General features: G+C 57.7%; 61 protein-coding genes and 1 tRNA gene (2 of these 62 cut by a window edge). 33 read left to right on the top strand and 29 right to left on the bottom strand.

Features of this window, described 5'->3' with window-relative positions; genetic code table 11:
- The 4 genes in view from Q1B13_RS03530 to Q1B13_RS03515 are tightly spaced (at most 39 nt apart) and all read left to right on the top strand, a layout consistent with a single transcriptional unit that may run on beyond the window.
- Positions 1–1,311 carry the 3' portion of a glutamine-synthetase adenylyltransferase gene (locus Q1B13_RS03530; RefSeq protein ID WP_299075975.1) on the top strand. It extends 1,485 nt beyond the left edge of the window, so only the last 1,311 of its 2,796 coding nucleotides appear in the window; the start codon falls outside the window, past its left edge; the stop codon is at positions 1,309–1,311.
- Positions 1,295–1,573, top strand: a complete 279-nt coding sequence (locus Q1B13_RS03525) for a hypothetical protein (protein ID WP_299075973.1) — start codon at positions 1,295–1,297, stop codon at positions 1,571–1,573. Before Q1B13_RS03530 ends, Q1B13_RS03525 begins: the two co-directional genes overlap by 17 nt.
- 39 nt (positions 1,574–1,612) lie before the next feature.
- On the top strand, positions 1,613–2,821 hold the full coding sequence (locus Q1B13_RS03520; protein ID WP_299075971.1) for an RSP_2647 family RNA methyltransferase: 1,209 nt from the start codon (positions 1,613–1,615) through the stop codon (positions 2,819–2,821).
- A complete protein-coding gene (locus Q1B13_RS03515) occupies positions 2,818–3,366 on the top strand; it encodes an RSP_2648 family PIN domain-containing protein (protein WP_299075969.1) in 549 nt (182 codons plus the stop codon). The genes Q1B13_RS03520 and Q1B13_RS03515 overlap by 4 nt, the downstream gene beginning before the upstream one ends.
- A gap of 63 nt (positions 3,367–3,429) precedes the next feature.
- Here the strand turns inward: Q1B13_RS03515 and Q1B13_RS03510 are convergent, their stop codons facing one another.
- From Q1B13_RS03510 to Q1B13_RS03480, 7 genes are all read right to left on the bottom strand, one after another.
- Complete coding sequence (locus Q1B13_RS03510; protein ID WP_298935988.1) at positions 3,430–4,116, bottom strand: M48 family metallopeptidase; 687 nt, start codon at positions 4,114–4,116, stop codon at positions 3,430–3,432.
- 119 nt (positions 4,117–4,235) lie between these two features.
- Positions 4,236–4,829: an NAD(P)H-dependent oxidoreductase gene (locus Q1B13_RS03505; RefSeq protein WP_299075967.1), complete on the bottom strand. Its 594-nt coding sequence runs from the start codon at positions 4,827–4,829 to the stop codon at positions 4,236–4,238.
- A gap of 114 nt (positions 4,830–4,943) precedes the next feature.
- A complete protein-coding gene (locus Q1B13_RS03500) occupies positions 4,944–6,128 on the bottom strand; it encodes a VWA domain-containing protein (protein WP_299075965.1) in 1,185 nt (394 codons plus the stop codon).
- Positions 6,129–6,132: 4 nt separating this feature from the next.
- Positions 6,133–6,303 (bottom strand): hypothetical protein, encoded by a 171-nt coding sequence (locus Q1B13_RS03495; protein WP_298935985.1) that lies wholly within the window; start codon positions 6,301–6,303, stop codon positions 6,133–6,135.
- A 16-nt stretch (positions 6,304–6,319) separates the two neighbouring features.
- Positions 6,320–7,678, bottom strand: a complete 1,359-nt coding sequence (locus Q1B13_RS03490) for a DUF2927 domain-containing protein (protein ID WP_299075963.1) — start codon at positions 7,676–7,678, stop codon at positions 6,320–6,322.
- Positions 7,675–8,064, bottom strand: a complete 390-nt coding sequence (locus Q1B13_RS03485) for a GNAT family N-acetyltransferase (protein ID WP_299076646.1) — start codon at positions 8,062–8,064, stop codon at positions 7,675–7,677. The genes Q1B13_RS03490 and Q1B13_RS03485 overlap by 4 nt, the downstream gene beginning before the upstream one ends.
- A gap of 163 nt (positions 8,065–8,227) precedes the next feature.
- On the bottom strand, positions 8,228–9,073 hold the full coding sequence (locus Q1B13_RS03480) for a MoxR family ATPase (protein ID WP_298935982.1): 846 nt from the start codon (positions 9,071–9,073) through the stop codon (positions 8,228–8,230).
- A 384-nt stretch (positions 9,074–9,457) separates the two neighbouring features.
- On the opposite strand from Q1B13_RS03480, the gene dksA reads away from it, so the two are divergent.
- Positions 9,458–9,880 (top strand): RNA polymerase-binding protein DksA, encoded by a 423-nt coding sequence (gene dksA, locus Q1B13_RS03475; RefSeq protein ID WP_120632936.1) that lies wholly within the window; start codon positions 9,458–9,460, stop codon positions 9,878–9,880.
- Between the two features lie 72 nt (positions 9,881–9,952).
- Positions 9,953–11,101, top strand: a complete 1,149-nt coding sequence (locus tag Q1B13_RS03470) for an FAD-dependent monooxygenase (protein ID WP_299075961.1) — start codon at positions 9,953–9,955, stop codon at positions 11,099–11,101.
- 4 nt (positions 11,102–11,105) lie between these two features.
- Here the strand turns inward: Q1B13_RS03470 and xth are convergent, their stop codons facing one another.
- Both xth and Q1B13_RS03460 read right to left on the bottom strand, forming a co-directional pair.
- Positions 11,106–11,885 (bottom strand): exodeoxyribonuclease III, encoded by a 780-nt coding sequence (gene xth, locus Q1B13_RS03465; protein ID WP_299075959.1) that lies wholly within the window; start codon positions 11,883–11,885, stop codon positions 11,106–11,108.
- Positions 11,886–12,168: 283 nt separating this feature from the next.
- Positions 12,169–12,492, bottom strand: a complete 324-nt coding sequence (locus Q1B13_RS03460) for an iron-sulfur cluster assembly accessory protein (RefSeq protein WP_120632998.1) — start codon at positions 12,490–12,492, stop codon at positions 12,169–12,171.
- Between the two features lie 76 nt (positions 12,493–12,568).
- Between Q1B13_RS03460 and Q1B13_RS03455 the strand changes: the two genes are divergently transcribed.
- Positions 12,569–13,711, top strand: a complete 1,143-nt coding sequence (locus Q1B13_RS03455) for a deoxyguanosinetriphosphate triphosphohydrolase (RefSeq protein WP_299075957.1) — start codon at positions 12,569–12,571, stop codon at positions 13,709–13,711.
- On the opposite strand, the gene Q1B13_RS03450 is transcribed toward Q1B13_RS03455, so the two are convergent.
- A complete protein-coding gene (locus Q1B13_RS03450) occupies positions 13,712–14,263 on the bottom strand; it encodes a hypothetical protein (RefSeq protein ID WP_299075954.1) in 552 nt (183 codons plus the stop codon).
- 133 nt (positions 14,264–14,396) lie between these two features.
- Between Q1B13_RS03450 and argS the strand changes: the two genes are divergently transcribed.
- The 6 genes from argS (at position 14,397) to Q1B13_RS03420 (ending at position 20,037) form a co-directional block, all read left to right on the top strand.
- Positions 14,397–16,142: an arginine--tRNA ligase gene (argS, locus tag Q1B13_RS03445; RefSeq protein WP_299075952.1), complete on the top strand. Its 1,746-nt coding sequence runs from the start codon at positions 14,397–14,399 to the stop codon at positions 16,140–16,142.
- A gap of 86 nt (positions 16,143–16,228) precedes the next feature.
- On the top strand, positions 16,229–17,293 hold the full coding sequence (locus Q1B13_RS03440; RefSeq protein WP_299075949.1) for an SPOR domain-containing protein: 1,065 nt from the start codon (positions 16,229–16,231) through the stop codon (positions 17,291–17,293).
- A complete protein-coding gene (gene nagZ / locus Q1B13_RS03435) occupies positions 17,290–18,297 on the top strand; it encodes a beta-N-acetylhexosaminidase (protein ID WP_299075946.1) in 1,008 nt (335 codons plus the stop codon). The genes Q1B13_RS03440 and nagZ overlap by 4 nt, the downstream gene beginning before the upstream one ends.
- Positions 18,287–19,075: a ScpA family protein gene (locus Q1B13_RS03430; protein ID WP_299075943.1), complete on the top strand. Its 789-nt coding sequence runs from the start codon at positions 18,287–18,289 to the stop codon at positions 19,073–19,075. Before nagZ ends, Q1B13_RS03430 begins: the two co-directional genes overlap by 11 nt.
- Positions 19,072–19,728: an SMC-Scp complex subunit ScpB gene (gene scpB / locus Q1B13_RS03425; RefSeq protein WP_299075940.1), complete on the top strand. Its 657-nt coding sequence runs from the start codon at positions 19,072–19,074 to the stop codon at positions 19,726–19,728. The genes Q1B13_RS03430 and scpB overlap by 4 nt, the downstream gene beginning before the upstream one ends.
- A 66-nt stretch (positions 19,729–19,794) precedes the next feature.
- Positions 19,795–20,037 (top strand): hypothetical protein, encoded by a 243-nt coding sequence (locus tag Q1B13_RS03420; protein ID WP_298935969.1) that lies wholly within the window; start codon positions 19,795–19,797, stop codon positions 20,035–20,037.
- 3 nt (positions 20,038–20,040) lie between these two features.
- Here the strand turns inward: Q1B13_RS03420 and Q1B13_RS03415 are convergent, their stop codons facing one another.
- The 8 genes from Q1B13_RS03415 to Q1B13_RS03380 form a co-directional block, all read right to left on the bottom strand.
- A complete protein-coding gene (locus Q1B13_RS03415; RefSeq protein WP_298935968.1) occupies positions 20,041–21,120 on the bottom strand; it encodes a 2'-deoxycytidine 5'-triphosphate deaminase in 1,080 nt (359 codons plus the stop codon).
- A gap of 61 nt (positions 21,121–21,181) precedes the next feature.
- Positions 21,182–21,258: transfer RNA gene (locus tag Q1B13_RS03410), tRNA-Pro, on the bottom strand.
- Between the two features lie 61 nt (positions 21,259–21,319).
- Complete coding sequence (locus Q1B13_RS03405) at positions 21,320–21,892, bottom strand: MerR family transcriptional regulator (protein ID WP_299075935.1); 573 nt, start codon at positions 21,890–21,892, stop codon at positions 21,320–21,322.
- An 18-nt stretch (positions 21,893–21,910) separates the two neighbouring features.
- The gene (gene ihfA / locus Q1B13_RS03400; protein WP_120633007.1) at positions 21,911–22,213 is read right to left on the bottom strand and encodes an integration host factor subunit alpha; all 303 of its coding nucleotides are present in this window, start codon (positions 22,211–22,213) and stop codon (positions 21,911–21,913) included.
- A 96-nt stretch (positions 22,214–22,309) separates the two neighbouring features.
- Positions 22,310–23,281 carry a beta-ketoacyl-ACP synthase III gene (locus tag Q1B13_RS03395; RefSeq protein WP_299075932.1) on the bottom strand — a complete coding sequence of 324 codons (972 nt, stop codon included), beginning with the start codon at positions 23,279–23,281 and terminating at the stop codon, positions 22,310–22,312.
- A 21-nt stretch (positions 23,282–23,302) separates the two neighbouring features.
- Positions 23,303–24,391, bottom strand: coding sequence for a phosphate acyltransferase PlsX (gene plsX, locus Q1B13_RS03390; protein WP_299075929.1), 1,089 nt, complete (start codon positions 24,389–24,391; stop codon positions 23,303–23,305).
- A 24-nt stretch (positions 24,392–24,415) separates the two neighbouring features.
- Positions 24,416–24,622 (bottom strand): 50S ribosomal protein L32, encoded by a 207-nt coding sequence (rpmF, locus tag Q1B13_RS03385; protein ID WP_037316137.1) that lies wholly within the window; start codon positions 24,620–24,622, stop codon positions 24,416–24,418.
- Positions 24,623–24,827: 205 nt separating this feature from the next.
- Positions 24,828–25,364 carry a DUF177 domain-containing protein gene (locus Q1B13_RS03380; RefSeq protein WP_299075926.1) on the bottom strand — a complete coding sequence of 179 codons (537 nt, stop codon included), beginning with the start codon at positions 25,362–25,364 and terminating at the stop codon, positions 24,828–24,830.
- An 84-nt stretch (positions 25,365–25,448) separates the two neighbouring features.
- Between Q1B13_RS03380 and Q1B13_RS03375 the strand changes: the two genes are divergently transcribed.
- From Q1B13_RS03375 to Q1B13_RS03365, 3 genes are all read left to right on the top strand, one after another.
- Entirely contained in the window at positions 25,449–25,922 is a 474-nt protein-coding gene (locus Q1B13_RS03375; protein WP_299075923.1) for an outer membrane protein assembly factor BamE, read from the top strand.
- A gap of 99 nt (positions 25,923–26,021) precedes the next feature.
- Positions 26,022–26,762 carry a GNAT family N-acyltransferase gene (locus Q1B13_RS03370; RefSeq protein ID WP_299075920.1) on the top strand — a complete coding sequence of 247 codons (741 nt, stop codon included), beginning with the start codon at positions 26,022–26,024 and terminating at the stop codon, positions 26,760–26,762.
- A 92-nt stretch (positions 26,763–26,854) separates the two neighbouring features.
- Complete coding sequence (locus tag Q1B13_RS03365) at positions 26,855–28,639, top strand: ABC-F family ATP-binding cassette domain-containing protein (RefSeq protein ID WP_299799695.1); 1,785 nt, start codon at positions 26,855–26,857, stop codon at positions 28,637–28,639.
- Between the two features lie 73 nt (positions 28,640–28,712).
- Here Q1B13_RS03365 and Q1B13_RS03360 read toward each other — a convergent pair whose 3' ends face one another.
- Both Q1B13_RS03360 and Q1B13_RS03355 read right to left on the bottom strand, forming a co-directional pair.
- The gene (locus Q1B13_RS03360) at positions 28,713–29,258 is read right to left on the bottom strand and encodes a sugar O-acetyltransferase (protein WP_299075914.1); all 546 of its coding nucleotides are present in this window, start codon (positions 29,256–29,258) and stop codon (positions 28,713–28,715) included.
- A gap of 9 nt (positions 29,259–29,267) precedes the next feature.
- Positions 29,268–30,023, bottom strand: coding sequence for a 3-hydroxyacyl-CoA dehydrogenase (locus Q1B13_RS03355; protein WP_299075911.1), 756 nt, complete (start codon positions 30,021–30,023; stop codon positions 29,268–29,270).
- A gap of 189 nt (positions 30,024–30,212) precedes the next feature.
- On the opposite strand from Q1B13_RS03355, the gene Q1B13_RS03350 reads away from it, so the two are divergent.
- Positions 30,213–30,983: a hypothetical protein gene (locus Q1B13_RS03350; RefSeq protein WP_299799694.1), complete on the top strand. Its 771-nt coding sequence runs from the start codon at positions 30,213–30,215 to the stop codon at positions 30,981–30,983.
- An 86-nt stretch (positions 30,984–31,069) separates the two neighbouring features.
- Here the strand turns inward: Q1B13_RS03350 and tyrS are convergent, their stop codons facing one another.
- Complete coding sequence (gene tyrS / locus Q1B13_RS03345) at positions 31,070–32,323, bottom strand: tyrosine--tRNA ligase (protein WP_299075905.1); 1,254 nt, start codon at positions 32,321–32,323, stop codon at positions 31,070–31,072.
- 63 nt (positions 32,324–32,386) lie between these two features.
- Here tyrS and Q1B13_RS03340 point away from each other — a divergent pair, with 63 nt between their 5' ends.
- Positions 32,387–33,514, top strand: coding sequence for an anhydro-N-acetylmuramic acid kinase (locus tag Q1B13_RS03340; protein ID WP_299075902.1), 1,128 nt, complete (start codon positions 32,387–32,389; stop codon positions 33,512–33,514).
- Positions 33,515–33,559: 45 nt separating this feature from the next.
- Here Q1B13_RS03340 and Q1B13_RS03335 read toward each other — a convergent pair whose 3' ends face one another.
- From Q1B13_RS03335 to Q1B13_RS03325, 3 genes are all read right to left on the bottom strand, one after another.
- A complete protein-coding gene (locus Q1B13_RS03335) occupies positions 33,560–34,471 on the bottom strand; it encodes a fatty acid desaturase (protein ID WP_299075899.1) in 912 nt (303 codons plus the stop codon).
- Between the two features lie 90 nt (positions 34,472–34,561).
- Complete coding sequence (locus tag Q1B13_RS03330; protein ID WP_299075896.1) at positions 34,562–35,245, bottom strand: class I SAM-dependent methyltransferase; 684 nt, start codon at positions 35,243–35,245, stop codon at positions 34,562–34,564.
- 31 nt (positions 35,246–35,276) lie between these two features.
- Positions 35,277–35,696 (bottom strand): cupin domain-containing protein, encoded by a 420-nt coding sequence (locus tag Q1B13_RS03325; protein ID WP_299075893.1) that lies wholly within the window; start codon positions 35,694–35,696, stop codon positions 35,277–35,279.
- An 83-nt stretch (positions 35,697–35,779) separates the two neighbouring features.
- On the opposite strand from Q1B13_RS03325, the gene Q1B13_RS03320 reads away from it, so the two are divergent.
- Entirely contained in the window at positions 35,780–37,198 is a 1,419-nt protein-coding gene (locus tag Q1B13_RS03320; RefSeq protein WP_299076643.1) for a YdiU family protein, read from the top strand.
- Positions 37,199–37,315: 117 nt separating this feature from the next.
- Here Q1B13_RS03320 and Q1B13_RS03315 read toward each other — a convergent pair whose 3' ends face one another.
- Positions 37,316–38,188: a LysR substrate-binding domain-containing protein gene (locus Q1B13_RS03315; protein ID WP_299799693.1), complete on the bottom strand. Its 873-nt coding sequence runs from the start codon at positions 38,186–38,188 to the stop codon at positions 37,316–37,318.
- Positions 38,189–38,303: 115 nt separating this feature from the next.
- On the opposite strand from Q1B13_RS03315, the gene Q1B13_RS03310 reads away from it, so the two are divergent.
- The 8 genes from Q1B13_RS03310 to Q1B13_RS03275 all read left to right on the top strand — a co-directional run bounded on the left by Q1B13_RS03310 (position 38,304) and on the right by Q1B13_RS03275 (position 46,170).
- A complete protein-coding gene (locus Q1B13_RS03310) occupies positions 38,304–39,854 on the top strand; it encodes a trimethylamine methyltransferase family protein (protein ID WP_367180696.1) in 1,551 nt (516 codons plus the stop codon).
- A 41-nt stretch (positions 39,855–39,895) separates the two neighbouring features.
- Entirely contained in the window at positions 39,896–40,987 is a 1,092-nt protein-coding gene (locus Q1B13_RS03305) for an aminomethyltransferase family protein (protein ID WP_299075884.1), read from the top strand.
- Between the two features lie 193 nt (positions 40,988–41,180).
- Entirely contained in the window at positions 41,181–41,723 is a 543-nt protein-coding gene (locus Q1B13_RS03300) for a hypothetical protein (protein WP_299075881.1), read from the top strand.
- A gap of 247 nt (positions 41,724–41,970) precedes the next feature.
- Entirely contained in the window at positions 41,971–42,675 is a 705-nt protein-coding gene (locus tag Q1B13_RS03295; RefSeq protein ID WP_299075878.1) for an endonuclease/exonuclease/phosphatase family protein, read from the top strand.
- Positions 42,676–42,759: 84 nt separating this feature from the next.
- Entirely contained in the window at positions 42,760–43,173 is a 414-nt protein-coding gene (locus tag Q1B13_RS03290; protein WP_298934788.1) for a Fur family transcriptional regulator, read from the top strand.
- 137 nt (positions 43,174–43,310) lie between these two features.
- The gene (locus Q1B13_RS03285) at positions 43,311–44,195 is read left to right on the top strand and encodes a DMT family transporter (protein ID WP_299075875.1); all 885 of its coding nucleotides are present in this window, start codon (positions 43,311–43,313) and stop codon (positions 44,193–44,195) included.
- A gap of 136 nt (positions 44,196–44,331) precedes the next feature.
- Positions 44,332–45,606, top strand: a complete 1,275-nt coding sequence (gene eno / locus Q1B13_RS03280) for a phosphopyruvate hydratase (protein ID WP_299075872.1) — start codon at positions 44,332–44,334, stop codon at positions 45,604–45,606.
- 45 nt (positions 45,607–45,651) lie between these two features.
- Positions 45,652–46,170 carry a GNAT family N-acetyltransferase gene (locus Q1B13_RS03275; RefSeq protein ID WP_299075870.1) on the top strand — a complete coding sequence of 173 codons (519 nt, stop codon included), beginning with the start codon at positions 45,652–45,654 and terminating at the stop codon, positions 46,168–46,170.
- Between the two features lie 286 nt (positions 46,171–46,456).
- On the opposite strand, the gene Q1B13_RS03270 is transcribed toward Q1B13_RS03275, so the two are convergent.
- The 3 genes from Q1B13_RS03270 to mazG all read right to left on the bottom strand — a co-directional run bounded on the left by Q1B13_RS03270 (position 46,457) and on the right by mazG (position 48,765).
- A complete protein-coding gene (locus Q1B13_RS03270) occupies positions 46,457–46,906 on the bottom strand; it encodes a GNAT family N-acetyltransferase (RefSeq protein ID WP_299075866.1) in 450 nt (149 codons plus the stop codon).
- Positions 46,903–47,844 (bottom strand): nucleoside hydrolase, encoded by a 942-nt coding sequence (locus Q1B13_RS03265; protein ID WP_299075863.1) that lies wholly within the window; start codon positions 47,842–47,844, stop codon positions 46,903–46,905. Before Q1B13_RS03265 ends, Q1B13_RS03270 begins: the two co-directional genes overlap by 4 nt.
- Positions 47,845–47,907: 63 nt before the next feature.
- A complete protein-coding gene (gene mazG, locus Q1B13_RS03260) occupies positions 47,908–48,765 on the bottom strand; it encodes a nucleoside triphosphate pyrophosphohydrolase (protein ID WP_299075860.1) in 858 nt (285 codons plus the stop codon).
- 66 nt (positions 48,766–48,831) lie between these two features.
- Here mazG and Q1B13_RS03255 point away from each other — a divergent pair, with 66 nt between their 5' ends.
- From Q1B13_RS03255 to Q1B13_RS03240, 4 genes are all read left to right on the top strand, one after another.
- On the top strand, positions 48,832–49,995 hold the full coding sequence (locus Q1B13_RS03255; RefSeq protein WP_298934795.1) for a M20 aminoacylase family protein: 1,164 nt from the start codon (positions 48,832–48,834) through the stop codon (positions 49,993–49,995).
- A gap of 24 nt (positions 49,996–50,019) precedes the next feature.
- Positions 50,020–50,982, top strand: a complete 963-nt coding sequence (gene speB, locus Q1B13_RS03250; protein WP_299075857.1) for an agmatinase — start codon at positions 50,020–50,022, stop codon at positions 50,980–50,982.
- A 69-nt stretch (positions 50,983–51,051) separates the two neighbouring features.
- Complete coding sequence (gene speB / locus Q1B13_RS03245) at positions 51,052–51,999, top strand: agmatinase (RefSeq protein WP_299075855.1); 948 nt, start codon at positions 51,052–51,054, stop codon at positions 51,997–51,999.
- 68 nt (positions 52,000–52,067) lie between these two features.
- On the top strand, positions 52,068–52,466 hold the full coding sequence (locus tag Q1B13_RS03240) for a DUF1499 domain-containing protein (protein ID WP_299075852.1): 399 nt from the start codon (positions 52,068–52,070) through the stop codon (positions 52,464–52,466).
- Here Q1B13_RS03240 and Q1B13_RS03235 read toward each other — a convergent pair.
- Positions 52,398–52,700: a hypothetical protein gene (locus Q1B13_RS03235; protein ID WP_299075849.1), complete on the bottom strand. Its 303-nt coding sequence runs from the start codon at positions 52,698–52,700 to the stop codon at positions 52,398–52,400. The genes Q1B13_RS03240 and Q1B13_RS03235 overlap by 69 nt on opposite strands.
- A 62-nt stretch (positions 52,701–52,762) precedes the next feature.
- Between Q1B13_RS03235 and prfA the strand changes: the two genes are divergently transcribed.
- Positions 52,763–53,818 (top strand): peptide chain release factor 1, encoded by a 1,056-nt coding sequence (gene prfA, locus Q1B13_RS03230; protein ID WP_299075846.1) that lies wholly within the window; start codon positions 52,763–52,765, stop codon positions 53,816–53,818.
- Positions 53,815–54,499 carry the 5' portion of a peptide chain release factor N(5)-glutamine methyltransferase gene (prmC, locus tag Q1B13_RS03225; protein ID WP_299075843.1) on the top strand. Its footprint extends 161 nt past the window's final position, so only the first 685 of its 846 coding nucleotides appear in the window; the start codon lies at positions 53,815–53,817; the stop codon falls past the right edge of the window. Before prfA ends, prmC begins: the two co-directional genes overlap by 4 nt.

The following is a 54,499-nucleotide window of genomic DNA, read 5'->3' as shown; positions in this document are numbered from 1 at the left end:
GCGTTGCTGGCTTTGGATGGGTTTCTCGCAGGGCTGCCAGCAGGTGTGCAGCTGTTTTCGCTGTTCGAAGCCAATCCGCAGTTGATCGACTTGCTGATCGATATCGTCGGGACCTCTCATGCATTGGCCACGCACTTGTCCCGCAACGCCGCTGTTTTTGATGCGGTGATCGGCGGAAGCTTTTTTGCCGACTGGCCCGGGCAGGCGGCGTTGCAGGCAGAGCTGGCAGGTGCCTTGGCTGAAGAAACTGACTACGAAACGCAGTTGGATTTTGCCCGTCGCTGGTGCAAGGAATGGCATTTCCGGATCGGTGTGCATCACCTCCGTGGGTTGATCGATGGGGCGCAGGCGGGTCGCCATTACGCCGAACTAGCGCAGGCGGTTATCGCGGCGATCCTGCCCCACGTGGCCGCAAGTTTTGCCCAAAAACATGGGCCTGCACCGGGACGCGGGGCCGCAGTCCTGGGAATGGGCTCAATCGGGGCAGGGCGGATCAACTCGCAATCTGATCTGGACATGATCGTGATCTATGACCCGCAGGATCAGGACATGTCCGACGGTCCACGACCGCTTGCAACGCGCACATACTACGCCCGTTTCACGCAGGCCCTGATTACGGCATTGTCTGCGCCGATGTCGCAAGGGCGTCTTTATGAGGTCGACATGCGCTTGCGCCCGTCAGGTAATCAGGGGCCAGTCGCGACCAGTTGGGCCAGTTTTACCAACTATCAGCAAAAAGACGCATGGGTTTGGGAACATCTCGCCCTAACACGTGCCCGTGTGGTGGCTGGGGATGCCGGCCTGGCGGAAGATATCGAAACGTTTCGCGCTGACTTTCTGTCGAGTTCGCGCAACCGCGATCAGGTCCTTCATGAAGTGGCCGAGATGCGCGCGCGCCTGGCAGCGGCAAAATCACCTGCGGGGATCTGGGATGCCAAGAACGGGCCGGGTCGCTTGTTGGACATCGAATTAATGGCCGAAACCGGGGCGCTGTTATCAGGCAGCCCGCAACGCGATGTGCATACCGGACTAGACGGGGCGGTCGCTGCAGGCTTGTTGGATGTCGCGCAGGCACAAACGCTGAAAGACAGCTATGACTTATGCTGGTCGGTGCAATGTGCGGCGCGGCTGCTTTCGGGTAAGGTCATCGAGGCTGACAAAATCGGTGACGGCGGCACGGCGTTTCTGTGCCGCGCCACCGGTTATGAACAGGTCGAACAGCTGCAATCCGCATTGCAGGACAGTTACATCACCGCCGCCGGTCTGATCGGCAGCGTGATCAAGGAGGGCGAAGATGGCGCGCAGCACTGATCCGAACGATCCCAAGGGGCTGATCCGCGAGGCTTATCGCATCGATGGCATCGCTTTGCCCGAATGCCGCAGCATCTTTCTGGATTGGGCTTTGAGCTTACCGGATAATCTGGATCAGAAACAGGCGCTGACCGATCTGCACGCCGCTTATTACGCGCAGGATTCTGAACACCCGATGACACAGGTGCTGGCCGAAGGGTTGCAAACTGCCCAAGCCCCGAAACGGCGTGGCGGATGGCGCGCCCGTGACCGAGGGACATAGGGGCTTTTCCATCAGCGCCTTCGCGACTATGAGGGCGTCATGACGCAAAATGCCGTGACAGACCGCCCTCGTATCCGCCTGAAACCCAAAGCCAACGCGCGCGGACTGCGCCATGGCTTCCCATGGATTTATGCCAACGACATCGTAACCGACCGCCGCACCCGCAAGATCGCCGCCGGGGCACTGGCTGTTCTCGAGGATGACAAACGCACGCCCATCGCTTTGGTTGCGGTTAACCCGGAGTCAAAGATCATGTGCCGGGTCTTGGACCATGATATCGACGCGCAATTGACGGTCGACTGGTTCGAAACCCGTTTAAGCCGCGCCTTGGCCTTGCGCGCGCGCCTGTTTGACACGCCTTATTACCGGCTGGTCCATGCCGAAGCAGATGGCTTTCCTGGCGTGATCATCGATCGGTTCGGCGATGCCTGCGTGATCCAGCCCAACGCCGCCTGGGCCGAGGCACATCTGGACGTTTTGATCGATGCTTTGGTCAAAGTTACTGGTGTGACAACTGTGCTCAAGAACGCCTCCGGCCGTACGCGCGGTCTGGAAGGTCTAGACGACCTGAGCTTGACCCTGCGCGGCGCAGCACCCGATGCACCTCTGCCCGTGCCGATGAACAGCGCGACCTATATGGCAGACCTGACCGCGGGGCAAAAAACCGGCCTGTTCTATGATCAGCGCCCGAACCATGCCTTCGCCGCAGGGTTGGTCCATTCCGGCGCGCATGTGCTGGACATGTTCAGCCATGTCGGCGGTTTTGGTTTGGCGATGCTGGCAGGTGGCGCAAAGCACGCCTTGTGCGTAGACGGGTCCGCCCCGGCATTAGAACTTGCAACGCAGGGTGCCGACGCTTCCGGGTTTGCTGACCGGTTCCAAACCCGACGAGGCGACGCTTTCGACGTTTTGACCCAGTTGGGCGAAGAGGGCGCGCAGTTCGATGTCGTCATCTGCGATCCACCAGCCTTTGCACCGTCAAGACAAGCGCTGGATGCCGGATTACGGGCCTATGAACGCATTGCCCGCTTGGCCGCGCCACTGGTTAAACCGGGCGGCTACCTCGGCCTGTGCTCTTGCTCGCACGCCGCAGACCTTGGACGGTTCCGCGATGCCTCATCTCGTGGTATTGGGCGTGCCGGACGACAGGCGCAATTGATCCACACAGGCTTTGCCGGGCCAGATCATCCGCAGCTGCCACAACTGGCCGAAAGCGGGTATCTCAAAGCGGTGTTCTACCGGTTGTGAAGGCGGTTCTGGATACCTGCATCATCTACCCGACGGTGATGCGTGAGATGTTGTTGGGTGCGGCTCAACTGGGCCATTTTACCCCAATCTGGTCTGCACGGATCCTCGAAGAATGGGCGCGTGCCGCCCGAAAGCTGGGCCCTGAGGGTGAGATGCAGGCGCGTGCCGAAATCGCACTGACACAAGCACAATGGCCCAACGCCGAACAAGGCGCTGCTCCGGGGCTCGAACAACGGCTGTGGTTGCCGGACGCCGCTGACATCCATGTTCTGGCCACCGCCATCGCCAGTTCTGCGGATGTCATCATCACCGTCAATGCAAGAGACTTTCCCAAAAACATCCTGGCCGAGGAAGGTCTGGAACGACACGATCCCGACAGCCTCTTACTGGGGTTCTGGCTCACTGATCCTGAGGGCCTCGAACGGGTCGCAAGCCGTGTGTTGGCCGAAGCCAATCGGCTTTCCGGAGCGCAGTGGGACTTGCGGGCTCTGATGAAAAAAGCCCGCCTGCCGCGTCTGGCGAAAGCGCTCAGCCAAAACCCTTAATCCCTTCATCTGGCTAGAAATATCCCGGAGAGCGCGAGAGGCTGGCCTCTCGCTGCCGGTCGATCAGCCACGCCCCCAACGCTGCTCAAGCGTCTCAAGCGCTGCAATACGCTCATCCGTCTTCGGGTGGCTCATCAACCACGCAGGCACCACGCCCGAGCGTTGTTCGGTCAGCGCTTCAAGCTTATGAAACAGGGACTTCTGCGGCCCGATCCCAATCCCGGCCTTGGTCAGCAGGGCGGCCGCATACTCATCCGCCTCATACTCATCCGCACGGGACAGGCGCGACGCCAGTAGGCTCGTCAGCGCATTGGCAATGATGGCACCAATAAAGGGAATGAACCGGTTCAGAACCATCATCAGCGCTGTGCGCATGGCATTTTGCCCGGAAAAATCGATCATCCGCCGCCGGGCATGGCCGAGTGCCACATGACCCAACTCATGCGCAATGACGCTGGCCATTTCTTCTGCTGAAACCTCACCATTCCGGAACTTGCGATAGAACCCACGCGTGATGAATATCCGCCCATCCGGTGCAGCCAATCCGTTCACAGGATCGATCTCATAAATATAGACGGGAACACGGTCCACATCCAACGCCGCCGCCAGCCGGTCTGTCAGGCGTTTTAGTGCAGGGTCAGCCAACTCCGTCGATTTTGCATCCAACTCGCGATGTGTGCGCCAGACAGAAATCCGGTACATCACAACGGCATAGGCAATGGCCAGTAGGATCGGCGTTAAGCGGAGCATGGGTTAGATATGGGATTTCAACCCCGCAAGAGCAAATGGAAAGTTGCGTTCTGGCCGGAGAACGCCTCCAAATTCAACTTAGATCAGGCTAACTCTTTGATTTTGAACAACAGCGAAGCCTAGTCCTGCCGGGGTGACGGAAGGGTTAATCCGATGTTATAGCTTCGCTCCAAAAGCGCTTGCCGCCGTTTTGCTGATCCGGTAGACCCGTGGAGCACTTCGATCTTACGGGGCGAAAGGCCAAAATAGCCGAACGTTCCTTTGGTCCAAGCGGTCTCAAGTGCATGATGATATCCGGCGGCTTCCATTTCGTCTGAACGCGCCCCGGCAGGGATCAGCAACACCCCGGATCGAGGTTTTTGCAGTGACTTTTCCGTATCCTGCAACTGGTCGTAGGCCCAGCCCCACGTCCAGACCCGATCCACCCAGCCTTTCATCATTGAAGGCATACCCCACCAGAACAAAGGAAACACAAGGCAGATGGCATCGGCATGAGCGATCCGCTTTTGCTCGGCTGCGATGTCCGGCGGCGGCGTTGAGCTTGCATCCCCTTCAATATCCGCCATAGACCAGCGCGGATCAAAACCTTCGGTATGTAGATCGGCAAGCTCGACGGTGTGGCCAGCTGTTGTGGCACCCTTCATGAATTGTGCAGCGCTGGCCGCCGTAAACGAGTTCGGGTCCGGATGATCCAGAATTGTCAGTACGTGCACAGGCAAGCTCTAGGTTGTTGTCAAATGAACTTTGATCACTGTGGAAGCTCAACGTAGCTTTAGGTCAAGAGGAGATGTTCGCCGTGTATTCGGCAATAAACTGGTTAGAGACTACTACCGTGTCAGCTCCCGCATTCCTTGCTCAAGCCCGGCCAATGTCATCGGGACCATCCGATCCTCGAAAAGCTCTCGGATCATGCCGATGGAATGGGTGTATTCCCAGTATTTCTCGGGCAACGGGTTGATCCACAGGTTTGAGGACCATTGTTCACGTGCGCGCTGCAACCAGACCTGACCGGCCTCCTGGTTCCAGTGCTCATTGGCGCCACCGGGATAGGCGATTTCATAGGGGCTCATCGAGGCGTCGCCGACGAAGATGCATTTATAGTCCGGCCCATAAGTGCGCAGAATTTCGTGGGTAGGCGTTTGCTGATCCCAGCGACGGTGATTGTCGCGCCAGACCCCTTCATAAAGGCAGTTGTGGAAGTAGAAATACTCCAAATGCTTGAACTCGGTGCGGGCAGCGGAAAACAGTTCCTCGACCACCTTGATATGCGGGTCCATGGATCCGCCCACGTCCAGAAACAGCAGCACTTTGACGGCGTTGTGACGCTCGGGCCGGGTTTTGACATCCAGATATCCGTGCTCGGCCGTGGCGCGGATCGTGCCGTCCAGATCCAGTTCCTCGGCCGCACCTTCGCGCGCCCAACGGCGCAGGCGTTTCAGGGCGACTTTGATGTTGCGGGTGCCCAGTTCAACTGTGTCATCTAAGTTCTTGAATTCGCGCTTATCCCAGACTTTCACAGCGCGCTGGTGACGGCTTTCTTTCTGACCGATCCGCACGCCTTCGGGGTTATAGCCATACGCCCCGAACGGAGAGGTGCCAGCGGTGCCGATCCACTTGTTGCCGCCCTGATGGCGGCCCTGTTGGTCCTTGAGCCTTTCGCGCAAAGTGTCCATCAACTTGTCAAATCCGCCAAGGGCGTCGATCTCGGCCTTTTCTTCTTCTGACAGGTGCTTTTCGGCCATTTTGGCCAACCATTCGGCGGGGATATCAACCGCATCAAGCACCTGATCGAAAGTGATCTCGTTCAGGCCTTCGAAACTGGCGGCAAAGGCGCGATCGAACTTGTCGATATTGCGCTCATCCTTCACCATCGAGACGCGCGCCAAGTAGTAGAACGCTTCGACATCATAGGTTGCCAAACCCTTTTTCATGCCTTCAAGAAACGTTAGATATTCCCGCAAAGAAACGGGAATGGCTGCTTTTCGGAGGTTCTCAAAAAAGGGCAGGAACATCGCGCTATACCACCAGCCGGACCAGCACCATCGAGATTATGAGACCGGCAAGCGCAAAAGCGATTCCAAACCCGGCGGCATATTGCGCCATATCAGCCGCGTTTCCATTGCGTTTTCGCGCAGTCAATGCGCCCAGGATTGCACCTAATAACGCCATTCCGAGAACTACTAACATGGCTGTGTCATCCGCCTCAGTTGCTGTTGGAAGGTCTGACTGTCGCGTCCTGCAACAGGGATTGAACCACCAGATCCGAGCCAAAGCCGTATCGCGCCCATCCCAGACTGTCCAGCCTGACTGCGCGTGCCTGTTCCGGCTTTCCGGCCTGTTTGAGGGCTTCGGATTTCAACAACAGTAGCGTGGCAAGAATTGAGGCGTTTTCGGCCCGCGTCATGACGTTGATGGCCTGATCAAGCTGGGGCAGAGCACTGGGGCCCTGATCCTGCGCCAACGCAAAAGCTGCAGTCTGGGTGGTTACATGGGCACGGTGGACCTCGGTTCCCGGCGTTTCGCGCAGGAATTGCAGGGCAATCTGGAACTGGCGCTGCGCCTCTTGCGGGTCGTTGAACTGCATCATGCGCCCCATCAGATAGTGCGGGTACGCCCGGCGGTGATCGGTCCAGCCCAGCTGCTGACCGATTTGGGCGGCCTTTCGGGCCGCCCGCATTTGTCTGGGTGAGCTGGATCCCGGGCCCAGCGATTTCTGAATCGCATCAATCCATTCGCGCGGTGTGTCCGAAATCGGCTGCGCGGGCAGCCTGTCGCCGCGCGGGTTCAGGCGACTCAGAACACCGGGAATGACAGCAGCGACCTGGTCGCGGGTCATTCCGGTTTGCAGCTCGGGGGCATAAGCTGCTCGCAGGATCAACATGTCAAAGCCGGTCAGAACGGTGTGGATGTTGTCGTCGTTGAACACCGAGTCCGGCAGGTGATAAAGGTCATTCAACGGCCCCAGCGCTTGCGCCAGCTCTTCATGCAGGCAGTCGCGCATCTCTTGTGGGCTGACATCATAGGGGATGAAGATACCGATCCGTTCGCGGCTGCGCAGCTCGGTCCAGCTGCTTTTGGCCTTACGTCGATCGCGGCTGTATTCCTCAAAGCTCGAAGCGTTGGGTACAACGAAACAGGCTGCATTCGGCAGGATACGGTGGATCTGCCTCTGGCTGACCGCTTCGATTGTAATATTCGCCTGACCCTCGTTGATCTGCCGAATGTCGAGCCTTGCCTCGCGGCGCAGTCGTTCAAGCAACTGGCCAAGGTCGCGTCGCATACTGGCGGTTGACGCGCCGGTCAACCGCACCGTGATCGGCATTTCGAACCGGGTGAAAACAGGCAGTTGCGCACCGCTTTCCAGTTCGAAATGCAAGGATACAAAGTCAGCGGCAATGTTCTTGTTGGATCGTGCGGGCGGGGCAGGTCGGGGGGCGGGGAAGGTTTTTGTCGGGGGCAGCGAGGCCTCGATAACCTTGACCTCGGCCGGCAACTCGATCGTCTCAACAGACGTGCAACCGCATAGTGCCACTGCCAGAACAAGAACGCCCCGCCGGATCATGAGCGGTTGTACTTAACAAACTGTGTCAGTGTTCCGATGCGATCATAAAGCTGACGCGCCGTATGATTGAACTCTTGTGTCAGCCAATAAACGGATGGTGCGCCTTTTCTATCTGCTTGGTCATAGACCGCCTGTATCAGGGCGCGGCCGACACCTGTCCCCCGGGTCTCGGGTCGGGCGTACAGGTCCTGAAGGTAGCAAACCTGTTCCACTTTCCAGGCATGTCGGTGAAACAGAAAATGCGTCAGGCCAACAAGTTTGCCATCTTCCTCGGCGACGAAACAGGAAAAGTCTTGCGGGTCGTCGCCAATCAACCGCGAAAAGGTCGTGGCATAGATCGCTTCAGGAACGGTCGTTTCGTAGAAGGCGAGGTAGTCCCGCCACATCTCGGCCCATGCGTCCCTGTCTTCGGTGCGCAGGGCGCGAATTTTTACTGCGTGGGCCACGGGACACGTCCTGTTTTGTGTGTTCGAGCTGAACACAGTCTTTCTGATGCTGACATCCGGTCTGCGCCAAGGCAAGCCGCGATCACCAGATGTTCAAGCGGGTTCAGCCTTTGCGGCGTGCCATAAAGGCTAGACGCTCAAAAAGATGCACATCCTGCTCATTCTTCAGCAAGGCACCATGCAGTTTTGGCAACGCGTTGACTCCGTCGCGCTTGAGGTCCTCGGCAGTCAGGTCTTCGGCCAGTAGCAGCTTCAACCAGTCCAGAACCTCGGATGTCGACGGTTTCTTCTTCAGCCCCTGAGTCTCACGAATTTCATAAAACTGCGTCAGCGCGGTTGTTAACAGCGCATCTTTGATGCCGGGGTGATGCACCTCGACGATCCGGCGCATCGTGGCGTCATCGGGAAAGCGAATGTAGTGAAAAAAGCAGCGGCGCAGAAACGCGTCCGGCAGTTCTTTTTCATTGTTCGAGGTAATAATCACGATCGGACGGTTTTTGGCCCGGACAGTCGCGCCGGTCTCATAGACGTGGAATTCCATCTTATCGAGTTCCTGCAACAGGTCGTTGGGAAATTCGATATCGGCCTTGTCGATCTCATCAATCAGCAGAACCACCTTTTCATCCGCCTCGAACGCCTGCCACAGCTTTCCCTTGCGGATGTAGTTCGACACGTCATGCACGCGTTCTTCACCCAACTGGCTGTCGCGCAACCGGCTGACCGCATCATATTCATATAGGCCCTGCTGCGCACGGGTGGTGGATTTGACGTTCCACTCGATCATTTTCAGCCGCAACGCACCGGCCACTTGTCTGGCCAGCTCGGTTTTACCGGTGCCGGGTTCCCCCTTGACCAGCAATGGGCGTTCCAACGTCACAGCGGCATTTACAGCGATGGTCAGGTCGTCGGTGGCAACATATTCAGCTGTGCCTTGGAAACGTGCGGTCATGGGCCCCTCGTGTGGTTATGCGCGATGAACGAGCAAGAGTGTGGTGTCCGGGTTACAGAGGGGCAACGTTTTTGACAACCCAGGCCCCTGCGTCGGATGAAGCGAATTTTTGCAACAAGTCCAATCTGTTTGGTTTGATTCGGTGAGAATCCGCTCATGCAGCACATGAAAATTGCCTTGAAATCGCCTGCTGAATTTCACAGAAAAACAAGGTTTTGTTGTTTTAAGTCTCATATTTAGACAGGCCCGACTAACGGCGTATCGGTGCGACGTTTGTGTAGTGACATTCTTACGCGCGTCGGATAAACGCTGCGCAGAAGGGGGTGCCAAATGTCAGGTGAAACGACCGCGACCGACGTTTCTGGCCATACCAAGGGAGCCAATATGAAGCAGGAAGTTTTTCTGCCGGAAGATTATCGCCCGGCCGAAGATGAACCGTTCATGAATGATCGACAGCTTGAGTATTTTCGTCGCAAGCTGCTTGATTGGAAGACTGAACTTTTAGCAGGCAGCCGCGACACGATCGAAGGATTGCAGGACAATACCCGCAACATTCCCGATGTAGCTGACCGCGCAAGCGAAGAGACCGACCGTGCGCTGGAGCTGCGTACGCGGGATCGTCAACGCAAGCTTGTGTCCAAGATTGATTCCGCACTGCGTCGGATCGACGAGGGTGAGTATGGGTATTGCGAAAAAACGGGCGATCCTATCTCGCTGAAGCGTCTGGATGCGCGTCCGATCGCGACCATGACGCTTGAGGCACAGGAACGCCATGAACGCCGCGAGAAAGTCCACCGCGACGATTGATCGCTCGGATTTGGCGAAGCAAATACGCCGGGGCTTATGGCTCCGGCGTTTTTTGTGCGATAAGTCTGCCTTATGAATGTTGAAAGTCTGAAAGTCGGCGTTGTTGGCGCCGGAATTGGCGGCTTGGCGGCTGCGATTGCGTTGCGTCAAAAGGGTGCCGATGTTGTTGTTCTGGAACAGGCGCCTGAAATCGCCGAAGTCGGGGCTGGTTTGCAGATCAGTGCAAACGGCCTGACCGTTCTCAAGGCGTTGGGTGTTCTCGGGGACGGTCCTGATATGGGGCAACGGTCCTACGGTACGATCCTGCGCGACTACAAATCCGGGCGCTTTATCAGCCGGATCGGAGAGCCCGCTGCCGGTCCGACATACTACTACCACCGGGCGGATCTGATTGACCTGCTGCTCAAATCCGCAGGTGAGGTTGGTGTTGAGGTTCGCCTTGGCAGTAAAGTTCAGGAAATCAATGAACACCCTGAAAGCGCCAAAATACAATTGGCCACTGGGGATATCCTGCCGGTGGATTTTGTGGTTGCAGCAGATGGTGGCCGCAGCGCGATCCGCCCCATCTTGAACGGGGAGGAAATCCTTGGTTTCACCAACCAGGTGGCGTGGCGTGCGACGATTCCCTGGGATCGGGTGTCTAAATTACCCAAAGCGCATCTGACCATGGGGCCGGGGCGCCACGTGGTAACCTATCCGCTGCGCGATCAGAGCCTTCTCAATATCGTTGCCATCGAAGAGAGGTCGGATTGGCAAGGCGAAGGCTGGCGTTTGAAAGGCGATCCGAACGATCTACGCGCGCGGTTTTCGGATTTTGGCGGCAAAGTGAACGACGTATTGCAGGAGGTTCAGGATACTTATCTCTGGGCTTTGTTCCTGCGTCCGGTTGCGCGAAAATGGCAGAACGGGCGCGTCGCTCTGCTTGGGGATGCGGCGCATCCGACGTTGCCGTTCATAGCCCAGGGCGCATGCCTTGCGCTTGAGGATGCATGGATTTTGGCGCGGTCTTTTGAAGGCAACGATGTTGCCGATGCATTGAGCGCCTATGAGGCCGCACGCACCGCACGGGCTCGGAAGGTTGTTGAATTGGCCTCAGCCAATGCGCGAAACTTTCACTTGCGCGGACCCGCGCGCATTGCAGCCCAAATGGCTCTGACGGCGTTCGGAGGTCGATTGGGACGCCGATACGACTGGATATACAGCTACGACGCAACCGCCTGAGCGATCACAGATCGAGATCGACCCAAACGGGAACATGATCTGAGGGTTTCTCATGCCCTCGAACCTCAGCGTCGATCTGACAATCCCGCATGAGGTCTGCGGCCTGCGGAGTCAGCAGGAAATGATCGATGCGAATACCGTCATTCTTGTTCCATGCACCCGCCTGGTAGTCCCAGAAAGAATAGTGACCAGGCCCTTTGGTACGCGCCCGGAAGGCTTCGCTGAACCCCAGGTTTATAATCTTGCGAAACGCCGCGCGGCTTTCGGGCCGGAACAACGCATCCTCACGCCACGCATCCGGGCGTTTGGCGTCCTCGGCTTGCGGAATGATATTGTAGTCGCCAGCCATCAAAGCTGCGTCTTCGCTGGCCAGCAAGTCGCGCGCCCGGTCGTACAGGCGTTCCATCCATGCCAGTTTATACTCGTATTTTGGTCCAGGCACAGGGTTGCCATTTGGCAGATACAACCCACAAATTCGCAAAGCTTGCTTGCCAATGACCGTCGCTTCGATCCAGCGCGCCTGTTCATCTTCGTCATCACCGGGAAGGCCGCGCGTGACATCCTCCAGCGGGAACTTCGACAAGATCGCCACACCGTTAAAGCTTTTCTGCCCGTGGGTTTCGACATTGTACCCGCGCTCTTCGAACAGCTCGCGGGGGAAGTTCTCGTCAATCGACTTGATTTCCTGCAGCAGAACGACGTCGGGCTGCGCATCATCCAACCAGCGCGGCAGAGCCTCGGCCCGCGCCTTGATGCCATTGATGTTGAATGTGGCGATTTTCATGCGCAATCCTCCGAAACACTATGGCAACCTATCGCCCAGATTAGAACCAACGGCAAGTTGCTAGGCGATGTTGCGAGGCTCTGCCTCGCGCTCCGGGATATTTTTGGCCAGATGAAGAAACGCATTCTTAACCAATTTATTTGACCAGGGGTACGCGGTACAGGCGGAGACGCCGATGACCGTGCCAGGTGAGGCTCTCCGGCTTAACAGTCGGAGAGCGGACCCCTGCTTCATCTGGCTGAAAATATCCTGGGGGTTTGGGGGCAAAGCCCCCAATTGGCGATCACATGGAAAAGGATGTGCCGCAGCCGCAGGAGGAGGTGGCATTGGGATTGTTGATCACAAAGCGCGCGCCGATCAGTTCCTGGGTGAAATCGATGACGGCGTTTTCGAGAAATGGCAGCGAAATCGAATCTACGATCACCTTCTGACCTTTGCCTTCCAGCACAAGGTCATCCTCTTTCGGCTCATCCAGCGCGATTTCGTATTGAAATCCGGAACACCCGCCGCCTTCCACTGCGACGCGCAGGGCCTGACCCTGATCCGCTGCGCCGATTTCGGCAAGGCGTTCAAAGGCGCGTTCTGTGACTGATGGGGGCAGATTCATGCCGGGCTCCAAAGGTTTCTTTCCTCTACGCTCTACAATATAGAAAGTGTAAGGACAGGCGACAAGGACAAGACCATTGGAGCGAGCAGGTTTTGCCTCTGATCCAGGCCGCGCAAGGGGGCGGCTTGTACCAGAGGAAGAAAGCAGTTTCCGGACATGCTTTCAGCGCGACCGGGACCGGATCATCCACGCAAGTGCCTTCCGACGGCTCAAACACAAAACGCAGGTGTTTGTGGAACATGAGGGCGATAACTACCGCACGCGGTTGACCCACTCGATCGAAGTGGCGCAGGTGGCGCGTACGATTGCGGGTGCGTTGGCGCTGAACCCCGAATTGACCGAAGCGGTTGCCTTGGCGCACGACCTTGGGCACACACCATTTGGCCACACTGGTGAAGATGCGTTGCACGCGCTGATGGCGCCCTATGGCGGGTTCGACCACAATGCCCAAGCCATTCGAATCGTGACCAAACTGGAACGTCACTATGCCGGTTTCGATGGCTGCAATCTGACCTGGGAGTGTCTTGAGGGTATTGCCAAACACAACGGCCCGGTGCTGGGTGAACTGCCGTGGGCCCTGGCGGAGTTCAATGAACACTTTGATCTGGAATTGTACACGCATGCCAGTGCTGAGGCGCAGGTCGCGGCGTTGTCAGATGACGTCGCCTATAACAACCACGATCTGCTGGACGGGCTGAGGGCTGGGCTGTTCTCGGATGACGATATCCGGCAATTGCCTATTGTTGGGGATTGTTATGCTGAAGTGGACCGAAAATACCCCGATTTAGAAGCTTACCGCCGTCGTCACGAGGCGTTGCGCCGCGTGTTCGGCGTTATGGTGGCTGACGTTATCGACACATCGAGTGATTTGCTTGTCGGTTCAGGTGCGCAAACGGTCGAAGAAATTCGTAACATTGGCTACCCGGTGATCCGGTTTTCCGATGACCTTTGGGTGCAGCTGAAAGAAATCAGGGCCTTTTTGTTCACGCGGATGTACCGGGCGCCCAGCGTCATGACTGTTCGGGACGAGGTGAGCAAAGTCGTCGAAGATCTATTTCCCATCTACCTCAGCGACCCCAAACAAATGCCTGCGCGGTGGCATAGCGATATTGAGGCGGCAGGCAGTGAGACGGCGCTGGCGCGAATTGTCTCGGACTATATTGCGGGTATGACGGATCGCTTCGCGTTGCAGGATCATGCGCGGCTTATTGGGGGCTGATCACTCAACCCCGATATAGGCTAGTGCCCACACCTGTTGCCCTGATTGCTCTTGCGCAAGATCGGCGTCATCAGTGGGTGGAAAAACAATCATTGTTGGACCGTAGCCACCGATTCCCATAGGCGCACCATCCGCATGGGTTGCGACAATCGGTTGATGTGCAGTGATGCTGTCCCATGGAATTTCCGCCTGATAGCCGTCCATGGCCATAGGCATGGCCGTTTTGCCCTCGGCCCCTGCCACTTTCATAACTTCTGAAAGGTGTGGGCCGGAAAAGGCGATGTCGCGTTGGTTGCCTTCTGGGCCATAGGTGATGGTGATCTCGACTTGCTCAAGCTGATCCAGCATCGCGGCGTCAAACCCCGCGCCACCGTTATGCTGGACTTCAAGATATCCAAGCAACCCGCCATCATTTTCGTCGCGCACGGGCAGATTTGTCTGGGTCACGGCACCGCCCAGCGTTAACAACACGTGGCCTTGCGGGGCGGGCATGTCAGCCCATACCGGTGTCGCAGCTGTCAGCAGTAGGCTTAGCGGCAGTGTAAGGCGCATGGATCAATCTCCGGTTCCTGAGTTTATGCCGAGATTAGCGAGCTTTGACGCGAAACCAAGCCCAAACCGATCGCTTGCATTGACCTTGTCGCCTTGCGTGGTAAACCGCCCGGCAAGCAAAAGGACATCCGAAATGAACCTGTTTTCCGAGATCCGCGGCCTGGTGCTGGACGCGCTGGCACAGATGCAGTCCGAAGGCGCTCTGCCCGAAGGGCTTAGCTTTGACAACGTGGCGGTTGAACCGCCGCGTGACGCGGCACATGGAGACATGGCGACAAATGCCGCGATGGTGTTGGCGAAGCCTGCCAAGATGAAGCCGCGCGACATTGCCGATCTGTTGGCCGGGAAACTGGCGGCGGATGACCGGATCACCAGCGCCGAAGTGGCAGGGCCCGGCTTCCTGAACCTGCGGCTTGCGCCATCGGTTTGGCAAGGCGTTCTGGCCGCGGTGTTGGAACAAGGCACGGATTATGGTCGCTCGACCATGGGGCATGGGCAAAAGGTCAACGTGGAATACGTTTCGGCCAACCCTACCGGTCCTTTACATGTAGGTCATACGCGGGGTGCTGTGTTTGGCGATGCGCTGGCAAGCCTTCTGGCCTATTCGGGCCATGACGTGACACGCGAATACTACATCAACGATGGCGGCGCACAGGTGGATGTGTTGGCACGATCAGCGTATGAGCGGTACCGCGAAGCCAATGGTCTAAGCCCCGAGATTGCCGAAGGGCTCTATCCCGGCGACTACCTGATCCCGATCGGTGAGGCGCTGAAAGAGAAATATGGCGACAGCCTGGTCGACAAGCCCGAAAGCGACTGGCTGGAAGATCTGCGTGAGTTCTCAACCGAGGCGATGATGGACCTGATCCGCGCCGATCTGAAGGCGCTGGGTGTCGAGATGGACGTGTTCTTCTCGGAAAAGTCGCTCTATGGCACGGGCCGGATCGAGGCTGCGCTGAAGTCACTGACCGACAAGGGGCTGATCTATGAAGGCGTGCTGGAGCCACCCAAAGGCAAAAAGCCCGAAGATTGGGAACCGCGCGAGCAGACACTGTTCAAATCGACTGAACACGGTGACGACGTAGACCGCCCGGTCAAGAAGTCGGATGGCAGCTGGACCTATTTCGCCCCGGATATCGCCTATCACTACGACAAGGTAAGCCGTGGTTTTGACGCGCTGATCGATGTGTTCGGTGCGGACCATGGTGGCTATGTCAAACGGATGAAGGCGGCTGTGTCAGCCCTGTCCGATGGTCAGGTATCGCTGGATATCAAGCTGACCCAGCTGGTGAAACTGTGGAAGAACGGCGAGCCTTTCAAGATGTCGAAGCGGGCAGGGAACTTTGTCACCCTCCGCGATGTGGTCGATCAGGTCGGGCCGGATGTGACGCGTTTTGTCATGCTGACCCGTAAGAACGACGCGCCGCTGGATTTCGATTTCGACAAGGTGCTGGAGCAGAGCCGCGAGAACCCGGTGTTCTACGTGCAATATGCCCATGCCCGGGTCATGAGCGTGCTGCGTCGCGCGGCTGAGGCTGGGATAGACGCGGAGGATACCACACTTAAAGGCGCCGACCTTGGCAAGATTGATCACGCGTCTGAGCTAACTGTCGCCAAGAAACTGGCCGAATGGCCACGGCTGGTCGAGATCGCCGCGCGCACTAATGAACCGCACCGCATTGCCTTCTATCTGTATGAACTTGCAGGGGATTTCCATGCATTGTGGAATAAGGGCAACGAAGAAACCCAATTGCGCTTCATTCAGGATGGCGATGTGGCCACAAGTCAGTCAAAAATCGCACTGGCCCGCTCCGTTTCTGTTGTGATTTCAGCGGGCTTGGGTATTCTTGGCGTTACTCCGGCGCAGGAGATGCGGTAACCAATACCGCCCGAACCGCCGGTCTGAGGCAGACAAGAAATGACCCGCGCACCGTTTTTAAGGCGCAACCGGGCAGTGAGGCGGATATGTCGAGTTACGATTACTCGGGGCAAGCGCGCCCCGAGCAGATGCAATACACGAATCAAGCGTATTCTGACGATGCGTATGGTTATCCCGAAGATATGCAGGATTATGAGGCCCCGCGCGGCGCAGCCGGGCTGGCACGCGCTGTTAATATGTTGGGCGCCGTTGCCTCGCTGGCGCTGGTCGCAGGTGTTGCGGTTTGGGGATACCAACTGGTGATGCGCGATGTCAGCGGGGTGCCCGTTGTGCGCGCGGCGGAAGGGCCGATGCGCATTCAACCCGAAAACCCGGGTGGAACACCCGCCGATCATCAAGGTCTTGCAGTTAACGCGGTCGCCGCGGAAGGGTCGGCCGCGGCCCCGGCGGATCGTTTGATCCTCGCGCCGCGCCCGGTCTCTCTCACAGATGAAGATTTACCAGCGGGTGAATTGAAGCCGACGCCCGCGCTGCATGTTGTTGAGGAGCCGATTTCCAACAATGAGGCTGCCGAATTGCGCCAGAATGCCGTGGATGCTCTGGTTGCAGAGCTGGCTGGACAAGCCAATGCATCTGGTCACCCGGCAGAGCAAGGGGTTCAACTGGCCGCACTGGTAACACCCGAAGAAGAACCGGCCATTGATCCGGCGGATCTGGCCGCATCGCTCCCTGATCCAGCTATTGCAGCGCTGCCGGGCGTGCGGCGGTCCTTGCGACCACATAATCGTCCGGCCCGTGCGCTCAGCGGCAGCGTGTCGCCAAGCGAAAGTTCTGAAGACGCGATCAACGCAGCCGTCAAAGCCGCTGCTGGTCTGGATGTCGATCCCGACACCCTGAGCAAGGGTACACGCATGGCGCAGCTCGGCGCGTATGAAAGCGCGGAAGTAGCAAAGGCGGAATGGGCACGATTTGACGGTCGGTTTGGCGAATATATGGATGGAAAACAGCGCGTTATTCAGCAAACTTCAAGTGGCGGTCGCACCTTCTACCGACTGCGCGTGCTTGGGTTCGAAGACCTCAGCGACTCGCGCCAATTCTGTGCTGCTCTGGTTGCCCAAGGCGCTGATTGCATCCCGGTGGCCGTACGGTGACATTCGGTGCCACGATCACCGATGCCGAGGGTCTGCGTCTAAATCCGGCAGAACGGGCCTTGTTCCGCCAGATGAACCCGTTCGGGTTCATCCTGTTTACTCGCAATATCGAAAGCGCGGATCAGGTGCGGGCCTTGTGCGACGACTTCCGCGAGGCGGTTGGGCGCAATTGCCCGATCACCATTGATCAGGAAGGTGGACGGGTACAGCGCCTGCGCGCACCTTTAGCGCGCGAATGGAGACCGCCGCTAGATCATGCCAGGCAGGCTGGGGATGAAGCCGAGAGGGCCATGTACCTGCGGTATCGTCTGATAGCGGATGAACTTTTTTCTCTGGGGATCGACAGCAATTGCGCCCCAATGGTGGATATCGCCCAGCCGGAAACGCATGCGTTTTTGCGCAACCGCTGTTACGGGTCAGATGCCAAGACCGCCTCCCGGATTGGCCGCGCCGTCGCGCAAGGGCATCTGGATGGCGGCGTCTTGCCGGTTGTAAAGCACATCCCGGGCCACGGCCGCGCGACGTTGGACAGCCACCATGATCTGCCGCATGTGGATCTGTCGCTGGATGAGCTGGCGCACAATGATTTCGCCCCGTTTCGCGCGCTGAATGACATGCCAATGGGTATGACGGCGCATCTGGTATACGATCAGATCGACCCGCAGCCAGCGACGATATCTGCCCCGATGATGAACTTGATCCGCGATAAGATCGGGTTTGATGGTCTGGTGATGACCGATGACATCTCGATGAAAGCACTCAGCGGATCACTGTCCGAGCTGGCAGGGCTGTCGTTGCAGGCGGGGTGTGATGTAGTGCTTCATTGTAACGGAACATTGTCCGAACGCTCCGAAGTCATGGAAGCTGCTGGTCAGATGACCGACACGGCGCAATCCCGCGCGGAACGGGCTTTGGCCATGCGCAAAGCCCCGCAGGAACTTGACATACAGGCCGCCGAGGCGGAACTATCCCGCCTAATGGGCGGGCAGGTGTATGAACGATAACCTTTTCAGTGAAGACCCGGTCTCGGTCGCGGATCGGCTTGCAGCCGAGGCGCTGATTGTCGATGTGGACGGGTTCGAAGGCCCGCTTGATGTGCTGCTGACATTGTCACGGACGCAAAAGGTTGATCTGCGCAAGATTTCGGTTCTTGCCCTGGCTCAGCAGTATTTGGCCTTTGTCGAAAAGGCCCGCGCGTTGCGGATTGAATTGGCAGCGGATTATCTGGTGATGGCAGCATGGCTTGCCTTCCTGAAATCGCGCTTGTTGCTGCCGCCTGACCCGGATGACGAAGGCCCATCTGGCGAAGAACTGGCCGCACATCTGGCATTTCAACTGGAACGTCTGCAGGCCATGCGCGATGCGGCGGCGCGCCTGATGGCGCGCGATCAACTGGGGCGAGATTTCTTCCGGCGCGGGCAGGGCGAAGATGTCACCCGCATCCGTACAGTAACGTATTCTGCCACGTTGTTGGACCTGATGCAGGGCTATGCCCGCATTCGCACGCGCGATGAATTCCGACCCTTTGTTATGGACCGTGACGCGGTGTTCACGATGGAGCAGGCGCTGGAACGGATGCGCCCGCTGATCGGATTCGCCGGAACCTGGACTGATATGGAAACCTATCTGCCCGAGGGCTGGGATGCTGATCCGGTGCGCAAGCGCTCGGCCACTGCGGCGACGTTTGCAGCCTCGCTGGAGTTGGTGAAAGAAGGACATATGGAGATGAAGCAATGCGAGAGCTTTGCGCCGATCCAACTGCGCAAGAGGACCGAGACTTGACTGACGCCCCCAAAGACGATGGCACCGGCACCCTGTTCGAGGCACCTCCGCTAGCTGAGCAGGAGCGTATGGTCGAGGCGGTTCTGTTTGCCAGCGCCGAACCTGTGACGATTGCAGATCTCGAAGTACGGATGCCTCATGGCAGCGACGCGGCGCAAGCGGTGGAAGTTCTGCAAAAGCGCTATGAAGGGCGCGGTGTGCGTGTGGTCAAGGTGGGTGAGGCCTGGGCCATTCGAACCGCCCCCGACCTGGGGTTCCTGATGCAAAAGGAAACCGTTGAGACCCGCAAGCTTAGCCGGGCCGCGATCGAAACTTTGGCTATTGTGGCCTATCATCAGCCCTGTACCCGGGCCGAAATCGAAGAGATCCGGGGCGTGTCGGTGTCGCGTGGAACCATTGATCAACTCCTTGAAATGGAGTGGATTCGTCTGGGCCGCCGTCGCATGACACCGGGCCGTCCGGTGACGTTTGTGGTTACCCCGCAATTTCTGGACCATTTCGGTTTGGAAAACGCGCGTGATTTGCCGGGTCTCAAGGAATTGCGTGCCGCTGGACTGCTGGAAAACCGGCCGCCTCCGGGCGCGATGCCCATTGGCGAGGGAAGCGACGACGAAGCGGACGAGGATCAAACCGAACTGTTCGAAGAAGAGTGATCGCACGGCCCTTTTGTTGCCGTACAGATCGCTTATGTTGTGGGTCAGGGAACCGGAGTTGAACAGATGAACGCAAATCGGATCATCGACATGATCGTGCGACAGGTGGTACGCCGCCTAGTCACACGGGGTGTGGACAAAGGGTTTGATCTGGCTGATCGGACCACCCGTAAACCTGGCCAGACATCCGCGCCACCCAGTGATCCTGAAGCCAAGCGCCAAATGGCAGACAGCTCAGGGCGGCAAAAACAGAACATGAAACAGGTGCAGCAACTGACACGTCAGATGCGACGATTCATGAGGTTCTGAAGGTCAGCCTGGAGCTTTGAAGTGTTTAGACAGTTTCAAACCCTGGCCTTGATAGTTCGAGGCAATGCCCGCACCGTATAGCTGCGTTGGCATTTCGGCCATGCGTTCATAAACCAGCCTGCCAACAACTTGCCCGTGCTCCAGCACAAAGGGCGCTTCATGACAGCGTACTTCCAGCACGCCGCGCGATCCTGCGCCACCTGCTTCGGCATGGCCAAAACCGGGATCAAAGAAGCCTGCATAGTGCACGCGAAACTCGCCAACCATCGCCAGATAGGGGGCCATTTCGGCTGCATACAGGGGTGGGATATGCACGGCTTCGCGGCTGACAAGGATGTAGAAAGCACCGGGGTCCAGGATGATACGCCCGTCCTTGGTGCGAACTTCTTCCCAGTAATCCTGCGGATCATATCCACCGATGCGATCCAGATCGATCACACCCGTATGTGGTTTGGCGCGGTATCCAACCAGATCGGTGCCCGGCAATTGCAGGTCTACCGAAAACCCTAACCCGTCTTGAATCACGGCGGGTCCGTCCACCAAGGGCGAGTCTGCATGTAGTGTACTCAGCTCATCATCTGACAAAACGGCCTGACCCTGACGGAACCGGATCTGGTTCAGCCGCATGCCGGGCCGCACCAGAACCGAGAAGGAACGCGGGCATATCTCAGCATATAGCGGGCCGGTGTATCCCGAGGGCACCCGGTCAAACTCGGTGCCGCCATCGGTGATCGTGCGGGTCAGCAAGTCCAATCGACCGGTCGAGCTTTTGGCATTGGCCACAGCATTTGTGCCGGATGGAAGCGCGAGCGACTCCATAAGCGGCACAAGATAGACGCAGCCCTTTTCCAGAACGGCCCCGCCGGTGATATCGATGCGATGCATCTCAAACTCTGTCAGGCGATCTGCAACCGTTCGGCCTTCGCCAGCCAGGAACGAGGCGCGCACCCGGTAAGCCACTGTTCCCAAACGAAGATCAAGGCTGGCCGGCTGAATTTGCGCAGGCAAAACGTCTGGGCTGGCCGAGATTTCGCCACGCCCGATCATTGCTTCGATCTGCTGGTTAGGGCACACGCCTGTCATTCTATTCCCCCTCTGCGACAGAAGAGGATCTGGCCTGTCTGCCATAAACGTCGGTGTGATTTGGTCGGGCTAGCAGGACTCGAACCTGCGACCTTCCGTCCCCCAGACGGACGCGCTACCAGGCTGCGCCATAGCCCGACGTTGAGGTGTTCATAAAGACTTTCCCGGCAGGGGCAAGAGGAAAACAAAGCCTTTGTACCTATCCTGCCACCCGGTTCTCAATTCGATTCAACAGGCTACGCAATTCTTTGGCAACCGGTGCAATCTGGCGCAAAAGCTGATCGTCAAACTCGGTTTTGCTCCAGGCTTGCGTGGCGATTCCGCCCAGCAGGGGGGCCTCGTCCAGGTATCCCCGGGCAGCGGGTTTTCGAGCTTCGGACACTGCCGTTGTTTCATCCGTATTCTCAAGATCCATATGGATCTGCTCAGCCGCTGGGGACGCATTCTGTTCGGATGAAAAGGGCACAACAACTGCGTCTGACGTTTCCGGCATATCATCGAGGCTTGGAGACAGCGAGGCCACATGAGCCACACCCTGTTCGCGCAAAATGCGTTGAACGCCTTTGATTGTAATCCCTTCCTCGTGCAGCAAACGTTTGATACCGCCCAGAAGGCGCATGTCATTCGGACGGTAATACCGACGTCCACCAGCGCGTTTGACCGGTTTCACCTGCGTGAACCGGCTTTCCCAGAATCGTAGCACATGTGCCTGAACGCCGAGCCAATCCGCAACTTCACTGATGGTGCGAAAGGCGTCGGGCGACTTGCTCATAACCGTTATGTCCTGAACTTACTTGCGATTCCCGGCTGCGACGCGATCCTTCATCAGATGCGACGGGCGGAAGGTCAGCACGCGACGCGGCTGAATAGGAACTTCTTCACCGGTTTTGGGGTTGCGGCCGATGCGGGCGGTTTTGTCCCGAACGCTGAATGTACCAAAAGATGAAATCTTGACCTGTTCCCCACGCACCAGCGCGTCAGACATATGATCAAGAACGCTTTCGACCAGTTGCGCGCTTTCATTGCGTGAAAGACCGACTTCACGAAAGACGGCCTCGCTCAGATCCATTCGGGTCAGTGTTTTGTCGCCCATGCTTTTTCCCCTGTTGATATCAAAGCATAGGGTGATGCGAAATTCGCTGTCAATATCAATGAATTGCAAGCGGCTGTGTAAGCTGGAAAATGCCTGTCACCAGCGCAGAACTACGGCGCCCCATGCCAGACCCCCACCAATCGCTTCGGTCACGATCAGATCACCGGGCTTTATTTGTCCGCGCTCTTTGCCGACAGACATGGCCAAGGGAATCGACGCGGCCGACGTATTGCCATGATCCTGAACCGTCACCACGACGTTTTCCATCGGCAGGCCCATTTTCTTGGCCGTGCCTTGAATTATGCGGATATTGGCCTGATGTGGGACAATCCAGTCCACATCGGCGCTGCTTAGGCCCGCGCCGGCAAGGGCCGTTTCGGCGGTCTTCGACAGCTTCTCCACGGCATGGCGAAACACCTGATTGCCTTGCATCCGCAAATGGCCAGTTGATTGCGTGGATACGCCGCCATCGACATATAGCAAGTCCTTGTACCGACCGTCGGAATTCAGATCGGTGGACAGAATACCCCGGTCTTCGGCGGTTCCATGAGCCTCTTGCGCTTCCAGCACCAATGCGCCCGCGCCATCCCCGAACAGAACGCAGGTAGAGCGGTCGGTCCAGTCCATGATTCGCGAAAACGTCTCGGCGCCAATCACCAGAACGCGTTTGGCCTGACCGGACAGGATCAGTGCGTTGGCGTTGCTGAGGGCAAAGACAAACCCGGCGCAAACTGCTTGTACGTCGAAGGCAAACCCCTTTGTCATGCCCAGACGCGCCTGAACCATTGTCGACGCGGACGGGAATGTCAGATCAGCCGTCGACGTCGCCAGAACGATTGCATCGATGTCATCGGCCTGAAGACCCGCGTCTTCCAACGCGGCCTCGGCTGCTTTGGTTGCCAGATCGGACGTTGTTTCGCCTTCGGCAGCGAAGTGGCGACGCTCAATCCCCGAGCGGGTGCGGATCCACTCATCCGTTGTATCCAAGGTTTTCTCAAACTCGGAATTGGGGACGACACGTTCCGGCAAGTAATGCCCGACACCTACAACAACTGAACGGCTTGCCATTCTGGGGTACTGCCTTTTTTGTTATTTTTCGGTCTGCGGCGCAGCCTGCGCGGCATCTTGTGCAAGCTGGGCAGTCGATGCAACCCGTGCCGCCAATTTTTCCGCAAATCCGGACTCAGCCAGAGTAAAGGCCAGCTTGACCGCCGCTGACACACCTGTCTCGTCGGCCCCACCATGGGATTTCACGACCGTGCCGTTCAGCCCCAAAAATACGCCACCGTTCACACGGCGCGGATCAATGCGCTTTTTCAGGCGTCCCAGTGACGTGATCGCAAGAACGGATGCCAAACGCGACAAGGGGCTGTACTTGAAGGCCTGGCGCAACAGATCACCGATCAGGCTTGCCGTGCCTTCACCGGTTTTGATTGCGACATTGCCGGTAAACCCGTCGGTCACAATGACATCTGCTTTGTCGCCGGGAATGTCGCTGCCTTCGACAAAACCCACGAAGTCAAAATTTGCCTGATCCGCGAATTCCGAGATCATGCCGTGCGCTTCCTTAAGCTCGGGCCGACCTTTGTGTTCTTCCGTGCCCACATTCAGCAAGCCGATACGAGGGCGGTGCTGCGCCATCCCATTACGGGCGTAGGACGCGCCCATCAGTGCAAACTGAAGAAGGTCCTTGGCATCAGCGCGCACGTCAGCGCCGACATCCAACATGACATTGAAACCCTGCGGGTTTCGCGACGGCCACAGAATCGCAATTGCAGGTCGATTCACGCCCGGCAGCTTGCGCAGGCGCATCATCGACAGCGCCATCAACGCTCCGGTATTGCCGCAGGACACCGCGCCATGAGCTTCGCCATCGCGCACGGCCTCCAATGCTGACCACATCGAGGTCTGCTTGCCATTGCGCACAACCTGGCTGGGTTTGTCCTCCATCGTGACGACGTCGGGGCAATCACGAAAAACGACGCGCCCATCAAGGACACGTCGTTTGGCAACTAGTTTGCGCAGCGCAGCTTCTGGACCGTGCAGCAGGAACCCGATCTCCGGGTTTTTCTTAGCGGATCGCGCAAGCCCTGCAATGACGACCGATGGACCAGCGTCCCCACCCATAGCGTCAACCGAGATGGTAATCCGATCGGGTTGCGTGGGCTGCTCAGTCATTCCCTGGTCTGCGCTCGATCAGGCTTAGGCCGCGTCTTCATCCAGGTCGATTTCGTCGGCCTGTGCGACGACTTCACGATCGTCGTAGTGGCCGCAGGATGCGCACACGTGGTGCGGGCGCTTCAGCTCACCGCAGTTGGCACATTCGTTCGGGTTTGCAGCAACCAGAGCGTCGTGCGCGCGGCGGTTGTTGCGGCGCGACTTGGAAACTTTGTTCTGTTGGACAGCCATGGTCTCAACCTTTGTCTACTAAGGGCGAGCAGATTCGCTGCCAGCCGGGTTTCATATTCCGTTTTATCGAGGTTTGACGCGCGTTTAGGGGACGAGCCCCGCAATGTCCAACCCAAAATCCGATGAGCGCGCGAAAATACTGCGATTCTCGACATGTTCAAGCGCTTTTTCTGACCGCCTGCTATGACAGGAAATCAGACCCCTGTCACTCGTCTTTTTTGAGCGTGTCGCGCAATCCTGCCAATCCGGCAAAGGGTTTCACATCCGCGTCTGTCATTGGCTGTTTGCCGGGTTCGGTATAACCAGTCGACCCCAATTCGGCACCATCCTTGCGCGGATATTGTGGCAAGGCCAGCGACAATGCCTCGATCATAACCTGGTGTGGGTCAATTTCTGCACCCAAAGGTTCGGTTTCGTCATCTTCGGGGATTTCGTATTCGGGCTCGTCTGGGTTGGTCCATTCGGCGACAAAAACGCGGGAAACCGGAATGTCGATCCGGGTCGTAACCGGTTCCAGCGTCACGACACAGGGTTGAATAACGGTTGCCCCCAATTTGCCGGTCAAAGCCCAGTCCCGCTTGCCCTGACTGCGCAGCTCGCCTGTAAAACTGAGTTTGCGCAGGCCAAGCAATTCAAGCTCGCTCTTAATGTCGTTCAGCACCTCTGCATCGGGGCGCAGGTTAAAGGCTGTTGGGGCGTTTTGCGGCAAATCAACCACCCGCAATGAAGTAACGTTGCTCATTCGAGAGTCTTTCCTGTGTTGAACCGTGGCAGCGGTTTCTGTAATCGGATAGAAGCCGCAAGAGGCCAAGGCAAGAGGGTGTGCATGTTGAAGGTTGTGAATAAGGTGAAACCGGCGACGAAAGCGCTTGTCTTTGGTGCCTGCTTGGCGATTGTCGGCGCATGTACGCCGATCTTCAAGAATCATGGATATGTACCACCTGCCGACGAATTGGCCGAAATCCAAGTCGGCAAGGATACACGTGACAGCGTAACCGAAGCCATCGGCGCGCCGGGCGCGTCAGGCGTCGTTCAGGATTCGGGTTTTTATTACGTCCGGTCGCGTGTCCGTCATTACGGTCCAAAAAAGCCCGAAGTTGTATCCCGCGAACTTGTAGCCATCAGCTTTGACCAGCGCGGAGTTGTACGGAACATTGAACGGTTTGGCCTGGAAGACGGGATCGTGATTCCGCTTGAGCGCCGCGTGACGGATTCGAATGTGCAGGACAAAGGCTTCTTGCGTCAGCTGCTGGGCAACATCGGGAACTTCAATCCGGCTAATGTCATTGGGTCCAACTAATTCAGGCCAGCATCTTGCGATGGTCACACGGCATTCACATGTCGTGTGATACGGAACACGCAAGGATCTAATCGGTCAGCAACCGCGGAGGATGCGACCATGGCAACGGCAGTTTTGCTGAGCAAAGGGCGATACCAGGCCCGTTTGGCGCGATCGGCCAAGGATGTTGCGGCAGCACAAGCGCTGCGCACGCTCGCCTTTGGTACAAAGCAACCCGATCAGGATGATTTTGATACGTTATGCGCCCATGTTCTGGTTGAGGACATGCGCTCGGACGGTCAACTGGTGTGTTGCTTTCGCATGTTGACGATAGAAGATGGTGCCGAGATCGGGCGCAGCTATTCGGCCCAATACTATGACCTGACGACCCTTGCTGATTTTAGCGGTCGCATGGTGGAAATGGGCCGGTTCTGCGTTCACCCTGATTGGAAAGATCCCGATATATTGCGGGTCGCGTGGGGCGCGATGACCGCCTATGTGGATCAGAATGGGGTGGAAATGCTGTTTGGCTGCTCCTCCTTTGCCGGAACTGAAACTGCCGAGTATCTGGACGCTTTTGCGATGCTCCGGGATCGCCACCTTGGCCCCACGCGCTGGTTGCCACGGGTCAAAGCGCCTGATGTGTTTCGGTTTGCCTCTCGGTTGCGTCGCAGGCCCGACGCTAAAAAGGCGATGCTGAGAATGCCGCCGTTGTTGCGCACCTACCTGATGATGGGCGGCTGGGTCAGCGATCATGCGGTGGTGGATCGGCACATGAATACGTTGCACGTGTTCACGGGTTTGGAAATCGGGACGATTCCGCCGGCACGCAAGCGTTTGCTGCGGGCCGTGGCCGGGTAATTTGAGTATTTGTAAAAAGGTGAAGGCAAAGCGTTGACGCTTAGATCGCGCCAGTTTAGCTGGCGGGCATGGCGAGAATTCCTTTGTTGCAGATGTCTGGCATTTCTCTGACTTTCGGGGGTGATCCAGTGTTTTCCGGCTTGGACCTTGTGGTACAACCGGGTGATCGCGTCGCTCTGGTGGGGCGCAACGGTTCTGGAAAGTCCACATTGATGAAAGTGATGGCCGGTCTGGTTGAAGCGGATCAGGGGGATATCGTGATTCCGCCGGGCAAATCGGTTGGGTATATGGAGCAGGATCCAACCATGGCGGGGTTCGCGACGCTTGGCGATTATGCCTCGAGCGGATTGGAGCCCGGTGAGCTTTACAAGGTTGAGCGTGCGGGTGAGGGGTTGAAGTTTGATCCAGCTCGACCAGTCGACACCGCCTCGGGCGGGGAGCGGCGACGCGCGGCATTGGCCAAGCTGATGGCCGAGGCACCCGATTTGATGTTGCTGGATGAACCAACCAACCATCTGGACATCGAAGCGATTGCGTGGCTGGAACGTGAATTGGGCGCGACGCGGGCGGCTTTTGTTCTGATTTCTCACGACCGGGCGTTTTTGCGCGCCTTAACTCGCGCCACCTTGTGGATTGATCGGGGTGCGGTGCGGCGGCAAGAGCAGGGGTTTGAGGCCTTTGAGGCCTGGCGCGACAAGGTCTGGGATGAAGAAGACCAGCAGCGCCACAAGCTGAATCGCCTGATCAAATCCGAGGCACGTTGGGCTGTTGAGGGCATCAGCGCCCGTCGCAAGCGCAATCAAGGGCGTGTCCGGGCGTTGCAGGCGCTGCGGGCCGAGCGAGCATCGCAAATCAAGCGGCAGGGATCCGCCGCCATGGCCTTGGAATCGGGCCCAAAATCCGGGCGCAAGGTGATTGAGGCCAAGGCGATATCCAAGGCCTTCGGCGATCATCAGATTGTGCGCAACTTTGACCTTTTGGTGCAGCGCGGGGATCGCGTGGCCTTTGTCGGGCCGAATGGCGTCGGCAAAACCACGTTGCTGAAAATCCTGCTAGGACAGGAAAGCCCTGATGAGGGCTCAGTCAACCTTGGAACCAACTTGGAAGTTGCGGTTTTTGATCAGACCCGCGCGCAGCTGGACCCGGAAATGACCCTGTGGGACAGCTTGACCGGAGACCCCGAGATGCGAGTGTCTGGCAAGGCTGATCAGGTGATGGTTGGTGGTCAGCCCAAACATGTTGTGGGTTATCTCAAGGAATTCCTGTTCGACGAACAGCAGGCAAGAGCGGCCGTTAAGTCCTTGTCCGGAGGGGAAAAAGCGCGCTTGTTGTTGGCTAAGCTGATGGCAAAACCCTCGAACATGCTGGTGCTGGATGAACCGACCAACGACCTGGATGTCGAGACACTGGATTTGTTGCAGGAACTGCTGGATGACTACGACGGTACGGTCCTGCTGGTGAGTCACGATCGTGATTTTCTGGACCGTGTTGCGACGACAACCATCGCGATGGAGGGGAATGGCCGTGCGACGGTGTATGCTGGCGGGTGGTCGGATTACATAGCGCAGCGCGGAGATCATACAGAACTAAAAGAAGAAAAAACAAAGAGTTCAAAGCCAAAGATAAAGCAAGATGCCAAGCCCAAAACCGGCTTGTCATTCTCAGAAAAGCATCGGCTTGAGAAACTGCCATCCGAAATCGCCCGTCTGGAAGCTGAGATTGCCAAGCTGGAAGAGCTGATGTCGGACCCGGAATTGTTTACCCGCGAACCGGTCAAGTTTCAGAAAGCGACAGACGCGCTGGTCGAGCGGCAAGAAAAACTATCGGCCAGCGAAGAGGAATGGCTGGCGCTGGAAGAGAAGGCCGAAGGGCAATAGGTATAACTTGTACGTCTTGAAACACCCGGATCTTTCGAGGTGCACAGTACTCTGATGGTCGCAGGTCGACTGTTTAGTCGATAGGGCGCGCAGGGTTCCCAACAACGGTTTGATCTGCTGCCACATCTTTGGTCACGACACTGCCTGCGCCAATAATTGCGTTATCGCCGATGGCGACACCAGGCAGGATGATGGCACCTCCACCGACCCAGACATTGCTGCCGATTGTGATGGGCAGTGCGATCTCAAGACCTTTGGCGCGTTCGATCGGGTCTTTCGCATGCTGGGCGCAATAAATTTGGCTTTTGGGTCCGAACATGGTGTCGTCGCCAATTTGCACGCGGGCCGTATCTAGAATAACGCAACCGGCATTGAAATAGACCCGGTCCCCAAGGTGGATGTTCACGCCATAAGCGCAATGAAAGGGCGCTTCGGCAAAACAATCGGCACCGGTGCGCGCAAACAAGGCGCGCAGGGCCGGTGCCATCGCGCCCCTTGTGTCCGGGTCACAGCTGTTATGTGCGTGCACCGCGCGGCGCGCTTGGGCACGCAGCGCGTCGAGTTCCGGATCCAGGCAGCTATACCAGTCGCCGGCTTCCATTTTTTCCCGCTCGGTCATGATTAACGCCTAGCGCATCCGCAATGCACCGTCGACACGGATGACTTCTCCGTTGAGATAGCCCATCTCGACGATGAACCCGGCCAGTCGTCCGTATTCGTGCGGATCACCCAGACGAGCGGGGTTGGGAACATCGGCGGCGAGCTGCTGTTGCACCTCTTCTGGCAATCCGGCCAGCATCGGGGTCATGAAGATGCCGGGCGCTATGGTCATCACCCGGATACCGGTTGAGGCCAGATCGCGGGCCATCGGCAGGGTCATGCCAACCACTCCGCCTTTCGACGCGGCATAGGCTGCTTGGCCTTTCTGGCCGTCAAAGGCTGCGATCGAGGCGGTGTTGATGATCACACCGCGCGCGCCGTCTGGTTCCGGTTCATTCTTGGCCATTTCGACGGCGGCCAGGCGCGACACGTTGAAGGTGCCGACCAGGTTGATGTCGATGGTGCGCTGGAATGCGTCCAAAGTGTGGGGGCCATCCTTGCCCACCGTCTTGATGCCGTAAGCGATGCCTGCGCAGTTCACCGCTGCCGTGATCCGGCCCATTTTGTCCGTCGCTGTTGCCATGGCCATGGCGACGGACCCCTCGTCAGTCACGTCGGTTTGTGCAAAGTGCCCGCCAATTTCGGCAGCGACCTGCGTTCCGCGATCTGCATCCCGGTCCAGGATTGTGATCTGAGCGCCCTGCGCGGCAAAATGGCGAGCCGTGGCCTCACCCAGACCCGATGCGCCGCCGGTGATGATAGCTGCGGTTGAGGATAATTGCATGGCAGGCTCCCTTTGGAGTGATTTGAACAAGTGTTCATTTAAACGGATGTTGCCGGGCGTGTCCACATCTTCGCTGTGCTTTCTCAAGACAAGATCAGGCGGTCCTCATCTGGTCTTAATGTTGGGCGCCCACATCGACTGCGGATGCAATGTCGCGAACAAGCGACGTAGCGAGAGGAGTGATGCGCTATGCAAAAGAGTAAGAGAGTAGGGATGGCCGCATGGGTTGCCGCGCCCATCTTTGGGGTTTTGGCGGCTGGCAGTGCAGCTGCGGCGCCCGAGGTTTGCAACTGGAAAACCGCACGGGATGCGGCAAATAGTGGGGATTACACGACGATGTGCGACTGCACGCATGTCACCCCTAGTTTCTTGCAACGCCTTCAGAACCGGTCGGATTTTTCAACTACACTGCAAAACACCGGCGCGATGTGCCCCGGATTGGCGTCATTGCTGACCGATGTGCCAACCGCGTCTATTGGCACGGCGGCCGGTGGCAGCCGGGGTGAGGATCGGGGCTCGGACCAATTCGCGCAGGTCAGCCCGGCTGATCCGGGCGACAATGGCAGCAGCGGCCCAGGGAATGGCGGCGGCAATGGCGGCGGTGGCAATCCCGGTGATGGCGGCAATGATGGTCCCGGCAATGGTGGTGGCGACGGCCCCGGTGACGGCGGTGACGGTCCCGGTGACGGAGGCGGTGGCAATGGCCCAGGTAAAGGCGGCAATGGCCCAGGCAAAGGCGGCGACGGCCCCGGTAAAGGTGGCGGCAAAGGCGGCGACGGCCCAGGCAACGGTAACGGGAACGCCGGAAACCCCGGAAACGGGGGCGGAAACAACAATGGCTCCGGACCGGGTACCGGCAATGGCGGTAACAACAACGGTCAAGGCAATGGTTCCGGAAACGGCGGCGGCGACGGCGACGGCAAAAATGGTGGCAAGGGCGGGGGTAAAGGAAAACGGTAACGCCAAAGGCCATCCAGAAACGTTGGCATAAAGAGTTCGGCCACCCGATTTGGGTGGCCGTTTTTGTTTTCGAATTCGTCGAGTTGTTACCCCAGTTGGACCAGAGCGTGACGCTTTTTGCCAGCGCTTAGTTTAATGGGGGACTGCAGGGCGCCCGCGTCAATCATCAGACCGGCATCCGTTAGCGGTGTGTCGTCCATCTTAGCACCGTTTTCGGCGATCAGGCGCTTGGCCTCTTTGCCAGATTTGGCCAGACCGGATTTGACGATCAGCTGTACGATGGACATGCCATCACCCAGATCCGCCGCGCTGAGGGTCAGGGTAGGTAGATCGCCGCCTACGCCGCCTTTTTCAAAGACTTCACGCGCGGTTGCTTCGGCGGTTGTCGCCGCTTCGGCCCCGTGCAGTAGCGTTGTGATCTCATTGGCCAGACGGATCTTGGCTTCGTTGATCTCAGCCCCTGCAAGCGCTCCCAGACGATCACATTCATCTACCGGCAGTTCGGTGTAGAGTTTCAGAAAACGTCCGACATCCGCGTCAGTGGTATTGCGCCAGAACTGCCAGAATTCATAGGGCGAGCGCATATCGGGATTCAGCCAGACAGCACCGTCCTGAGACTTGCCCATCTTCTTGCCGTCGCTGGTGGTCAGCAGGGGGCTCGTCAGGCCATAAATCTCGTGGTCCAGTACGCGACGCGTCAGGTCGATGCCGTTGACGATGTTGCCCCACTGGTCGCTGCCGCCCATCTGCAGAACACAGCCATAGCGACGGTTCAATTCAAGGAAGTCATAGGCCTGCAGGATCATGTAATTGAATTCCAGGAATGACAGCGACTGCTCTCGATCCAGCCGGGACTTCACTGATTCAAAGGCCAACATCCGGTTGACAGAGAAGTGCCGCCCGATATCGCGCAGGAAATCGAGGTAGTTCAGGCCGTCCAGCCATTCGGCGTTGTTCAGCATCAGCGCCGCGTTTTCGGCGTCGGTGTCATAGTCGATATAGGCCGAGAACACCTTTTTGATGCCCGCAATATTGGCATCGATCTGTTCGGGGCCCAGCAAAGGGCGTTCATCCGCACGAAAGGACGGGTCGCCCACTTTGGTGGTGCCGCCGCCCATCAGGGTGATCGGCTTGTGGCCGGTTTTCTGGAACCAGCGCAGCATCATGATCTGAATAAGGCTGCCCACATGCAATGACTGTGCCGTTGCATCAAAGCCGATATAGGCCGGTTTACACCCGCTGATCAGCGCCTCATCAAGGCCCTGATAATCGGTGCAATCGGCCAAAAAGCCACGCTCCATCATCGTTGCGATGAAATCCGATTTGGGATGGTAGGTCATGTCTTGCCTCAGGGTTGTAATGCGGGGCACCTTATAGGCGTCGAGTGGCAGAAGGAAAAGGCCATGAATAAGGCCGTAGCAAAACGCGGGGCCCTGCGTGCGCTTGGGGCGATGTCAGGAACTTCGATGGATGGGGTGGACGCGGCGGTGATCGAAACCGACGGGGTCGCGATTTTTGGCTTTGGCGAAAGCGGGTATCGTGCCTATTCAGACGAAGAGCGCGCAGTTTTGCGGGCCGGAATGGGGCATTGGCACGGGGATGAGGTCGAGGCGGCTGGCGACGTAGTCACCATGGCCCATTGCGAGGCGCTGTGTGAGTTTGAAGATATCGACCTGATCGGATTTCACGGGCAGACTCTGGCGCATGAACCGCGTGGGCGGGGCACCTTGCAGGTTGGCGACGGGAATGGCCTTTCGCAGGCGCTGGGCGTGCCGGTGGTTTGGGATTTTCGCAGCGATGATGTTCAGATGGGGGGCGAAGGAGCGCCGTTAGCCCCATTTTTCCACTTTGCTTGCGCCAAGTGGATCGAGGCAGAGGAACCATTGTGTTTTCTGAACCTCGGCGGGGTTGGCAATCTGACCTATATTGATCCGTCTTTTGAACGGCCTGAAATCCCCGGCGCGCTTGTGGCCTTTGATACTGGCCCCGCCAATGCACCGGTCGATGATCTGATGCAGGGCCGCTTTGGATTGTCTATGGACAAAGATGGCGCCATTGCCCGCGAAGGAACGGTAGAGACAGGCGCTTTGGAGTTGTTCCTGAGCGAGCCTTTCTTCGCGCGTATGCCGCCAAAATCGCTGGACCGGAACGACTTTGCCGAGATGATCGGGCTGGTTCGTGACTTGCCGGATGCGGACGCGGTGGCGACGCTGACAGGGATGTGCGCTGCCGGAGTTGTGCAGGGGATGGAGTACTGTCCAAAACCGCCCTCGCGTATGCTGGTAACCGGTGGAGGGCGACACAATCCGGTTTTGATGGAGATGCTGCGGGTTGCGCTGGATTGTCCTGTCGAGCCGGTTGAGGCGGTGGGGCTGGATGGTGACATGCTGGAAGCGCAGGCCTTTGCCTATCTGGCGGTCCGGGTGGCGCGTGGTTTGCCCACCTCGTGCCCGGGAACCACAGGTGTGAAGGTGCTGGTTGGGGGCGGTGTCGTGTCAGCCCCGAACCGCGGAAAGGCGGCCAAGTCGTAGGGGGCGCTGCCCCCATCGCGCAAGCGCGACTCCCCCGGGATATTTTCAGCCAGATGAAGAGCCTGCCTCGGCTGGCAGGTGCTCTATGTAGTCAGCCGCGAATTCTGTGTAGCCCTCTGATGTGGATTTCAAGTGAGCTTGGGTCCAGGCATGAAACGCCGGCAACTGGTGGAACGGAACATTCGGAAAAGCGTGGTGTTCGGCGTGGTACGGCATGTTCCAAGCCAAGAACCGGACGATACGGTTGGTGAATGTTGTGCGCGAGTTTTCCAGCATGTTGGCCACCGGCGGACAGAGCCCATGTTCTGCCAGAAGATAGAGGCGCAGGAAGGGTTGTCCGACTAGCACTGGCAGCAGCCAGAGCCAGACCAGCGCAGGTGTGAAAACCAAGCTGAGGGCTGCGAGGCCATAGGTGGCCAACAGGACACGCGCCTCGGTTTTGATAGCGCGATGTTGGCGCTCGGGCAGGTAAGGGGCATCGATCCGTCCCAAGGCGTTGCGCATGAGCACCCGAGCCATTGCGGACCAGTATGGCCAGCCGATGAGGTAGACGATCAGGCTGCGCCAGGTGTTGGGGCGCGGTTTGCCGTCGAGTTCGGGGTCGTTTTCCGGGTGATTGGTCCATTTGTGATGGGCCAAGTGGAAGTAGCGAAACCACGTAAAGGGCAGGGCAATGGGACCTGAGACCAAATGTCCGACTACATCGTTGAGCCAGTTGGTTCTGAACGGTGTTTTGTGGGTGCATTCGTGGCTGAGGGTGAAGAGGAACACCAGCAGAATGCCCTGTGGCAGGATCAACAGCGGCCAAAACGGAACCTGTGCGATCAGCCCGGCTGACGTTACCGTCAGTGCCAGAAGATAGAGTGCCAGATGCCTGAGCCCGGCAGCGTCAGAGCGCCGCTGGAGATCGTCTTTGATCTTAGGCGGGATAGACGCAATGAGGGAGCGGTGATTCATAGCAGCCAGAGTGGCCCGTGCGAGCGTTGCTGGCAAGTTGGTGAGCGATCTGTCTGTAGCACTAATCGTGTTGCCCGATGAGGCAAGCCGTTAGTTCGATGTTTGCTGGGGCTGCGACTGTGGCATGGCGTTGGCAATCATCTCGCGTGTCCAAATCCCCATCGAGCGGTGCTGACGGAGACCCAGATCCGGATCGTACACGTCGAACATGTCCTGGTTCGTTGTTTCGTGAACATAGTAGAGCGGCAGCGGGAAGTTAAACGGTTCCATCATGGGGTTGAACCGTCTAAACCCGCCATTCCTCAGGAGGTCGTGATTGACGCGAATATGATCAATCGAAAACATTATGAACGCGATGTCCGCCGCTAGGGCGTTTTGAAAGAAGGCCCATTTCGCTTCGTGTTTGAGATGAAACAAACACTCACGGCACATAATCAAATCGGCGGCCGGCAATGGATCGGAACACACGTCCAATACGGAAAAGGACACTTTGTCGGATGTGAATTTTTCTGAAACGTCTTGTATCACTGACGTTGAGATGTCCGCACCGTGGTAGGCTTCAAGCTGCGATAGATCGACAGTCTGCATCCATGTCCAATCGCCACATGGTGCGTCCAGGAACCGCCGGATTTTGAGTTGCTCGAAGATCTGCGGCAACGCAGTGCGCAAGCGCTCGGTGGCGGCTAATGTCGATCCCGGACCAGAACGCGGGGCTTTGCCTCTTTTCCCTGACCAATCATGGTTCTCGAACGCTTTTTTCAGGTCTTCACGCATCTGATCTGCCCTAAACTTTCAACCACTGACGCTAGACTTTTGGGATATCGAACCCCGGGTCCGCTAGTTCGAACCCAGAAAACTCAAACCCAGGGGAGACGGTACAGCTGACCAGTGTGTAGTCTCCGGTGCTGCGGGCGGCTTGCCAATGGCCTTTCGGAACGATCACCTGGGGCGCGCCTTCCGTCAGGTCCGGGCACAGCTGGAATTCTTGTGCGGGCCCCTGATCCGTCTCGCTGAGCGATAGGATCAGAGGTGCGCCGGCATGATAAAGCCAGATCTCGGTCGCATCGACCCGGTGCCAGTGGCTGCTTTCCCCGGCTTGCAGCAGGAAGTAGATGCAGGTGCCAGTGGCGCGGCCAGCATTGTCGGCGCGCCAGGTTTCTTTGAACCAGCCACCTTCTGGGTGTCGCTGCAGTTGCAGGTGGTCGATAATCTCTTGTCCGGTCATCGGTGCCTCATGTTTTGGCCGATTATGCACGGGATGACGCGATCCGCTATGGCAATCATGCGCGCAGGTCATATGTTTGCCGCATGACACTGACAATCCCGTTTGATAACTCGTATGCCCGCCTGCCAGATGCGTTTTATGCACGTCAGGCGCCGGTCCCTGTTCGCGCACCGCAGCTGATTGCGTTCAACGCAGATCTCGCGCGGCTTTTGGATATCGCACCGGGGGATGTGCACGAGCTGGCCGAGACCTTTGCCGGCAATGCCATACCCGCCGGTGCGGAGCCGCTGGCGCAGCTGTATTCCGGGCACCAGTTTGGCAACTATAATCCGCAACTTGGGGATGGTCGGGCGGTTTTACTTGGGGAAACCGTGGGCACCGATGGTGTGCGTCGTGACATTCAGTTGAAAGGCTCTGGTCCGACGCCGTTCTCGCGGCAGGGGGATGGGCGGGCTTGGCTGGGGCCCGTTCTGCGCGAATACGTGGTGTCCGAGGCGATGCACGCGCTGGGCATTCCGACCACCCGCGCATTGGCCGCGGTCGAGACCGGAGAGGTCGTCCTGCGCGAAGGGCCTATGCCTGGTGCGGTGCTGACCCGTGTGGCGCGCAGCCATCTGCGGGTCGGGACGTTTCAGGTCTTTGCTGCCCGGGGGCAGATCGAGAGTTTACGTCGCCTGACGGAGTATGCCATCGCGCGCCACTATCCGCAGGCTGGGGGGCCGATGGGCTTGTTGCGTGCTGTGCGTGACGCTCAGGCCCAGTTGATTGCAAGTTGGATGAGCGTGGGGTTCATTCACGGGGTGATGAACACCGACAATTGCTCGGTTGCCGGTGAGACGATTGACTATGGGCCCTGCGCCTTCATGGACAGCTATCACCCCAACACGGTCTACAGCTCGATCGACCGGGCAGGGCGCTATGCCTATTCCAATCAACCGGATATTGCCGTCTGGAACGTGGCACAATTGGCCACCGCGTTGATCCAGCAGATGGAGGACAAGGAAGCAGCGGTTGAAGAGGCGACTGAGATCGTACACGCGATGCCCGATCTGTTGCAGCGGAATTGGATGGCACGCTTCCAGGCCAAGATAGGTCTGACGACGACCCGTGACGAAGATTCTGAGCTGATCTCGGACCTGCTGGTGCGCATGGCGCAGAATCATGCGGATTTCACCAACACTTTCCGCGCGCTGGGCACGGACAAGGCACGGGATCAATTCACTGATCCAATGGCATTTGACGGATGGGCCGAAGGTTGGCAAGCGCGGTTGGCGCACGAAGAAACCCCGACCCAGGTAATGCACGCGGCCAACCCGGTTTTCATCCCGCGCAACCATCGGGTCGAACAGATGATCGAGGCGGCGGTGCAGGGGGATTACACGCCCTTTCATCGTCTCAACAGCGTGCTGGGGCAGCCTTTCTTGGATCGGCCGGACAATGCCGACCTGACCCGCCCGCCGTCGCAGAGCGAAGTGGTACAGGCTACATTCTGCGGGACATGATGGAGATTTCGGGCGCCGTTGTTTCTGAGATGGGGTCGTGGCTCGAATGAGCGCTGGCGCCTTTGAGCCTACTTTGTCCGATGCTGGAGACCTCTCGAATGATCGCTTTTGCAGCCGCTACAGATGTGTTGCGCCTTGAAGCCAGTCACTGAATTCCCGCACAGCCTGACTGTGCCGGCTGCCAAACGGTTCAACAATGAAGTACCCGTAATCGGACAGCTCTTTTTCTGAGAGCCGTACAAGACAGCCATCATCGAGTTCCTGAGCAACAAGATCATCCATGAGAGCCACCCCCTGTCCGTTCGCGACGGCCTGCACGCGCACATTGGGATCTGGAATAATAAGCGTGTCGCGGCGCGGGTCCGTCTCAAACCCAGCTTCTTGCCTCCAATCTGTCCAGGCATTGCTGTCATCATGGTCCCTTAGAAGCACAAACTCGGCGAATGCGGCTTCAATCCCAAGCCGAGCGACTTTCTCCAGAGCTGCTTTATTCCCAACCGGCCAAGCTGGCATGTTGAGGAAGGGTTCGACCGTGGCATCGTCCCATTGGCCATTTCCCCATCTGATGGCAATGTCGATGCCCTGATTTTCAAGGTCAAAAAGCTGCGTCATGGGTTGTAGCCGCAGCCGGATGTCCGGATGTCTTTGCATGAAACCCGTGAGACGCGGCGATAACCACCGTGCTGCAAAATAGCTAGAAAGCCCGACCGTAAGGCCCACGTCGCGTGCTTTGGTAAACTCGTGCAGACTTGTCTCGAGAGCCTCGAACCCCGGGCGGCATGCCTCAAGTAAGGCTCGTCCTTGCTTGGTCAGGGTGATCCCGCGTGGTTCACGGCTTAGAAGCGTCGTCTGAAGTTCGTCCTCTAGCACTCTAACCTGATAGCTTACGGCACCTTTGGTCATGTTGAGGGCCTCCGCAGCGGCGGACAGGCTTGGATAGCGCGCAATCTCAACGAAGAGGCGCAAGGTATCATGTCTTCGAAAGGGCATTGCCATGGGACCATCGTATAAAATTTTTGAACGAAGAGTGTAGAATTATTTGATCCTCTGAACTCTTTTTCTCAACTATTATGACAAAGAAGAGGAGATGTTAGGAACATCCGGGTTGGAAAATTTAGACATAAACATTCAGCCAAAGTTGCGAAAGGCGGCGCGGCGCGGTCGTTCCGCGCGCCGTGGTGCACCCGACAGCGTTGTGTCTTACACGAAACGAAAGACTCCGGCGTACCAGCTCTTGAACGAACTGGAGCTTGGTGCCATCGAGACGCAAGCCGATTGGATACTTGAAAACATCGGGGTTGAGTTTCGCGGGGACGAGACAGCTATGGACCTGTTCCGAGATGCAGGCGCATGGGTCGACGGCCAGCGTGTTACATTTGAGCCAGGGCACGCGCGCCAACTGTGCGCCTCTGCGCCCAATCAATTTACGCTTCACGCGCGCAACCCGGCCAAGAGCGTTGAACTTGGTGGCAACAACGTTGTGCTTATGCCCGGCTATGGATCCCCCTTCGTGAGCGACCTTGAGCGAGGACGCCGCTATGCCGCGCTCGAAGACTTCCAAAACTTTGTGAAGTTGACGTACTCCACTCCGTATCTGCACCATTCTGGTGGCACGGTGTGCGAACCCACAGATATTCCGGTGAACAAACGCCATTTGGATATGGTGCTGGCGCACCTGACGCTCTCGGACAAACCATTCATGGGGGGCGTCACATCCCCTGTTCGCGCTCAAGACAGCGTTGATATGGCGCGACTCGTGTTCGGTGAGGCATTCATGGACGAGAACGCTGTCATCCAAGGCAACATCAACGTCAACTCCCCCCTTATATACGATGATACAATGTCCGGCGCCTTGCGGGTTTACGCCAGCGCCGGTCAATGTGTCTGTGTCTCGCCGGCGATCTTTGCCGGCGCTATGGGGCCTCTTTCGCCTGCTGCGGTTGCCGCGCAGACGCTCGCCGAGGGGATGGTAGGGATTGCACTGGCGCAGTTGGTGCAGCCTGGCTGTCCGGTGGTCTTCGGCAGTTTTCATTCAACTATGAACTTGAAGTCCGGAGCGCTGACTTTTGGTTCACCCGAGGCAAATCTGGCATCCATGGTTCTTTCCCAGCTGGGTCACCGCTTGGGTGTGCCTGTACGATCAGGCGGCGGCCATGTTTCCGGTTCCAACGCCGCCGACGGACAAGCCATGCAAGACAGCGTCGGGGCGATGTGGGCCACGCTCCTTTCGGGCGCGCACCAAGTCTGGCACGCTGCGGGCTGGCTCGAAGGCGGGCTGGTTATGTCCTATGAGAAATTCATCATGGATCTCGACCATTGCGGGGCAATGCTAAAGATGCTCCAGGGTATCGATGTGAGTGATGAAGTCTTTGGCCGCGACGCATACTTCGAAACAGGTCCGGGCGAGAACTTCCTATCGACTGCGCATACGCTACGCCATTTTGCGACGGCTCACTTTCAACCTGACATCCCAGAGGCTGGGCCATTCGAGACATGGTCCGAAAACGGGAGCCTCCGGGCGGATCAACGCTCTACCGCGCGGTGGAAATCCATGCTCGCAGGCTATCAGGCACCGTCTATGGACGAAGGTATTCGGTCCAGGCTGGAAGACTTCGTGGCCGAACGCCAAGCCTCAATGAAAGACGAGTGGTACTGATGAACTGGTCCCACTTCGCAGAGAACCACTGGAGATCGTACATGACTGAAGAACTAAGCCGCACATCCGCCCTCGCGTCGCGGCACACCGCGCTTGGATCAGGCCTAGAAGACTGGAACGGGATGGGCACGGCTTGGACCTACAACTCCGATCCCAATGATGAACACGATGCTGTTCGTGAGGCAGCGGGGATGTTCGATATGTCTCCTCTCAAGAAGGTGTTCGTGCGTGGGCCGGACGTCGTCGCAACGCTCGATCATCTGACGACACGCGACATCTCGAAAATCGATCCGGGTCAGGCTGCCTATCTCTGCATCCTGACAGAGAATGGCGGCATTGCCGACGATGCTATCGTGTCAAACAACGGAAACGATGAGTGGATGATCGTGCACGGGTCCGGCCATACCATGGCTTTGCTCAAGGCATCTGCCAAAGGCCGCGATGTACAGATCGAGTTTTCCGACGACCTGCATGATCTGTCAGTGCAAGGGCCTAAGTCACTCGATATTCTCGACGCCGGGTGTGATATCAATCTTGGCGATCTCGCCTATTTCGAGCACGCATCGGCGCGGCTCTTCGGCCATCCATGTCGGATTTCACGCACCGGCTATTCGGGGGAGCGTGGCTACGAGATATTTGCAGACGCGTCTGTCATCGGCGATATCTGGGACAAGCTTGTAGAGGCTGGCGTCACGCCGTGCTCATTCACTGCGCTCGATAAGGTTCGCATCGAAGCGGGGCTTTTGTTCTACGGATACGACATGACTGAGGACAACACACCCTGGGAGGTCGGGCTTGGGTTTACGGTCAGCGGGTCCAAAGGGGAGTTTCGCGGTAAGACGGCCGTCATGGCCGCCAAAGGGAAGGAGGCAACCCAAAACGTCTGCCTCGACATTGACCATTCCGACATGATGGCTGGCGGCGAGACGCTTTACCTCGATGGAAACGAAGTTGGTGTGATTAATTCTCCTTGTTATTCGCACCGCCTCGGTAAGTCACTCGCACTTGCTCATCTGCATCCTTCTGTCGAGATTGGCACAACTCTGAATGTTGCCGGAGATGATATCGAAACAAAAGCAAAGGTGGTTTCGATGCCGATCCATGATCCACGGAAGTCGAAGACTCATGCTTAGATTTTCGATGCGTTGTATTCGTTGCTTTCTCCCATGAACTTCCAAAAGCGGAGATTGAGCCGCGAGCTACCGACGATAGCTTCGTCCGAACAACGGAACCCTAGTGCGCTGGCCGCCACGCTGCGCTTGCGCAAGTCGGCTTCGAGCCCTCTTTGACATTGAGAATAGATGCTCAGCATGCGAAGCACGAAGCATGGACACGAATAACTTTCTTCGAGCACAAAGAGGCCAAGCTACTAAACGGCAGCGCTGGCAAGCTGGGGCGTTAGTTGAGATTCCAGTAGCTGAAAACTGTTGGGCATATGGGCAACTTGGGGAAGAGTATTTCGTAGCGGTTTTTGAAGGATACTTCTCAGAACGCCCGGCAATCGAAGATTTGATTCATCTGCCGATATTGTTCAAGTCCTTTGTCTATCGTGACGGTATTAGCAGAGGTTTTTGGCTGAAAGTTGGCCGGGTTGAGCCTCGAAGCGATGTGATGAAAGAAGATTACCGTTTCAAGCAGGACAAAATTTCCGGGGCTCTTTCGCTTTATCATTCAGACTTTGCTGAGCAAGGCTGGGAACGGCCAGCGCTTCTGAGCGAGTGCCTTGAATTGGAATGCGTTGCTGTTTGGGAGGCAAGTCATGTTGAAGACCGGATCATCGCAGCGCGTAACGGCCACGAATGCAAATGGGTCAGTTCCTTGGCGATAGATGTGCCAAGTGTTCCCGCACAACAGAACGACATTCATTGAGGATAGATGTCTGCTTAGTCCCGCTTAGCATTCGTTAGGCCCAACTTTGTACGCTGCGCTGTCGTGAATGATGACTCATTCTTGCACAATCAACATAGGAACCAACCGCTGCGAATTACCTGGTTCGGTGCCCCAGGAAACGGCACCTGTTCAAAAGGATCACCTTATTTCTGGTCCGGTCGCAACGCGGGCTTGCACCTGCGGCCCAGCAGGGTGATCCTTGGGCAAGTTTAAGACCCGGAGAGTCATGACAAAACCTTCGACCCTGCGTATCGGCAGTTACAACATCCAGAAATGTGTCGGGCTGGATTTCAGGCGGCAGCCGCAACGCATCATGCAGGTGCTGCACGGCATGCAGGCCGAGATTGTGGTGTTGCAGGAAGCCGACAAGCGATTGCCTCCCCGGCCGGCAGCGCTGCCACATTTCATGCTGGATGAAGCCGGGTGGCAAATTGTCGATCTGGGCGGTGCGGGGAGCTTGGGCTGGCATGGCAACGCCGTGATCTGGCGTGGCGATCACATCAAGGTTAGGCAGACCGGACATCATGACTTGCCGGGGCTGGAACCTCGGGGCGCGGTCCGCGTGGAGTTTGACACGCAGATCGGCCCGTTGCGGGTGATGGGGATGCATCTGGGGCTGCTGCCTGCATCCCGGAGGCAGCAGATCACGCATATTCGTCATTGCGACGCGTCTCTGGAACAGATGCCGACGGTTTGGGCAGGTGATTTTAACGAGTGGTCCCGGCAACCCGTTCTAGACAATCTGGCGCCGGAAATGCATTTTCTGCCACCGGTACCGAGCTATCCGGCCGCGCAGCCTTTGGGCGCGCTGGACAGGATAGCGCTGGGGTATGGCGTTGAGGCGGCTGATCACGGCGTGCATGGAGAGCGTCCGGCGCATATAGCCTCGGACCATCTGCCGATCTGGGCAGATCTGCGACGCATGGTCTGAAACCTGCACCGGCCAACGAATCCCTGTGGCGCTGGGCGCGCGGACAGATTAAGACAGAAACCCGAGCAATTCCTGAGGGGCATCATGTCGGACACGATCATCTCGCGGTGCGAAGGCAAAGGCCTGCGCATGACCGGACAGCGCCGCACCATTGCGCATGTGCTGGAGCAGAGTGAAGACCATCCGGATGTCGAGGAATTGTATACACGCGCTTCGGCGTTGGATTCGGGCATTTCGATTGCCACCGTGTATCGTACCGTGAAGCTGTTCGAAGAGGCCGGGATTTTGGAGCGGCTGGAGTTTGGTGACGGGCGCGCGCGCTATGAGGATGCCGAACGCGATCACCACGACCATCTGATCGACATGCAGTCTGGTGAGGTGATCGAATTCGTCGACCCCGAGATTGAAGCACTGCAGGAAAAAATCGCGGCCAAGCTGGGGTACAAGCTTATTGGCCATCGGTTGGAACTGTACGGCGTTCCTTTGGACAAGGACTGACCTATCACGAAACGCGATAGGTCGCCTCAAATCATTTCATCAATCGAATGCTGAAAATGCTTGCCACAGCGATGTCCTTCGGCTTTTGCTGAAGGTAACAGCGGTAATCGGTGCCGCCAGTTCCAACGGACATCAATATGAATAACGTTAATGGCATCTTGCTGGTCATTGCGGCTATGGCTGCGTTCACGCTTGAGGATATGTTCATCAAGCAACTGACGGCGTCGGTCGCGCCGGGTCAGATTCTGATCGTGTTGGGCCTGATCTGCGCCGGTGTCTTCTTTTGCATGGCGCTTTTTTCGCGTCAGCGGATCTTTGTCGCAGTCGCTTGGCAGCCCTTGCCCATGATCCGGGCGATGGCAGAAGCCGTTTCTGCAGTGGCGTTTGTGACCGCTTTGTCGATGGTGGATCTATCGATGGTGGCGGCTGTGTTTCAGGCCATGCCTTTGGCAGTGACCATGGGCGCGGCCTTGTTCCTGGGCGAGCATGTCGGGTGGCGCCGCTGGAGTGCCATCGGCGTTGGCTTCATCGGTGTTCTGATGATCATCCGTCCGGGACTCGAGGGGTTTCGCCCTGAATCCTTGTTCGTCGTCGTGGCGGTCATCGGTGTGGCCGCGCGGGATTTGATCACACGCCGGCTAGACCCCCGCATATCATCGGCGGTGGTGTCATCGCAGGCCTATCTTGCACTTGTTGTCGGTGGGGCCGTCCTGATGATCCTGGGCGCGCATCCCCTTGAACCGTTGCAAGCGGGACAGATCGGTCCCTATGCAGGCGCGGTTGTTTTTGGTGTTCTTGGATACTACGGGATCGTTACAGCGATGCGAGTGGGCGAGGCCTCGGCCGTGACGCCGTTCCGCTATACGCGTTTGTTGTTCTCGATTCTCGCCGGGGTTCTGGTGTTCAACGAACGGCCCGACCTGATGACCTTAGCCGGTTCGACGCTTATCATTGGATCTGGATTGTACACTTTTATCCGCGAACGCAGATTGGCGCGCGACATGGCCATGACCGCAGCCTGAACATGTTGGCGCAAACAGAAGACTGTTAGCCCTAAACGCCGGAAAATATGAGTGTTAGCGATAACGGAGCTGGTTTACTTTTCGGCGCGGGCTGGTATGAGGCTTGCAACCGAAGGCATCTTTAGGAACCGGTATCATGAGCACCATCATCGACATCCACGCGCGCGAAATCCTGGACAGCCGGGGGAACCCGACGGTCGAGGTGGACGTGATCCTCGAAGACGGCACCATGGGCCGTGCCGCAGTGCCCTCGGGCGCATCGACAGGCGCCTACGAGGCGGTGGAAAAACGCGATGGCGACAAGGCACGCTATCTGGGCAAAGGCGTGTTGGAGGCTGTGGCGGCGGTCAACGGCGAAATCGCCGAAGAGCTGGTCGGCTTTGACGCGACCGAGCAAGTGGCCATCGACGCCGCGATGATCGAGTTGGACGGGACCGAAAACAAAGGCCGTCTGGGCGCGAACGCTATACTTGGTGTCTCGCTGGCAACTGCCAAAGCTGCGGCGGATTTCACCACGCAGCCTCTGTACCGCTACGTTGGCGGCACTTCGGCCCGCGTTCTGCCGGTACCGATGATGAACATCATCAACGGCGGTGAGCACGCGGATAACCCGATCGACATTCAGGAATTCATGATCATGCCGGTCTCGGCCAGCAATATCCGCGAAGCGGTTCGCATGGGTTCAGAAGTATTCCACACGCTGAAGAAAGAACTGTCTGCCGCTGGCCTGAACACAGGCATCGGCGATGAAGGTGGTTTTGCCCCCAATATCGCATCCACTCGCGAGGCGTTGGACTTCATCCTGAAGTCAATCGAGAAAGCGGGTTACAAACCGGGCGAAGAGATCCACCTGGCGCTCGATTGCGCGGCCACCGAGTATTATAAGGATGGCAAGTACGTTCTGTCCGGTGAGGGCAAGACCCTGAGTTCAGAAGAAAACGCAGCCTATCTGGCGGCGCTTGTCAAAGACTATCCAATCATTTCGATCGAAGACGGTATGTCCGAGGATGACTGGGATGGCTGGAAAGCCCTGACCGATGCGATTGGCGACAAGGTGCAACTGGTCGGTGACGATTTGTTCGTGACCAACCCTGTACGTCTGGCCGAGGGGATCGAGCGTGGCTGTGCCAACTCGATGCTGGTCAAGGTGAACCAGATCGGGTCGCTGACCGAAACCCTGCGCGCCGTCGATATGGCCCACCGCGCGCGGTACACCAATGTTATGTCCCACCGCTCGGGCGAGACCGAAGACGCAACAATTGCCGATCTGGCAGTTGCGACCAATTGCGGGCAGATCAAAACCGGTTCGCTGGCGCGTTCTGACCGGTTGGCCAAGTACAACCAGTTGATTCGCATTGAAGAAACGCTGGCTGAAGTAGCGGAATATGCTGGGTCGTCGATCCTTCGTTAAGGTCTCGAACCATGTTATGGTCATCTGCTGAAAAAGGGGGTGACCATGCTGACAATTGTTAGGCCGAAAACACCTGAACAATTTGATGCCGTTAGAGCTTTGTGTTGGGAATATCGGGATTTTCTGGTCAGCCTGGGTGGCCGGGATGCCGAGGTCGTGTTGTATGCTTATCCTCAGGACAAGTTCGAAAGGTTGATGCAATCGTTGGAGTCCCAGCATGCGCCGCCCGATGGGGGCATTCAACTTGCGCTGGTGAATGGGTCAGCGGTTGGGTGCGGCATGTTCCAGCGCATTGGCGACCAGACCGCCGAGATTAAGCGTGTTTTCGTGCGCGACAGCGCGCGCGGAACTGGGGCTGGGCGCGCCCTCATGGAGGCATTGATCGGTGATTGCCGGGCACTGGGGTTCAAGCGGATACTCATGGACACAGGAAGCGCACTGACGGCGGCCCAAAAGCTGTACCAATCGCTGGGGTTTGTGCCGCGCGGACCCTACAGCGCGTTGCCAAAGTCAATTCTGGACGGATTGGTCTTTTTTGAAATGAACCTAGAAGCCGAGTGCTAGAAAACGGGGACCGATGGCCCCGTTTTCTAGGTATGCTCAAGATGTTCAGCCCCTGACGCGTTTTCCGCCTCCGATGCTGCTGAGTGGACCACCGACCAGTTACCCGATCAATTGTTCCGTTTTCGTATCTCTGGAATTTTCTGTATTATTTGCAACGACTTGCCTAGGTGCTGACAGAAATGCTGATCAGGGGGAAAGTCGCAACAGAAAAGCCCGCCAAGGGGAAAGGTCTTAGTAAACAGAGATTTGGTCGCTGAAACCAGATCGATGATTCACAAATATCGGATCAGAGCTTCCGGCTCATCAGCATGTAACGCTCGCGGGCTTTGAACCCGGTGCGTAGGTACAGTTTTTGTGTTGCCTCATCGGTGCGGTCGACTTCCAGGTGCAAAGCCGTCAGACCGGCACCTGCCAGCGCTTTGGGCAGATCCAACAAGACCTCAGTCGCGATGCCGCGACCCCGAACAGCGGGCCGGATGTAGATCTCGTCCACAAATCCATCCATGCCGCCAAACTCGATTGACCAGCCGAAGGTGAGGATGATGTAACCCAGTGGCGCGCGCCCAGGGCCGATCAGGTAGATACACCCATGCGGGAGACCTTCGAGCAGCGGCAGCAGTGCATCGCGCCGTTGATCCGAGTCTTGTTCAATGCCTGTCTCGGTGTGGAAAGCCCCGACAAGGCTCATCAGACGGTCAAGGTCGTCCGGGCGGGCAAGGCGAAGTGCGGCGCTCATAACCGGGCCAGACGTTCAGTGAGCAGGGCAAAGAAACCATCGGCATCGAGGTCGCCGACGAACAGCGCGTTCGGCGCGCGTTCAGTGACACCCCACCAGTCAGCGACGGTCATGCCCAACGTCAGTTCTGATGTCGTTTCGATTTCCACATTGACGTGACGGCCCGAGAACAGCTCGGGTCGGATCAAGTAGGCGGTCACGCAGGGGTCGTGCAGCGGCGCGCCTTCGCTTCCATATTTGTTCTTGTCGAAACGTTCGAAGAAGTCCGTCATCTGTGCGGTGGCAATGCCAGCTTTGTTGCCCAGGGCGCGGAACGCATCGTTGCGGGGCTTGGTGACCAGCGCCTTGTGAGTAACGTCCAAAGGCATGACCACAATTGGTCTTCCCGATTTAAACACAATATCAGCGGCTTCGGGATCGACGTGAATGTTGAACTCAGCCGTGGGCGTGATGTTCCCAACTTCGAAATACGCCCCACCCATCAGGACGATTTCCTGAACGCGGTCGACGATATCGGGGGCTTTCTGGAAAGCAGTGGCGATATTGGTCAGCGGACCCAGCGGGCAGAGCGTGACGGTGCCAGGCTCATGCGCGCGCAGGATGTCGATGATGAAATCGACCGCGTGTCCGTCGGTCAGCTGCATGTGCGGGTCGGGCAGATCGGGACCGTCGAGCCCAGTTTTACCATGCACATGTTCCGCGGTGATTAACGGGCGGGTCAGCGGGCGGTCGCATCCGGCATAAACCGGTATTTCGGTATGGCCGGCCAGTTCACAGACGATACGCGCATTCTTGGCGGTCAGCGCCAGCGGAACGTTGCCCGCGACGGCCGTGATACCAAGCACATCGATCTCGTCCGGGCTGGCCAGTGCCAGCAGGATTGCGACAGCGTCGTCCTGTCCGGGGTCGGTATCGATTATGATCTTGCGCGCTGACATTGCAGGCCTCCGGGGTCGTGAAGGGCGGACACTGGCAAGTGTCGTCGGACTTGTCCAGCAGTTTCAGCCGCTGGTTGCGGCGTCCACAGGCGGGAGTTTGCCGTTGGCGCGATGCTCTGCAATCTTCACCTCATCCCACAGCGCATCCATCTCGGTCAGATCGCTTTCCGAGGGGGTTTTACCACGGTCAGCAAGACGCGCCTCGACCTGCGCAAAGCGGCGTGTGAACTTGGCATTGGTGCGGCGCAGGGCGGCCTCGGGTTCAATGCCCAAATGGCGGCCAAGGTTGACCATCACGAACAGGAGATCGCCGAATTCATCTTCCAACGCATCGGCATCCTTGCGATCACGCGCCTCTTCCAACTCAGCCGCTTCTTCGGTGATCTTGGCAAGGACATGGCTAGCGTCAGGCCAGTCAAAGCCCACACGCGCAGCGCGTTTTTGCAGCTTGTGCGCCCGCAACAGGGCAGGCAGGTTGGCTGCAACGCCGTCCAACGCGCCTTTTTGTTCCTTGCCCGCACGCTCGGCTGCTTTGACTGTTTCCCAGTCCAGCGTCTGCTGTTCGGCCGATTTGTCGCGGGATTCATCACCAAAGACGTGCGGATGGCGGGACACCATCTTGTCGCACATGGTGCGCACGACATCCTGAAAGGCGAAATGGCCGGCTTCTTCGGCCATCTGCGCATGAAACACCGACTGGAACAGCAGATCACCCAGCTCACCCTTCAGCTCATCCCAGGCCTGCCGTTCGATGGCGTCTGCGACCTCATAGGCCTCTTCGATGGTGTAAGGCGCAATCGTGCCGAAATCCTGTTCGATATCCCAGGGGCAGCCGGATTGCGGGTCGCGCAGGCGGCGCATGATTTCCAGCAAGCGTTCGATCCCGGCGTCCGGGTCGTGGATCAGTGGATTTTCAGCCATTGCGAAGCCCCTTGTTCCAGTGTCTGATGCAGACATCCCGCAGCTTGGATCAGGAGTCCACCCCATATGCCCGTTGTGAACCGTATTGCCGACTATGCCGCTGACATGGCGACATGGCGTAAGCATCTGCATACGATCCCTGAACTCGAGTTCGAATGCTACGAAACGGCGGCATTTGTGGCCGAGCGGCTGCGTGAATTTGGCGTGGACGAGCTGCATGAAGGCATTGCCAAAACCGGAATCGTTGCGATCATCAAAGGTCAGGGCGACGGGCCGACAATTGGCCTGCGCGCCGACATGGACGGGCTGCCGATCCCCGAGGAAACGGGGTTGGACTATGCCTCGACAAACGCCGGGAAGATGCATGCCTGCGGGCATGACGGGCACACAACGATGTTGCTGGGCGCGGCGCGCTATCTGGCCGAGACGCGCAACTTCAAAGGCCGCGTCGCGCTGATCTTTCAGCCCGCCGAGGAAGAGGGCGGCGGCGCAGGCGTGATGGTCGAAGAAGGCATCATGGACCGGTTCGATATTTCTGAGGTTTACGCGTTGCACAACGACCCCGGCAATCCCGAAGGCGCGTTCTATACGACACCGGGGCCGATCATGGCGGCCGTGGATACGTTTCACATCCATATTCAAGGGGTCGGAGGCCACGGGGCGATGCCGCATCAGACCCGCGACCCGGTGATGGCGGCCTGTGGGATTGCCCAGGCCATTCAGACGATTGTCAGCCGCAATCACTATGCGGTTGAAGATCTTGTCGTCTCGGTCACGCAGATCCACACCGGGACGGTCAACAACGTGATCCCCGATACCGCCTATCTGAACGGAACTGTCAGAACCTTCGATCCTGCGGTTCAGAAGATGGTGATGGAACGGATGGAACAGATCGTAAAAGGTCAGGCGGCTTCATACGGGGTTGAGGCAGAACTGGTGTATGACGTCGGTTATCCTGCGACTATCAACGACGCCAACAAGTGCGCCTTTGCGGCTGATGTTGCGCGGGAAGTTTCCGGTGAAGATCGCGTGGTGGATTCGATAGGGCGCGATATGGGGGCCGAGGATTTTTCCTACATGCTGCAGGCACGACCGGGCGCGTATCTGTTTCTGGGGCAGGGCGACGGTGCCGGGCTGCATCATCCAAAATACAACTTCAATGACGACATTGCGCCAGTCGGCGCGTCGTTCTTTGCGCGGGTTGTCGAAAAAGCGCAGCCACTGAGCTGAAAATATCAAGGGGGAGCGGACCAAATGGCTTTGGAAGATTCAAAGAACTTCGTGGATGAGGCGTTTACGAACCCCGAGTTGAAAGGGGTTTCTCACGAGAATACGTTTGGTGGAGCAACATCTTTTCTGCGCCGCCTTTATACCAAGAACCTGAAGGATGTAGATATTGCAGTGACAGGCGTGCCCTTCGATCAGGCGGTCACCAACCGTCCGGGCACCCGTCTTGGCCCGCGTGCGATCCGAGAAGCCAGTACACTGCAATCCCCGGACGAACCGTATGGCTGGCCTTTTGATGCGTTAAGCGAGCTGGCCATCGTGGACTATGGCGACATGGCCTTTGACTATGCCAATATCCCAGCCTTTCCCGACACGCTGACCGATCATATTCGGACGATTTTGGCGGCGGATGTCGCCTCTGTCACGTTGGGCGGGGATCATTATGTCAGTTTTCCGATCCTCAAAGCTTATGCCGAGAAATATGGGCCGATGTCCCTGGTGCAATTCGATGCGCATACCGACACATGGGCCGATGATGACATGTCCCGGGTAGATCACGGGACGATGTTCTACAAGGCCGTGAAATCCGGGATCGTGGATCCCAAGCGATCGGTTCAGGTGGGGATACGAACAACCAACGAAGACACGCTGGGCGTCAACATAATCGACGCGCGCGAGGTGTATGAGGCCGGTCCGGCCGCCGTGGCGCAAAGGATCAAGGAAATCGTCGGCGACAGCCCGGTCTATCTGAGCTTTGATATCGACGGGCTGGACCCGGCTTTTGCCCCAGGAACCGGCACGCCTGTTTGGGGTGGGCTTTCGTCCATTCAGGCGCAAATCATCCTGCGCGATATTGCCGGGATCAATATCAAGGGTGGCGATGTGGTCGAGGTATCGCCCCCGTTTGACACATCCGGTGCGACGGCCATTGCGGGTGCACATGTGGCGACTCAGATCATTTGCCTGTTGGGATGGAGCAAGCTGGTCTGAAGTTAACCATTGATTAGCCATACTTCCGATATGGCTTAACCAAGTGACCGGATGGGAGAGACAACAGGCATGACAGATTTCAACCAACCGATCAGCGGCAACGATCTGGCCCGTTTTTCGGGGCCGAATACCTTTATGCGCTTGCCTCAGGCGGCCTCGCTTGTCGGGTTGGATGTCGCGGTTCTGGGCATCCCGATGGATATCGGTACCTCGTGGCGGTCCGGGACGCGGTTTGGACCAAAGCAGATCAGGTCTGAAAGCGCGATGATCCGGCCGTACAACATGGCCACAACCGCAGCACCATTTGATAAGCTTCAGATTGCCGATATTGGCGATCTGGCGATCAATACCTTTTCGTTGGCGGACAGTCTGAAGATCATCAAGGAAAGCTATGATGCCATTCTGGCGCAAGGCGTCACGCCGGTTGCCATGGGTGGTGACCATTCGATCACCCTGCCGATCCTGCGGGCGATAGCTGCAAAACACGGGCCCGTGGCGCTGGTCCATGTAGACGCCCATGCGGATGTAAATGATGAAATGTTTGGCGAGCGTGAGACCCACGGCACCGTGTTTCGCCGCGCTTACGAAGAGCAACTGATCGTCCCTGACAAAACCTTTCAGATCGGCATCCGGGGGTCTGGTTATGCGGCGTCTGACTTTACCGAGGCCAAGGGCTGGGGTTTTCGTCAGTTCCCGGCGTGGGAGCTGTGGCAGCAGAACCTGACCCAGATTGGCTCGACGATCCGCAAAACGATTGGCGATCATCCGGTCTATATCACCTATGATATTGACAGTCTGGACCCGTCTTTTGCCCCGGGCACCGGCACACCCGAGATTGGCGGGCTTACAACGCCGCAGGCCTTGCAACTGATCCATGCCCTGGGTGGGGTCAATGTGGTGGGCTGCGACTTGGTCGAAGTATCTCCGCCGTATGACCCGTCGGGAAACACGGCGCTGACGGCCGCCAATCTGTTATTCGAGCTGTTGTGCATTCTTCCCGGCGTGACGTCTCGGTAGGGGCCGTCGCAATGGCTTGTTTGACTGTTCGTAGCAGCTAGGTTTTGGGTCAAAGAAGGTATGGGGCAATGAAATATATGATCTGGCTGCTGGTCGCGTTGGTCATTTTGGTCGGTGGCTATATCCGCCTTGCCCCATCTGATCCCGATCTTTGGCATGTGCCCCCGAACGGTGACGTAAACCGCGATATGAAGGGTGGCGTTTACCGTTTGGTCGAAACAGGCCCTGAGGGTCTGGCTCAGTTGGACGAGATCGCGCGTGTTTCACCGCGCACCTCGGTTCTGGCCGGTTCGGTCGATGAGGGGATGATCACGTACGTCACGCGCACAAAATGGATCGGCTTTCCCGACTACACGACGGTGCAGCAGGACGGTGACATTCTACGCATTTACGGCCGGTTACGTTTTGGCCGGAAGGATTTTGACGTCAATCGACACCGGGTCGACGGTTGGCTTGCTTTGTTCTAGCCCTGACGACAAACACCCTTCCTGAACCTCGCGCCACATGGGGACGTTCAGGGACATCTGACACTGCGCTGTGAACATGCGCCCATCGACCTGCAGACAGATCATCTCACCCAATTCGATCCGGCTGCCGGATTTGTCAGTGCAATAGCAATCCTGAACCTTGCCTCCGGGGCCAAATACATCGGCCAAGGCAGGGGTTGCGCAAAGGGTCAGGGCTAGAATGAGCCGTTTCATATGATCAGGTTAGCATAAGGCGGGGCCTTGACCATAGCCCCGGATTGATAGACACCGCCCGGATGATCCCCGAAGAACGACTTGAACAGATCACCCAGCGTTTTCAATACCTCGAAGCAGCCATGGCCGATGGTGCCTCGGGCGGAGACATCGCGACGCTGGCGAAAGAATATTCTGATCTGAAACCGGTGGTCGATCAGATCATGGCCTGGCGTCAGCTGGTCACCGATCTGGCCGATGCCGAGGCTATGCTGACCGACCCGGATATGAAAGAACTGGCCGAGGAAGAAATTCCTGCATTGCAGTCGCGTATCCCCGAGGCGGAACATGCGCTGCAACTGGTGCTTTTACCCAAAGATGCCGCGGATGCCCGGCCAGCGATGCTGGAAATCCGGCCCGGAACCGGCGGGGATGAGGCCGCTCTGTTTGCCGGAGATTTGCTGCGGATGTATCAGCGCTATGCCGAGGCGCGCGGCTGGAAATTCGAGATCATCGAGGAACAGGCCTCTGATCTGGGTGGTATCAAAGAGGTTGTGGCCCATATCAAAGGCGAAAATGTCTTTGCCCGGATGAAGTACGAATCCGGCGTTCACCGGGTGCAGCGGGTTCCTGAAACCGAAAGTGGCGGGCGCATTCATACCTCGGCCGCGACGGTTGCGGTCCTGCCCGAGGCGGAAGACGTAGACATCCAGATCGACGCCAATGACATCCGGATCGATACGATGCGATCGTCAGGCGCTGGCGGGCAACATGTGAACACCACCGATTCGGCGGTGCGGATCACGCATTTGCCCAGTGGTCTGGTGGTGACCAGTTCCGAGAAGTCGCAGCACCGCAACCGTGAAATTGCCATGCAGGTGTTGAAAACACGCCTTTATGATCAGGAACGTCAGCGGATCGACAGCGAACGTTCGGCCGATCGGGCCAGTCAGGTGGGATCGGGTGATCGGTCCGAGCGCATCAGAACCTATAATTTTCCGCAAGGCCGCATGACCGATCACCGTATCAACCTGACGCTTTATAAGCTGGATCAGGTGATCCAGGGCGATCTGGATGAGGTGATTGACGCGCTGACCGCCGACGATCAGGCGCGTTTGCTTGCTGAGATGGCGCAATGACAGGAATGCAGACAGCCGCGCAGGCGATGGTGGCCGCAACGGCGCGGCTGCGCGCAGCTGGTGTGGACGATCCGGCGCGGGATGCGCGTGTGTTGCTGGCTCATGCCGCCCGGATAGAAGCCAGCCGTGTTACGTTGATCGCGCCCGAAGAACTGTCGCCTGAGATTTCTGAGCGTTATGATCAGTTGATCTCGCTGCGCGCTATCCGGGTGCCGGTTTCGCATCTATTGGGCGAACGCGAATTCTATGGGCGCGGATTCCGCGTCAGCAGTGATGTTTTGGACCCAAGGCCTGAGACCGAGGCCTTGATCGAGGCGGCGCTGAGCGAGCCTTTTGATCATGTTTTGGACCTGGGAACAGGCTCAGGCTGTATCCTGGTCACTTTGCTGGCCGAGCGTACCAGTGCAACAGGTGTGGGTGTAGATGTGAGCGAAGCCGCCTGCCTGCAGGCCAGCGCAAATGCCGTGAAACACAATGTTCAGGAGCGGATCGATATTCGCAAATCCAATTGGTTTGACGGCGTTAACGACGTGTTTGATCTGATCGTGTCGAACCCGCCCTATATATCGCTGGCCGAGATGAACGAATTATCGCCGGAGGTTCGTGAGCATGAACCCCGGTTGGCTTTGACGGACGAGGGCGATGGGTTGGGCGCGTATCGCCACATTGCCGCAGGCGCGC

The sequence above is a fragment of the uncultured Ruegeria sp. genome (assembly GCF_947489545.1).
In the GTDB taxonomy this organism is placed as follows: Bacteria; Pseudomonadota; Alphaproteobacteria; order Rhodobacterales; family Rhodobacteraceae; genus Ruegeria.
Note: the sequence above shows the minus strand (reverse complement) of the source record. Positions and strands in the feature narration are given on the sequence as shown.

What these genes read in the sequence shown, in the direction of transcription:
- Q1B13_RS03525 (WP_299075973.1), top strand. Translation starts at nt 1,295, where the DNA reads ATGGCGCGCAGCACTGATCCGAACGATCCCAAGGGGCTGATCCGCGAG.
- Q1B13_RS03520 (WP_299075971.1), top strand. Translation starts at nt 1,613, where the DNA reads ATGACGCAAAATGCCGTGACAGACCGCCCTCGTATCCGCCTGAAACCC.
- Q1B13_RS03510 (WP_298935988.1), bottom strand. Translation starts at nt 4,116, where the DNA reads ATGCTCCGCTTAACGCCGATCCTACTGGCCATTGCCTATGCCGTTGTG.
- Q1B13_RS03500 (WP_299075965.1), bottom strand. Translation starts at nt 6,128, where the DNA reads ATGTTCCTGCCCTTTTTTGAGAACCTCCGAAAAGCAGCCATTCCCGTT.
- Q1B13_RS03495 (WP_298935985.1), bottom strand. Translation starts at nt 6,303, where the DNA reads ATGTTAGTAGTTCTCGGAATGGCGTTATTAGGTGCAATCCTGGGCGCA.
- Q1B13_RS03490 (WP_299075963.1), bottom strand. Translation starts at nt 7,678, where the DNA reads ATGATCCGGCGGGGCGTTCTTGTTCTGGCAGTGGCACTATGCGGTTGC.
- Q1B13_RS03485 (WP_299076646.1), bottom strand. Translation starts at nt 8,064, where the DNA reads ATGTGGCGGGACTACCTCGCCTTCTACGAAACGACCGTTCCTGAAGCG.
- Q1B13_RS03480 (WP_298935982.1), bottom strand. Translation starts at nt 9,073, where the DNA reads ATGACCGCACGTTTCCAAGGCACAGCTGAATATGTTGCCACCGACGAC.
- dksA (WP_120632936.1), top strand. Translation starts at nt 9,458, where the DNA reads ATGAAGCAGGAAGTTTTTCTGCCGGAAGATTATCGCCCGGCCGAAGAT.
- Q1B13_RS03470 (WP_299075961.1), top strand. Translation starts at nt 9,953, where the DNA reads ATGAATGTTGAAAGTCTGAAAGTCGGCGTTGTTGGCGCCGGAATTGGC.
- xth (WP_299075959.1), bottom strand. Translation starts at nt 11,885, where the DNA reads ATGAAAATCGCCACATTCAACATCAATGGCATCAAGGCGCGGGCCGAG.
- Q1B13_RS03460 (WP_120632998.1), bottom strand. Translation starts at nt 12,492, where the DNA reads ATGAATCTGCCCCCATCAGTCACAGAACGCGCCTTTGAACGCCTTGCC.
- Q1B13_RS03450 (WP_299075954.1), bottom strand. Translation starts at nt 14,263, where the DNA reads ATGCGCCTTACACTGCCGCTAAGCCTACTGCTGACAGCTGCGACACCG.
- argS (WP_299075952.1), top strand. Translation starts at nt 14,397, where the DNA reads ATGAACCTGTTTTCCGAGATCCGCGGCCTGGTGCTGGACGCGCTGGCA.
- Q1B13_RS03440 (WP_299075949.1), top strand. Translation starts at nt 16,229, where the DNA reads ATGTCGAGTTACGATTACTCGGGGCAAGCGCGCCCCGAGCAGATGCAA.
- Q1B13_RS03430 (WP_299075943.1), top strand. Translation starts at nt 18,287, where the DNA reads ATGAACGATAACCTTTTCAGTGAAGACCCGGTCTCGGTCGCGGATCGG.
- Q1B13_RS03420 (WP_298935969.1), top strand. Translation starts at nt 19,795, where the DNA reads ATGAACGCAAATCGGATCATCGACATGATCGTGCGACAGGTGGTACGC.
- Q1B13_RS03415 (WP_298935968.1), bottom strand. Translation starts at nt 21,120, where the DNA reads ATGACAGGCGTGTGCCCTAACCAGCAGATCGAAGCAATGATCGGGCGT.
- Q1B13_RS03405 (WP_299075935.1), bottom strand. Translation starts at nt 21,892, where the DNA reads ATGAGCAAGTCGCCCGACGCCTTTCGCACCATCAGTGAAGTTGCGGAT.
- ihfA (WP_120633007.1), bottom strand. Translation starts at nt 22,213, where the DNA reads ATGGGCGACAAAACACTGACCCGAATGGATCTGAGCGAGGCCGTCTTT.
- Q1B13_RS03395 (WP_299075932.1), bottom strand. Translation starts at nt 23,281, where the DNA reads ATGGCAAGCCGTTCAGTTGTTGTAGGTGTCGGGCATTACTTGCCGGAA.
- plsX (WP_299075929.1), bottom strand. Translation starts at nt 24,391, where the DNA reads ATGACTGAGCAGCCCACGCAACCCGATCGGATTACCATCTCGGTTGAC.
- rpmF (WP_037316137.1), bottom strand. Translation starts at nt 24,622, where the DNA reads ATGGCTGTCCAACAGAACAAAGTTTCCAAGTCGCGCCGCAACAACCGC.
- Q1B13_RS03380 (WP_299075926.1), bottom strand. Translation starts at nt 25,364, where the DNA reads ATGAGCAACGTTACTTCATTGCGGGTGGTTGATTTGCCGCAAAACGCC.
- Q1B13_RS03375 (WP_299075923.1), top strand. Translation starts at nt 25,449, where the DNA reads ATGTTGAAGGTTGTGAATAAGGTGAAACCGGCGACGAAAGCGCTTGTC.
- Q1B13_RS03370 (WP_299075920.1), top strand. Translation starts at nt 26,022, where the DNA reads ATGGCAACGGCAGTTTTGCTGAGCAAAGGGCGATACCAGGCCCGTTTG.
- Q1B13_RS03365 (WP_299799695.1), top strand. Translation starts at nt 26,855, where the DNA reads ATGTCTGGCATTTCTCTGACTTTCGGGGGTGATCCAGTGTTTTCCGGC.
- Q1B13_RS03360 (WP_299075914.1), bottom strand. Translation starts at nt 29,258, where the DNA reads ATGACCGAGCGGGAAAAAATGGAAGCCGGCGACTGGTATAGCTGCCTG.
- Q1B13_RS03355 (WP_299075911.1), bottom strand. Translation starts at nt 30,023, where the DNA reads ATGCAATTATCCTCAACCGCAGCTATCATCACCGGCGGCGCATCGGGT.
- Q1B13_RS03350 (WP_299799694.1), top strand. Translation starts at nt 30,213, where the DNA reads ATGCAAAAGAGTAAGAGAGTAGGGATGGCCGCATGGGTTGCCGCGCCC.
- tyrS (WP_299075905.1), bottom strand. Translation starts at nt 32,323, where the DNA reads ATGACCTACCATCCCAAATCGGATTTCATCGCAACGATGATGGAGCGT.
- Q1B13_RS03340 (WP_299075902.1), top strand. Translation starts at nt 32,387, where the DNA reads ATGAATAAGGCCGTAGCAAAACGCGGGGCCCTGCGTGCGCTTGGGGCG.
- Q1B13_RS03335 (WP_299075899.1), bottom strand. Translation starts at nt 34,471, where the DNA reads ATGAATCACCGCTCCCTCATTGCGTCTATCCCGCCTAAGATCAAAGAC.
- Q1B13_RS03330 (WP_299075896.1), bottom strand. Translation starts at nt 35,245, where the DNA reads ATGCGTGAAGACCTGAAAAAAGCGTTCGAGAACCATGATTGGTCAGGG.
- Q1B13_RS03325 (WP_299075893.1), bottom strand. Translation starts at nt 35,696, where the DNA reads ATGACCGGACAAGAGATTATCGACCACCTGCAACTGCAGCGACACCCA.
- Q1B13_RS03320 (WP_299076643.1), top strand. Translation starts at nt 35,780, where the DNA reads ATGACACTGACAATCCCGTTTGATAACTCGTATGCCCGCCTGCCAGAT.
- Q1B13_RS03315 (WP_299799693.1), bottom strand. Translation starts at nt 38,188, where the DNA reads ATGCCCTTTCGAAGACATGATACCTTGCGCCTCTTCGTTGAGATTGCG.
- Q1B13_RS03305 (WP_299075884.1), top strand. Translation starts at nt 39,896, where the DNA reads ATGACTGAAGAACTAAGCCGCACATCCGCCCTCGCGTCGCGGCACACC.
- Q1B13_RS03300 (WP_299075881.1), top strand. Translation starts at nt 41,181, where the DNA reads ATGGACACGAATAACTTTCTTCGAGCACAAAGAGGCCAAGCTACTAAA.
- Q1B13_RS03295 (WP_299075878.1), top strand. Translation starts at nt 41,971, where the DNA reads ATGACAAAACCTTCGACCCTGCGTATCGGCAGTTACAACATCCAGAAA.
- Q1B13_RS03290 (WP_298934788.1), top strand. Translation starts at nt 42,760, where the DNA reads ATGTCGGACACGATCATCTCGCGGTGCGAAGGCAAAGGCCTGCGCATG.
- Q1B13_RS03285 (WP_299075875.1), top strand. Translation starts at nt 43,311, where the DNA reads ATGAATAACGTTAATGGCATCTTGCTGGTCATTGCGGCTATGGCTGCG.
- eno (WP_299075872.1), top strand. Translation starts at nt 44,332, where the DNA reads ATGAGCACCATCATCGACATCCACGCGCGCGAAATCCTGGACAGCCGG.
- Q1B13_RS03275 (WP_299075870.1), top strand. Translation starts at nt 45,652, where the DNA reads ATGCTGACAATTGTTAGGCCGAAAACACCTGAACAATTTGATGCCGTT.
- Q1B13_RS03270 (WP_299075866.1), bottom strand. Translation starts at nt 46,906, where the DNA reads ATGAGCGCCGCACTTCGCCTTGCCCGCCCGGACGACCTTGACCGTCTG.
- Q1B13_RS03265 (WP_299075863.1), bottom strand. Translation starts at nt 47,844, where the DNA reads ATGTCAGCGCGCAAGATCATAATCGATACCGACCCCGGACAGGACGAC.
- mazG (WP_299075860.1), bottom strand. Translation starts at nt 48,765, where the DNA reads ATGGCTGAAAATCCACTGATCCACGACCCGGACGCCGGGATCGAACGC.
- Q1B13_RS03255 (WP_298934795.1), top strand. Translation starts at nt 48,832, where the DNA reads ATGCCCGTTGTGAACCGTATTGCCGACTATGCCGCTGACATGGCGACA.
- speB (WP_299075857.1), top strand. Translation starts at nt 50,020, where the DNA reads ATGGCTTTGGAAGATTCAAAGAACTTCGTGGATGAGGCGTTTACGAAC.
- speB (WP_299075855.1), top strand. Translation starts at nt 51,052, where the DNA reads ATGACAGATTTCAACCAACCGATCAGCGGCAACGATCTGGCCCGTTTT.
- Q1B13_RS03240 (WP_299075852.1), top strand. Translation starts at nt 52,068, where the DNA reads ATGAAATATATGATCTGGCTGCTGGTCGCGTTGGTCATTTTGGTCGGT.
- Q1B13_RS03235 (WP_299075849.1), bottom strand. Translation starts at nt 52,700, where the DNA reads ATGAAACGGCTCATTCTAGCCCTGACCCTTTGCGCAACCCCTGCCTTG.
- prfA (WP_299075846.1), top strand. Translation starts at nt 52,763, where the DNA reads ATGATCCCCGAAGAACGACTTGAACAGATCACCCAGCGTTTTCAATAC.